The organism is Methylobacterium sp. C25 (assembly GCF_021352225.1).
Lineage (GTDB): Bacteria > Pseudomonadota > Alphaproteobacteria > Rhizobiales > Beijerinckiaceae > Methylobacterium.
On record NZ_JAAUVI010000002.1, the window covers coordinates 609,273 to 664,463 of the forward strand.

Sequence of the window (55,191 nt, forward strand, 5' to 3'; positions counted from 1 at the left end):
ACCCGAGGCTCGACGCCGTGTCCTCACCGAGGGACAGCGCATCGAGCGCCCGGCCGGTGGAGAACATCATCAGCCAGCCGACGAGCATGAGCGGCAAGCAAAGCCAGACGTGGTCCATGCTGCGGTCGATGAGCGAACCCATCAGCCAGAAAACGATCTCCAGGGCTGCATAGGGGTTCGGTGCGAAGTTGAGGGCGAGCGCCGTCAGCGCACCGGCAAGGCTCGAAAGGCCGACGCCGGCAAGGATCAATCCAAGGGTGCCGGTACCGCGCATCGCGAGCAGGTTGATGGCGAGCGCCGCGCCCGCGGCTCCGGCGATACCGCCGAGCGGCAGGGCGAGGCTCAGTGCTCCGGCGAGCCCGCTATAGAACACGATGACCGCGCCCAACGCTGCGGCAGACGAGATGCCCAGAATGCCCGGATCGGCGAGCGGGTTGCGCAGATAACCCTGCATCACCGCACCGGTCAGTCCGAGACTGAAGCCGACGAGCGCCCCGAGTAGCGCGCGCGGAATGCGCAACTCCCACAGCACCAGGGCCGGGAGGGTGGTGCGCCCAGCGAGCCAGTCTGCGAAGGCTGCCGGCACGTCCAAGGCGGCATAGCCGCTAGCGACGGAGGCAACCAGGAGAGTGGCGACGAGGACGGCCAGGGCTGGCACGAGCCAGCGCCCGGGGCGGTATTGCCGAACGACGATGGGCGGCGAGGGTGCGTTCATTGGACGGAGCCGTCGCGCGAAAAACCCTCTCCCGTTTGCTTGGCCTGCGCTCTCTCCCACACAGGAGGGAGGACCTGGACGGCCGTACGCGCCCTGGCAGCCTCCGTCAGCCGTTTCACGACTTCCACCACCTGAGGTCCAGGGCAGTTCCAGAGCCGGTTCGGAATCGAGACGGTGCGCCCCTCACGGCGAAGCCGCTCCAGCACCGGATGATGGAGCAGCGCATCGGCGACCGAGGGCGTGCCGGGGTTGGAATCGTCGAGAACGATGAGGTCGGCATCGGCGAATGCAGCGGCCTCAAGCGGCACTTGGCCCGAGCGATCACGGCCGATCTCCGCGGCGACGTTGACGAGCCCAGCCGCACGGATCACCGCATCTCCGAGCGAGCCGGGCGCGACGGTGAAGCCGTTCGGACGCATGACGAGTGCACGCAGCGGCCGGGGGGCTGGCGAGGCCTCTCCGAGCCCCCTGTCGAGATCGGCGACGAGGGCCTCGCCACGATCGGGATGGCCCAACGCCTTGGCGACGGTACGAATCTGGGCACGGACGCCGTCGAAACCACCTGGGAGGCCGAGTTCGAGCACCGGCATCCCGATCCGCTTCAGCATCCCGACGGCGCTGCGCGTGGTGAAGGCCCCGGCGATCACGAGGTCGGGATGGAGAGCGATCACCTCCTCGGACAGACCGCGCGTCAGCGGCACGTCGGCGGCCTCGGCGAAGACCGAAGAGCCGCGCGGATCGCGCGCGAGCCAGGTCACGGCGGCGATCTGATCGTGGTCGGCGAGGCGCAGGACGAGTTCGTCCGCGCAGAGGTTCACGGAGACGACGCGTGCCGGGCGCGCCGCCCCTTCCGCCGCAACGCTGCTGGCGGCTAGGCACACCGCCAGGAGAGTCGCGGGAAGGAGGGACAGGTTTCGCATCGTTCTCAGAACGTGCTCACACGGACACCGCCATATACGGCAAGGCCGGGTCCGAGGAACCCGGTTGGGTTCTCGTAGCGACGGTCGAACAGGTTATCGATACGGCCGAAGAGGCTCACGGTGTCGCTGATGTCGTAGTTGACCGCGAGATTGACGGTGGTGAAGCCAGGGTTCTTCAGGCGCGGCACAGAGAAGTCGCGGTTGCCGTCGACGAATGGGCCGATCACGACGAGAGTCCCACTGAGCGTTAGGCCTGGCATGGGCGTCCAAAGTGCCGTCGCGCTGCCCTTGTGGCGAGGCCGGCGCAGCAATTCGAGGTTGCTGACCTCGTCCTTCGTCACGGTGTTCGTGTAGTCGATCCGGCCAGACAGGGTCTCCGTGAACTTGACCGAGGCGAAGGCCTCCGCGCCGTAGGACTCGGCTTTGCCGATGTTGACCCAACGGTATTGGAAACCCGGCAGGAACTCGGTCTGGATCAGGTTCTTGTAGTCGTTGTGGAAGTAGGTCGCGCCGACCAGCACACGCTCGCCGATCGGCTGTTCGAAGCCGGCATCGTAGCCGAGGCTCTCTTCCGGCTTGAGGTTCGGATTGGCGATCTGCCCGAAGGACGGGATGTTCACGTAGAGCTGATACAGCGTCGGCGTCTTGAAGCCGGAGCCGACGCTGCCCTTGAGGCGCGTCTCCGAGAAGGGCAGCACGTAGCTCGGTGCGACACGGAAGGTCGTGGCCGGGCCGAACGCATCGTTCTCGTCATGGCGCAGGTTCGCGACGATGGCGGCGCGCTCGAACGGCGTGAGCTGCGCCTCGACATAGCCGGCAGTGTTGCCGTTGCGCGCCTTCAGATCGCCGGTTCCGAAGGGATTCGGATCGGAATTCGAGAGACGCTCCTCGTCCCGCTGAGCGCCGAACAGAATCAGATTCCCTGGCGAAAGCAGGTAGTCGCCACGATACTCGTAGCGCAGCCGTTCTCCGATGTTGGTGTTCGGAATCAGGGCGAGCGGGTTGTAGATGTCGCTCTGATTGCGATTGAACAGGTTCGAGTAATTGATCGCGAACACGTTGTGGAAGCCTGCGATCGGCGTCCATTCAGCCTCGTTGCGTGAGTAGATCTGCTGGTTGCCCTGCTCGCTGCGGATCGTGCCGAATTGAACCGGCGCCGGGAACAGGCTGTAATCGTCGGTATTGAAACGCAGCGTCGCGTTCGTGAAGCGCGTGATCGAGTTGATGCGGAACTCGTCGGTAACCTGATAACCGAGCTTCGCCGAGATGGTGTCGTTGTCGTAGTAGTTCGGCCGTCGCAGCCCGGACGCGGGCACGAGGTCGAGTGGCGTGACAGGCGTCGCCGCCGCCCGGAAATGCGCGATCGAGACCGAGTAGTCGAAGCCGTCCTGCGAGCCGCTGATACGGCCGCTCTGGTTGAAGGTGCCGTAGGAGCCGCCTTCGATCCGCGTGCTGATCTTCGTCGGCCCCTCGCCGCGCTTGGTCGTCAAGGAGACCACGCCGCCGATGGCGTCGGCTCCATAAAGTCCACTCTGCGGACCGCGCAAAACCTCGATCCGGGACAGATCGTCGGTGAGCATGTGGGCGAAGTCGAACGAGCCGTTCGCGTTCGAAGGGTCGCTGGCGTCGATGCCGTCGATCAGCACCTTGGTGTGATTGGAATTCGCGCCGCGAATGAAGACCGAGGCCTGGCCTCCGGGGCCACCGGTCTGGACGACGTTGAGGCCGGGCACCTGCTGGAGTGCGTCCGGTACAGTGCGACGCTGCTGTGCCTCAAGCGTCTCGGCCGTGAGCACTGTGACGCTGGATCCAGTCTGCGAGACAGGGGTCGGCACACCGGTGGCGCTGACGGAGATCTCTTCGAGCGACTCGGCCATTCCCGGCCGTGTGTTCGCGAGAGGAGCCCCCGTCTGCTGTGCGAGCGCAGGAAGTACGCCGAGCAGCGTAAACGCCACGCACGACGAAAGCGCGCGCCGGAGCGCGGGTGAGATGGAATAGGACACGGAAGAGGACCTCGGGCAACGGCAGTGGCACGTCACCGCGAACGAGGTCTTACCAAGCGGACACAGCCGCTTGCTTCGACACCCGCCGGAGCACCCCGCCCGACGCGTTTCGCGTGTGACCACGACTGACGGCAGGTCTCCTGGCTCGCGGGTCGCTGCCTTCCATCCGTCTTCCCGGGTCGAGGAACCCAGTGACTTCGGTGGCGGAAGGCTCGCCGCTTACAGTTGCGGGGGCAGCCGCGGCATCAGGGTCAAAGCCCCTCACCACGTTCCCTTTTGATCCCCGAGGGGAACCGTCACGCTTCAGCTAGGCTGCAAGTCATCGGATCGTCAATGCAGTGGAACGGTTGGGGCCCTTGGACGATGGTGAGTGTCGCCGTGCAGTGACAGCGCGGTAGACGGATTGCACGCAATCCATGCTAGATGGTGGGAGCAGGCGTTGACGATCCGGCAGCCGCCGCATCGTCCGCTCGGAACCGGTGCGATACGCCCTCCAGGGCGCTTCGCGCCTCAATCTCGACACGCTGGGCCTCGACACGATGGGAGACGCCCTTCGCCCGATCCGAGAGCCGATCCGGCCGGCACGCCCGTGCCGGCGCCGTGACCGCCTCCCCGCATCGTGCAGCTCGCCGTCCCGGAGCCCGAGACCCTTGACCATGGTACGCCGTTGACCCGCGAGCGGCTCAAGATCGGCGAGGCGCGCGATCCGTCCGCGGTCCGTCCCTCGCGTCTCTTCGAGCGCGGCATCGAGCCACCGCTCGACATGGCCGGCGGCGAGGCGACGCAGGTCGACCGCCGCGAGGTCAACCTTCGCTGGCTCTGCGCCAGCGCGCTCACTGGAATCACCGGCGCGGCCCTGCTCGGCGCAGCGATCCAGGTCTCCCTGACGGGCGGCGCCTCCTTCGCCGCAATCCCGGAGAAGGTGACATTGTCTTCGCGACGCGAGGTCGGCGACGACGGAGCCAGCGTGGCGCGCAAGGGCGACCGCCTCGTGCGCAATCTGATGATCGCCTCCGCCAAGCAGACGTTCCGCACGCCGGTCACGGTGCGGCTTGGCGACCGCGAGATCATCAAGGTCAAGCCATTCGTGCGCGTCTCGACCGCCCTGTCGATGCAGACCGGCGTCTTCGCCACCGATATCCCGAAATTCGATCCGATGAAGATCACGTCGGAGGAGCCGCAGGACCGCGCCTCGGATCCGAACGCGTCGGCAGCCGAGGGGCCTGGCGCCGAGGTCAGCGTGATCAAGCGCGACCTCACGGACCTGCCGATGGATGCGAGCGCCCCGGCGCTCACCGACGACGACGTCACCGCTCAAGTGGAAGAGGAGCGTCGGGTCACCGCCGAGATCGGTCGGCGCACTGCGTTGCCGATCGCACCGCAGATCATGCTGTCCCGCACGCTGCAGCCCGGCTCTGCCTCACCCAATTTCGACACCACCATTGGCGGTGGCAAGGAGGGAAGTCCGTTCAAGTCGATCGACGTGCTGGTGGTGCCCGAGAACGTCACCAGTCTTGGCAAGGTCGATCTCAAGACCGGCGAGGCCGCCCTGGTCGAGGAGCGCGACATGGCGCTCAAGCGTGGCGACACGATCGAGGCAGTGCTGAAAGCGACTGGCTTGGCAAGCGACGAGGCCATCCGCGGCATCGTCACGGCGCTCGGGGGCAAGACCAAGACGAACACGCTCACCGAGGGCCAGCAGTTTCGCGTGCAGATCGCGCCTGGGCCGAAGCCAGGTGACGGGCGACGCGTCACCCGCGTGGTGCTCTATGGCGAAAAGGGCGTCGAGGCGATCGCCGCGATGAACGACCGCGGCAGCTACGTTTCGGTGGCGCCTCCGAACGAAGACGTCCAGGCCGGCAAGCCGCAGCCCCAGGCCAACTCAGCCGACGACGAAGAGGAAGAGGAGAGCGGATCCGGCCCGCGCCTCTACCAAAGCCTCTACGAGACGGCCGCGCGGCACGAGATCCCGAAATCGGCGCTCGAGGACATCGTGCGCGTGTTCAGCTACGACATCGATTTCCAGCGCCGGATCTCGACCGGCGACAGCCTCGACGTGTTCTACAGCTACGACGAGGATGCGGGCGCGGGCGCCAACGAGCGGCCCGAGCTGCTCTACGCGTCGCTTAATCTCAGTGGCGACGTCCGCAAGATCTACCGGTTCCAGTCTCCCGACGATGGCTCGGTCGACTACCTCGACGAGCAGGGCCGCTCGCTGAAGAAATTCCTGATGCGCAAGCCGATCGCCGACGGCACGCTGCGCTCCGGCTTCGGTTATCGCCGCCACCCGGTGCTCGGCTACGCCAAGCTTCACACCGGCGTCGACTGGGCGAACCCGATCGGAACGCCCATCGTCGCTGCCGGCAACGGGACGGTGATCAAGGCGGAGTGGTCTTCCGGGTACGGCCAGCGCGTCGAAATCCAGCACATCAACGGATACATCACCACCTACAACCACATGTCGCGCTTCGCTCGCGGCGTGCGGGAAGGTGTCCGCGTAACGCAGGGCCAAGTCATCGGATACGTTGGCACCACCGGCCTCTCGACCGGCCCGCACCTGCACTACGAAGTGATCATCAACGGCCATTTCGTCGACCCGTTGAAGATCCGCGTGCCGCGCGGGCGCGAACTCGACGGCCGACTGCTCGCCGAGTTCAAGCGCCAGCGCGACCAGATCGAAGCGACGATGCAGAAGTCGAAGAACGCAACGACGATGGCCCAGCGCGACGCGATGAGATGAGGCGTGCCGGGCCAGCGCAAGGAAGGCTCAGAAGCCCAGCTTGCGGCGCACCTCCTCGGCCGTGACGCCTCGCGCACGAAGGTCGCCCAGCGTTTCCGATCCACGTGACTTGGCGAGCTTTTCGCCGTCTTCGGCCATGATCAGCCGGTGGTGGTGATAGGCCGGCGAGCGTAGGCCGAGCAGCCGCTGCAGCAGCGCGTGCAGGTCGGTTGCCGCAAGAAGATCGGAGCCGCGCACGACGTGACTGATGCCCTGGATGTCATCGTCCAGCACGACGGAGAGATGATAACTCGTGGGCACGTCGCGTCGTGCGATGACGGCATCGCCCCAGCGCGACGGATCGGCGGACACGACGGCCTCTGAGCCGTCCGGTTCGAAGCACCGGACACGATGTCGTCCCGGTGCCACTTCGAGCGCACGGGCCATGTCGAGCCGCCAAGTATGCGGCGCGCCTTGGGAGCGCAGCGCGGCAGACTCCTCGGCGGGCAGGGCGCGACAAGTACCCGGATAGAGCGGCGTGCCGTCGGGATCGCGATCGATTTCCGTCCCTTCCGCCTGCATCTGCGCAACGCGCGCCTGAATCACCCCCCGGGAGCAGAAGCAAGGATAGGCGAGATCACGCGCGATCAGTCCGTCGAGCGCCGCGCGATAGAGGTTCAGATGCTCCGATTGCCGCCGCACGGGCCGCTCGTAGGAGAGTCCAAGCCAGGCGAGATCGTCCTCGATCGCGGAGATCAGCTCGGGCCGTGAGCGCCCGGGATCGATGTCCTCGATCCGCAGCAGGCAACGGCCGCCTAGCCGCTTCGCGATCTGGTCGTTGAGCAGGGCGGAGTATGCGTGGCCGAGATGGAGGCGGCCGTTGGGGCTCGGAGCGAAGCGGAGGTGCGGCGGGCTCACGGCGTCGTGCGGCGCAGGCATTCCTGTTGGCCGGCGGTGCAGGCGATGCCGGGCGTCGAGCAGACGGGTCCGTCCGGCGTGCGGGCACAGGCGCGGCAGCCATCGCTCCACTCGGCGCAGGTCGGGTCGCTGTCGGGAAAGACGTCTCGCGAAGCCGTCGGCTTGTGAGGCGCCCCTGGCGCCATCGCGCCGATCGCAACGGTCGCTGCCACGATGGCAGCGATAGCGAGGGCGATCGGGCCGTCTCGGCGCGATGAGCTTCTTTCGGGCGAAGAGTCGGTGACCATCGCCCTCACCTCTGCTGGCGGCGGCCCGCCTGTCAACGGGCCGCCGGCCTGACTCAACCAGCCGTCTTTTCGGCGCTCGCGAGCGCCGCCGCCACGGCGCGGGCGAAGCTCACCGGATCGCGCGGCGTGTCACCGTCCTGGATGCGGGCAAGGTCGAGCAACGTGCCGGCCGGCTCGGTGATGTCCTCGCCGGCCTCGACCTTGGCGCTGAGCGCCTGGATCAGCGGGTGACGCGGGTTGATCTCCAGAACCGGATTACCGCCGCCGAAGCTGCGGCCAGCGCGGCGCATCAGCCGCTGCATCTGGAGATCGGGACCCATGCCGGATGAGGCCAGAACCACGGCGCTGTCGACGAGGCGATCCGTGGTGCGGACCTCGGAGACGTCCTTTTCGAGCGCAAGCTTGAGAGCTGCAACGAGCTTGTCCGCCTGCGGGGTCTCGGCGGTCTCGTCTTCGGATTTCAGCTTGGCGAGATCGGCCGAAGCCTGCGTGACCGAGCGAAGGTTCTTTTCCTCGAACTTGCCAAGCTGCTCCGGCCAGAAGGCGTCGACATGGTCGGCCAGCAGCAGCACCTCGACACCGCGCGCGGCGAAGCCTTCGAGCTGCGGCGACTTCTTCGCAGCCTCGGCATCGTCGGCGACGAGATAGTAGATCGCCTCCTGCTCCGGCTTCATCCGGGAGACGTACTCGCCGAGCGTGGTCCAGCCGTCCTGCGTGGTCGAGCGGAAACGGAGCAGCGGGGCAATCTCGGCGCGACGCTCGAAATCCTCGTAGATGCCTTCCTTCAGGACCGGGCCGAAATTCTCGAAGAACTTCAGGTACTCGTCCTGCTTCTCGGCGTTCTTCGAACGACTGGTCAGCTCATTGATCACGCGCGTGGTGACGGCGCGGCGGATCTTCTGGAGCGCCGGGGTCGATTGCAACATCTCGCGTGAGACGTTGAGCGGCAGGTCGTCGGTATCGACGACGCCCGCCACGAAACGCAGCCAGTTCGGCAGCAGCTCGGCCTCGTCGGTGATGAACATGCGGCGCACGTGCAGCCGCACCTTCGAACGGCGATCGTCCTCGACAGGCATGAACGGCTTCATGCCCGGCACGAAGAGCAGGCCGGAGAATTCCAGCGCGCCTTCCGCGCGCCAGTGCAGCGTCGCCCAGGGCTCGTCAAAGTTGTGGCTGACCGTGCGGTAGAACTCCTTGTACTGCTCTTCCGTGATCTCGGACTTGGACTTGCGCCACAGAGCCGTGCCCTTGTTCGCAGCCTCTTCCTTGCCTTCCTCGCCGACGATGGCGATCGGCACGGCGATGTTGTCCGCCCACTTCTTCACGACGTGGTCGAGACGGTAGCTCTCCAGGTACTCGCCGGCATCATCCTTGAGATGCAACACGATGTCGGTGCCGGCTTGGTCGCGCTCGGCCTTCTCGATCGTGTAGCTGCCCTGGCCATCGGAGGCCCAGCGCCATGCCTCGTCAGTGCCGGCCTGACGCGAGGTGACGGTGACGCGGTCGGCCACCATGAAGGCCGAGTAGAAGCCGACGCCGAACTGACCGATCAGGCTCGGACGGCTGTCCTCGGTGCCTTCGGCAGGCTTGGCCTCTCCGAGCGCCTGAGAGAAGGCGCGGGTGCCCGAGCGCGCGATGGTGCCGAGGTTCTTGGCCAGGTCGTCCTTGCCCATGCCGACCCCGGAATCCGAGATCGTCAGCGTCTTGGCTTCCTTGTCCGGGGCGATGCGGATCTTGGCATCCGCAGGAAGCGCCAGGGCCTCGTTGGTCAGGGCCTCGAAGCGGCGCCGGTCGGTGGCGTCGGCGGCATTGGCGACGAGCTCGCGTAAGAAAATCTCGCGATCCGAGTAGAGGGCGTGAACGACGAGATCGAGCAGCCGCCCGACCTCCGCACCGAACTCGTGCCGCTCTACGTTCGCGTTGACGGTATCCGTCTCGCTCAAAGGTCTGTCTCCCACGTGGAATTCCGCGCGGGATATGCCGTCTGAGCCGGCGTATTTCAATCGGCCCAAAGGAAAGGGCGGCCCCGTTGGAGGCCGCCCTGTCGCCGTCGTCAGTGCAGCAGGATCGCTGCCTTGGTGAGCGTCTTGTATATGCCCCAGGCGATCGGGATACCGACCACGGCCCAGGCTGCGATCGCGGTGACCGAGAGGCCACCGCCACCGATGCCGGCCGAACCGCCCGACTGCACGACCGTGCCCTTGTCCAGCGCCTTCACCTCGGCGTCGCTCATGAACCAGCTCTGCGCCAGCGGGCGGACGAGCAGGTTGCAGATGAAGCCGACGGCGAGGAAGCCGGCGAGCACGTACATGGTGCGGCTGTAGAGCTCGAGGCCCTGGAGGCCGGCATCGACCTGATGCTGGCGGATGGCGGTGACGACCACCGGGCCGACCACGCCGGCCGTCGACCATGCGGTCAGCAGGCGGCCATGGATGGCGCCGACGAACTGCGTGCCGAAGACGTCCGCGAGATAGGCCGGGATGGTGGCGAAGCCGCCGCCATACATCGACAGGATCACGCAGAAGAACACGACGAACAGGACCGTCGAGCCGAGACCCGCCGCCCACGGTGCGCCCGCATAGAGGGCGATGCCGAGGCCGAAGAAGATCGCGTAGGTGAGCTTACGACCGAGCTTGTCCGACATCGAAGCCCAGAAGAACCGGCCCAGGATGTTGGCGAGCGAGAGCAGGCCGACAAAGCCGGCTGCGATGGCCGCGACTTGCGTCTTGCCGGCCGCGTCGAGCGCCGAGAAGCCGACGCCCGGCTGATTGATCAGCTGGCCGCCGAAAATCTCCTGCAGCATCGGCGAGGCGAGCGCGAGCACGCCGATACCGGCCGAGACGTTGAGGCAGAGCACCAGCCACAGCAGCCAGAATTGCGGGGTCTTGTGCGCGTTGTTGAGGTGCACGTGACCCGTCGCGATGCCGCTCTTGGCGGCAGGAGCGGTCCAGCCCTCGGGATACCATCCAGCCGGAGGAACCCGGTAGCCGAAGGCGCCGCCGAGCATGAAGACGAGATAGCCGACGCCCATGACGGCGAGCGTCTCCCAGACGCCGACACTGCTGGACGACTTGAAATTGTTGATGAGCAGATCCGCCAGGGGCGAGCCGATCATAGCGCCGCCGCCGAAGCCCATGATCGCCATGCCGGTGGCCATGCCGCGCCGGTCGGGGAACCATTTGATCAGCGTCGAGACCGGCGAGATGTAGCCGAGGCCGAGGCCGATGCCGCCGATGAGACCCATGCCGAGCCAGATCAGCCAGAGCTGGTGGATGTAGACGCCGACGGAGCCGATCAGGAAGCCGCCGCCCCAGCAGAGCGCCGCCGCGATGCCGGCCTTGCGCGGGCCCGCCCGCTCCAGCCAGCCGCCGAAGATCGCGGCCGAAATGCCGAGGACGACGATGCCGATCGAGAAGACGATGACGAGATCGCTGACGCGCCAGTCACAGGTGGTGGTGAAGAGCGCCGTGAAGACGCTCATGTCCGGGCAGGACTTCGCGGCGGGCTGGCCAACGCTCAGTGCGCGAGACAGGGGCAGCCAGAACACCGACAGGCCGTAGGCCATGCCGATACAGAGATGGATAGCGAGGGCGGCCGGGGGGACCATCCATCGATTGAAGCCGGGCTTGGCAACAGTGTATTCGCGGGAAAGCCAGCTCGGGGCAGCGGCTGAAACGCCGCTCACCTCCGCAGTGCGGGTGGTCATTGGTCAGTCTCTCCAAGGCGCTGGCCACTCACGGGCCATTTGCGTCGTCAGCCGCTCGCGCGAGGATCGTCGCACGCATATTGGGCCGAGACCACAGGACAGACACAAACCGATTTTGGCAACCGGCAAAGAAAACCTTTGTACAAAATACCCCGACCGAGGCGGTATGCCCGCTCTGTATGCAGGTCATGCCACCTCGATGTGCAAAATACTCAGGCCGCGATCGAGGCGATCGGTGCGGCGGCTTCCAGTCGGTCGTGCGCGCGGTCGAAGGCACCGCGGATCGTCGTGATCGCGTCTTCGACTGCAACCATCGTACTCAGCGCCATCTCGCCGGGCATCGTGCCGAGGGTCCGGCCCGCCGCGGCGATGTGGTGCTCAAGACGAGTCAGCTCTTCCTCCGCACCTGAACCGCTCATAGCCGAAAGACGACTGAGCGTTGCTTCCAGGGCATGCGTCAAGACAAGTGTTCTCACGCGCTCCTGAAGAAGCGCCCGCTCGCTGTGCTTCATTTTGGAAGGTCTCGCCGATTCGCAAATACATCATCTCACCGACGCGGAATCAGCGCAGTTTCCTTTTCGCCACACGCCCAAGCTACCGCGAGAAAACAGAACGAATTCTCGGAACGCAGCCGAAGATGACCCAGCTAGCCGCCGGCGAGCCCGTCGATCACGTCGTCCGGCACGTCACCGAAGGCGCCGAGGATGGTGCGGGCCGGGCTTCCATCCTCGCGAGGGCTCAGGGCAAAGGCGGCGGCACCGGGCAGACGTCGGGCAAGCGCCTCGGCATGAAGCAGCGCCTCTGTTTGGCTTCTCGCCGGATTGCGCATCGTGGCCTCGAGCCGGCCGCCGACATACTCGAACCCCTGGACCGAGAAGCTCGTCTCATCGGCCATACGGCCACTCCCGCATCGACGACCCCGTCCGTGGAGATCTAGGCACGCCACGGCCCGGCGTCATCGCCTCGCTTGCTCCGGCCCTGCGAGCGTGGTCCTGATCCTGCCTCTCGACGTTCGACCCCGCCCTACTTGCCCGAGCCGCCAAAGACCATGCCCGAGACGCCCGTGTTCTCCTCTGCCGCCGTCGCGGCACCCCATCGCCTCGCGGCCGAGGCCGGCCAGATCGTGTTGGCCCAAGGCGGCAACGCCATCGAGGCGATGGTGGCCATGGCCGCCACCATCGCCGTGGTCTACCCACACATGAATGGCATCGGCGGTGATGGCTTCTGGCTGGTGTGCGAGCCGGGTGGCCGGGTCCGCGGCATCGAGGCCTGCGGTCCCGCCGGCAGCCTCGCCACCATCAAGCGCTACCGCGACAAGGAGTACGACGTTCTGCCGTCGCGCGGACCCGACGCCGCGATCACGGTCGCCGGCACCATCGGCGGCTGGCGTCTCGCCCTCGACCTTTCTCGTGCGCTTGGCGGGAAGCTGCCCCTGGAGACGCTTCTCGCCGATGCCGTACGGCACGCGAAAGAGGGCTGCCAGGTGTCGCCCTCGGAAGAGCGCTACGTACCGAAGGAACTCGATACGCTTCACGACGCCCCGAATTTCGCGGCGACCTATCTCGACGGCGGCAAGCCGTTCAAGGCCGGCAGCATCCGCCGGCAGCCCAAGCTCGCGGCGACGCTGGAGCAACTCGCCCATGCCGGCCTGGACGACTTCTATCGCGGCGATGTCGGCCGCGAGATCGCCGCGGATCTGGAACGGCTCGGAGCGCCTGTCACCCGCGCCGACCTGAAGGGCTATGCGGCCAAGGAGCGGGCGCCACTTTCGCTGAAACGGCGCGCGGCCACGCTGTACAATTTCCCACCGCCGACCCAAGGCATGTCGGCTCTGATGATCCTCGGCATCCTCGATCGGCTCAACGTGAGGGCCCCCGAGAGCACGGCCTGGTATCACGCGTTGATCGAGGCCACGAAGCGCGCCTTCACGGTCCGCGACCGTGTCGTCACCGATTTCGACCGGCTGAAGGCCGATCCGGCGAGCTTCCTGACGCCCGAGCGCCTCGCCCGCGAGGCAGCCGCGATCGCTATGGACCGCGCCGGTCCCTTCCCCTCCAAGAAGGCGGGGGATGGCGACACCGTCTGGATGGGCGCAATCGATAGCAACGGACTCGCCGTGTCGTTTATTCAGTCGGTCTATTGGGAATACGGCTCGGGCACCGTGCTGCCGGCGACCGGCATTTGCTGGCAGAACCGCGGCATGTCCTTCTCGCTCGATCCGAGTGCGGCGAACCCGCTGGAACCGGGCCGTCGCCCGTTCCACACGCTCATCCCCGCCATCGCTGCCTTCGACGATGGCCGCGTCATGCCCTACGGCAGCATGGGCGGCGACGGTCAGCCGCAATTCCAGGCGCAGATCTTTTCGCGATACGCCGATTACGGCATGGCGCCGGCCGACGCCGTCGACGCTCCTCGCCTCCTTTTTGGACGGACCTGGGGTGCCGAATCCCTCAGCGTGAAGGTCGAGGATCGCTTCGATCCCGGCTGCATCGCGGCCCTGCGCAACATGGGCCACGACATCGAGGAGGTTGGCGGCTCCTACATGGATTCGCTCGGTCATGCCGGCATGCTGATCCGCCATCCCCGCGATGGCCGGATCGAGGCGGTGCACGACCCGCGCTCGGATGGCGGCGCAGCCGGTCTCTGATCGATTCGCCATCCGCCAGTTCGCCACGCCGTTGAAGCCCAAGGCAGGCCGACCGAGATAAGTCGGCACCATTGGGCGGAACCGACGGGAGTCCCTGCCGTGGCGCATTTCATCAACGAGCGCTCCGGCCTCGTCACCGACGCGATCGACGGGCTGCTGGCGGCGAATGGTGGCCGGCTCGCGCGTCTCGACGGCTACCCGGAGATCCGCGTCGTGCTGCGCGCCGAGCTCGATCCGAGCAAGGTCGCCGTGATCTCGGGTGGCGGCTCGGGCCACGAGCCGGCTCATGCAGGGTTCGTGGGATCGGGAATGCTGAGCGCCGCGATCTGCGGCGACGTGTTCGCCTCACCCTCGGTCGATGCCGTGCTCGCGGGCATCCTCGCGGTGGCAAGCCCTGCAGGCTGTCTGCTCGTGGTGAAGAACTATGCGGGCGACCGGCTGAACTTCGGCCTCGCCGCCGAGCGCGCCCGCGCTGCGGGTATCAAGGTCGAGACCGTTCTCGTCGCCGACGACATCGCGCTACCGGACGCGGCCCAGCCGCGCGGCATCGCCGGCACCCTTTTCGTCCATAAGATCGCGGGCCATGCGGCTGCCTCGGGCGCATCGCTCGACGCGGTTGCCGCCATCGCGCGCCGCGCGGCCGGCGCCGTCCAATCCCTCGGGATCGCGGTCTCGACCGCGACGATCCCCGGCTCCCGTCCCGAGCAACGCCTCGCGGAGGGCGAGGCCGAGCTCGGCCTAGGCATCCATGGCGAACCGGGCATCGAACGGATTACGCTCCCCAAGGCAGCGGACCTGGCCCAGCAGATGACGGCGCGCTTCTCCGGAGCCGTCGCTGGCTCGAAAAGGCTCGCGCTCCTCGTCAACAATCTAGGCTCGGCGACGGCGCTCGAGATGCAGATCCTGACGAAGGCCGTGCTCGACACCCCGCTCGGCGCGCGGGTGGTGCTCGTGCTCGGCCCGTCGCCCGCGATGACGGCGCTCGACATGCACGGCGCTTCGGTTTCGTTTCTCGCCCTCGACGACGCGTTCGAAGCGGCGTTGCTCTCGGACACAGATGTCCAGGCATGGCCTCGCGCGCGTCGGGTCGCCGCGCCGCAAGTGCGGGCGCTTCCCGATGGTCTGCGTGGAGGCCTCGAGCCGACACCCTCGCGCGACGACGCCGCGGCCGGTGCCATCACCGCGGTCTGTGAAGCCCTGATCGGAGCCGAGGCGAGCCTGAACTCCCTCGATGCCAAGGTCGGAGACGGTGATACGGGCTCGACCTTTGCCGCAGGGGCTCGTGCCGTCGTCGCCGATCTCGACCGGCTGCCCCAAGCAGATCCCGTCGCCCTGTGCCGGGCACTCGGCGAGCGCCTCGGCCGCGCGGCCGGCGGGTCGAGTGGCGTTCTGATGTCGATCTTCTTCGCCGCAACCGGCTCTGCCCTGTCGGACGGTTCATCATGGCCGGCGGCCCTCGGACGGGGCATTCAGCGCGTCCGCGACTATGGTGGTGCCAATCCCGGAGACCGCACGCTCCTCGATGCAATGATCCCCGCCGTCACCGCACTCGAAACCGGCGGCATCGGCGCTGCGGCGCATGCCGCTCGCGCCGGCGCCGCCGCAACGGCAGAGATGCGACGGGCCGGAACCGGCCGCTCCAGTTACCTTGCCGCCTCGGACCTCGCTGGCCACGAGGATCCGGGCGCTGTCGCGGTGGCGATCGCCTTCGAGGCGCTGGCGGCCCAGGCGGAGGGAGCAACCAAGTGACCCAGCAGAATCGCGATCAGATCGATTACTGGAACGGCGACGTCGGCCAACGCTGGGCCGCCCGACACGCTGCCCTCGACGCGGTCTTCAAGCCGTTGACCGATGCGCTGTTCAAACGAGCCGCTCTGAATGCCGGAGGGCGCGTGCTCGATATCGGCTGCGGCGCAGGGAAGACGGCTCTCCGGGCAGCACGAGCCGTGGCCGAGAGTGGCCGCGTCGTCGCCGCCGATCTCTCGGCGCCGCTGCTGGCAGCCGCCCGCCAACGCAGCGCCCGCGAACCGGCGAGCACGGCGCCCATCGAATGGATCGAAGCCGATGCGCAGAGCCATGATTTTGGGCAGGGCACATTCGATCATGCGCTCTCACGCTTCGGCGTGATGTTCTTCGACGATACCGAAGCGGCCTTCGACAATATCGGTCGCGCGCTCGCTCCCGGAGGCCGACTGACTTTGCTGTGCTGGAGGGCTCTCGAGGAGAATGCCTGGGTGCGGGTGCCCCGCGAGGTCGTGCTCCCGCTCATACCGGGTTGCGAACCGATGCCGGCCGATGCACCCGGCCCGTTCCGCTTCGCCGATCCTCGCGCCGTGCTGCCGCTTCTCGACGCCGCCGGCTATCACGACATCGCTTGCGAGCCCGTCGATCGCAACCTGACGATCGGCCACTCCGCCGATGGATCAGCGAAAGGGGCCGTCGAAGCCGCTGCTGACATCGTGCTCGATCTCGGCCCGGTCTCCCGTTTGCTGCGCGACCGCGATGCGGCCCTGCGCGAAAGCGCACGATCCATCGTCACCGAAACGCTCAAACACCACGTTCAGGACGGCGCCGTGCGGCTCGGAGCTGCTTGCTGGCTGGTCTCGGCAAGCCGCCGATAGGCATTATTGCGCATAAACCGCGTCTGCCGACTTGCATGCAAGACGCATCGGCTGCTTAATCTTTCATCATCGGCGGGCCACCGGATCGGGCAGCCGAGCTGGCATATCCCTTGCTGATCATTCCTCGCCAGGAGTGAATGATGAATACAAGTAGCAACACACGGTGGATCCAGCTCGCACTCGGGCTCCTCGTCATGATGACGATCTCGAGTCCGCAATACGTCTGGACGCTCTTCGTCAAACCATTCCAGGCGACGACCGGCGCCGGTCTTCCGGCGGTCCAAGTGACCTTCACGCTGCTGATCGTCCTGCAGACCTTCTTCTCGCCTGCCCAGGGCTGGCTGATCGACCGGTTCAGCGCCAAGGGCATGATCGCCTTCGGTGCGGCGCTCAGTGGCGCCGGCTGGGCCGCCGCTTCGCAGATCGACTCGCTCTACGGCCTCTATGCCACCTACGGCGTGCTCTGCGGCCTCGGCACCGGCATCGTCTATGTTGGCATCATCGGCCTGATGGTTCGCTGGTTCCCCGACCGCCGCGGCTTCGCCGCCGGCATCGTCGCGGCTGGCTACGGCATGGGTGCGATCGCCACCACCTTCCCGATCACCGACATGATCGCCGCCTCGGGCTACCGGCACACGCTGCTCGTGTTCGGCGCCATCCTCGGCGTGATCGGCTTCGTCGCGGCCCTCGGCCTGCGTCAGCCGAAGCCCGGTGAGACGCCGGAGATCCCGGCCGAGAAGGTCGCCAGCGCCGCCAAGGACGTCGCCCCGGCCGTCATGCTCAAGACGCCGCTGTTCTGGCTGATGTTCGCGATGATGGCGATGATGTCGACCGGCGGCCTCATGGTGGTCGCGCAGTTCGCCGCCTTCGCCAAGGAGTTCGGCGTCGCCGACGCCCTGGTCTTCGGCTTCGCGGCCCTGCCCTTCGCGCTGACCTTCGACCGCATCACCAACGGCCTGACGCGTCCGTTCTTCGGCTGGGTCTCCGACAATATCGGCCGCGAGAACACCATGGCGATCGCCTTCGCCCTGGAAGCCTGCGCCATCGCCCTGCTGCTGGTCTGGCGCGAGAACGCCTATGCCTTCGCGCTGCTCTCGGGCGTCGTGTTCTTCGCCTGGGGAGAGATCTTCTCGCTGTTCCCCTCGACCCTCACCGATACGTTCGGCACCAAGCACGCCACGACGAATTACGGCTTCCTCTACATGGCGCAGGGCGTCGGCTCGCTGCTCGGCGGCCCGTTCGCGGCGATGATCCACGACTCGGCGGGGAGCTGGGTGCCGGTGTTCTGCATCGCCATCGGCCTCGACCTGGCGACTGCGACCCTCGCCTGGTTCGTGCTGAAGCCGGCGCGACGAGCTTATCTCGGCAGGCCTGGCCCGGCGGTCTCTGAAGTGGCGGCGCCGCTCGCGGCGAAGCCGGCCGGAGCCTGAGATCGGTTGGTCCCGACTCGCCAATCCTGAATGGCACGCGTAACCGGGGTCGGTCATCGACCCCGGTTTTTTCATGCACGCCATTCAGGTTCCAATTCTCCGATGAGCGAGCCGCTCTCTCCACCGGTGGCGCGGCCGTGGCTGACCATCGTCGGTATCGGCGAGGATGGCCGCGCCGGACTCTCCCCTGCGGCTTCGGCCGCGCTCGCGGCCGCGGAGGTCGTCTGGGGCGGGAAGCGGCACCTCGCGCTGGCCGCTCCGTTGAACGCCGAGACCCATGTCTGGCCGAGCCCGATCGGCGACGCCTATCCCGCCATCCTCGCGCGGCGCGGACAGCCGACCTGCCTCCTCGCCACCGGCGACCCCTTCCACTACGGCATCGGCGCCGAGATCGCCCGGCTGGTGCCGCCGTCCGAGATCCGTGCCTATCCGCAGCCTTCCGCCTTCAGCCTCGCCGCCGCCCGTCTTGGCTGGCCGCTCGCCGAGGCGGCCTGCCTGACTCTGCACGGGCGCGCCCTTGCCCGCATTCTTCCCGCCCTTCAGCCGGGCGCGCGACTGCTCGTGCTCTCCTGGGACGGCACGACGCCGGCCGCGGTGGCCTCACTTCTGATGGAGCGCGGCTTTTCACAGTCCCGCATCACGGTGCTGGAAGCGATGGGAGGTCCGCGCGAGCGGATCGTCTCCGGTGAGGCCGCAGGCTTCGTGGATCAGGTGTTCGATCCGCTCAATACCCTCGCCGTCGACGTGGTGGCCGAGCCCGGCGCACGGGTGTTGCCGCTCGCCACGGGACTCGACGACGCCTGGTTCGAGAATGACGGCCAGCTCACCAAGGCCGAGATCAGGGCCGTGACGCTCTCGGCCTTGAGGCCATTCGCCGGAGCCCTCCTCTGGGACGTCGGGGCCGGTGCCGGTTCGATCTCCATCGAGTGGTGCCTGCGCCATCCCGCCAACCGGGCGCTCGCCGTCGAAGCGCGGCCCGAGCGGGCCGAGCGCGTCCTGCGCAACGCCGCCGGCCTCGGCGTGCCGGAGCGTGTGAGCCTCGTCGAAGGCGAGGCGCCAACTGCCCTCGCCGGTCTTCAGACACCCGACGCGATCTTTATTGGCGGCGGCGTCTCGCATCCCGGCCTCCTCGCCACCTGCCGCGACGCCCTGCATATCGGCGGTCGTCTCGTCGCCAACGCAGTGACGCTCGAAGGCGAGGCCACGTTGCTGGCGGCCTTCGCCGCATGCGGTGGCGACCTGCGCCGGCTGTCCGTTGCCAAGGCCTCGCCCGTCGGCAGCCTCACCGGATGGCGGCAGGCGATGCCGGTGACGCAGTGGATCTGGACCAAGCCGTGAGCGGGCCTCCGCGCGACATCGTCGCCGGGATTGGATTTCGCCACGCCACGCAAGCGGGGGAGATCGTAGCCCTCGTGCAGCAGGGGCTTGAGGCCTCTGGTCGTCCGCCGAGCCGGCTGCGCGCGCTCGCCACGGCTGAGGACCGCGCCGGCGAAGCCGCGTTTTGCGAAGCGGCCGAGAGGCTCGGCTGTTCGGCGATCGGCGTGGCGTCGGAGGCTCTACGTGCGGTGGACGCCCGCGTCCCGACCCGCTCGGCACGGATGGAGGCCGAGCGCGGCATCGGCTCTCTTGCCGAAGCGGCGGCCCTTGCTGGCGCCGGCGCAGGAGCCGTCCTGATCCTGCCCCGCATCGCCAGCGCCGGCGCGACCCTCGCGCTCGCCAACGTTTCCGCCTAGAGCCAGATCAAACCGCTCCAATCGGTGTGGCGCGGCCCCGCTCACTGCCATCCAGGCCCTATGATCGTCTCTCCATGACAGTCCATTTCGTTGGAGCCGGACCCGGTGCGGCCGATCTCGTCACGGTGCGGGGCCGCGATCTGATCGCCTCCTGCCCCGTCTGCCTGCATGCCGGCTCGCTGGTCGCCCCCGAGATCCTGTCCTGGTGCCCGGCGGGCGCTCGCATCGTTGACACCGCACCGCTCGATCTCGACGCAATCGTCGCGGAGATCGTCGCGGCTCATGCGGCCGGGCTCGACGTGGTGCGGCTGCATTCTGGCGACCTCTCGGTCTGGAGCGCGCTGGCCGAACAGACACGCCGGCTCGATGCTCTCGACATCCCTTATACGGTGACGCCGGGCGTCCCCTCGTTCTCAGCAGCGGCGGCGCTGCTACGCCGCGAGCTGACGGTGCCGGGCCTGACCCAGTCCGTGGTGCTCACCCGGACCTCGGGCCGCGCCAGCGCCATGCCCGAGCGAGAAACGCTGGCCGCCTTCGCCGCCACAGGAGCGACCCTGGCCCTGCACCTCTCGATCCACGTCATCGACAGGCTCGTACCCGAGTTGATCCCGTTCTATGGCGCCGACTGCCCTGCAGCGGTGGTGTTTCGCGGGACCTGGCCCGACGAGCAGGTGCTGACGGGCACCCTCGCGACGATCGCCGAGGCAGTGGCCGAAGCCCGGCTGGAACGGACGGCGCTGATCCTCGTCGGCCCCGCCCTCGATCCCGAGAACTTTCGGGAATCGGCGCTCTACTCCACCGGCTACGACCGCCGCTTCCGTCCCGGCTTCGGCGCCGGCGCACGGGGAGACAGCGCGTGAGCGCGCGCGGCCTCGTCGTCGCCGCGCCGCGCTCAAGCTCCGGCAAGACCACGGTGACGCTGGCGCTGCTGACGGCCTTGCGCAGGCGCGGCGTCGCGGTGCGCGGCGCGAAATGCGGGCCGGATTACATTGATCCGGCTTTCCACCAGGCTGCTACCGGGCATCCCAGCATCAACCTCGACAGCTTCGCGATGCCGGACGCGCTGCTCGATACCGCCGCAGCCCTGGCCGGCCGCGATGCCGATCTCGTCGTCGCCGAAGGCTCGATGGGTCTGCATGACGGGATCGTCGCTGGCGAGGGCCGCACGGGCGCCAATGCCGACATCGCCGCGCGATACGGCTGGCCGGTGCTTCTGGTGCTCGACGTGTCCGGTGCTGCGCAATCAGCGGCGGCGGTGGCGCTCGGCTGCGCACGGTACGATCCGCGCATCCGCGTGGCGGGGGTCGTGCTCAACAAGGTAGCGAGCCCGCGCCACCGTCGACTGGTCGAAGCAGGGCTCGCCCGTATCGGCATCCCCGTGCTCGGCGTGATGATGCGCGATGCCGGTCTGATCCTGCCGGAGCGCCATCTCGGCCTCGTCCAGGCCGGCGAGACCGCCGACCTCCTGGAACGTCTCGAGAAACTCGCGGATCTCGGCGAGTCCTCTCTCGACCTGGACGCCATCGTTGCCTTGGCGGGCGGCGGCGTGCCGACGGGAACCGGCGCCCTACCCTCGCCGCCCGGGCAGCGGATCGCCGTTGCGCAGGACGCCGCCTTCTCGTTCCTCTATCCGCATCTCATCGCCGGCTGGCGCGCGGCCGGCGCCGAGCTCGTGCCGTTCTCTCCTCTCGCCGACGAAGCACCGCCAGCCGATTGCGATACCTGCTGGTTGCCCGGAGGTTATCCGGAGTTGCATGCGGGCCGCATCGCCGCGGCGAGACAATACCTCGACGGCCTGCGCGCCTTCGCCGAGACGAGGCCGGTCCACGGCGAGTGCGGCGGCTACATGGTCCTCGGGCAAAGCCTCGAAGATGCCGACGGCACGGCGCACGCGATGGCCGGGCTGCTGCCCGTCGCGACCTCCTACAAGGCGCGCAAGCTCCATCTCGGCTATCGCGTCGCGACGCTCCTCGGTGACGGGATGCTCGGACGCGCGGGCGACCGGCTCGTCGGCCACGAATTCCACTACGCCGCCGAACTGACACAGGCTCCCGGCTCGGACGAGGCGCTGGCGCGCGTCACCGATGCGGAGGGCGTGGCACTCGGATATGCCGGCCACCGACGCGGCAAGGTCAGCGGCAGCTTCTTCCACCTGATCGCGGGGCAGACGCGCTGAGCCTCCGCCCCGGGGGGACGTCTCAGGCGTCCGTCGTCGCCACGGAAGGGGCCGCCTTCTTGTCCATGCGCGCGGCGGTGCGCACGATGGCGAGGAGGTCGCGGCGCAGGTCGTCATCCTCGATCGACGCATAGGCGCGCAGCACCTCGATCGCGCCTTGGGCGGACAGGAAGCCGAACACGTCGGGAGAGCGTCCGACGAGCTCGCCCGGCGAATCCTCATCCTCGAAGAAGGCGGAGACCGGCACTTCGAGAAGACGGGCGATCTCGCGCAGGCGCCCGGCGCCGACTCGGTTCTGGCCCTTTTCGTATTTCTGCACCTGCTGGAAGGTCACCCCGACGGCTGTGCCGAGCGCCGTCTGGCTCAAGCCTCGTGCCTTCCGCAACGCCGTGATCCGCAAGCCGACGAGGCGGTCGACGTCCGTGGTCTGTTTGGGCATATTTTTCGTTCAAACCGGTCCAGCTGAAAGGGTGGTGCGCATCTCGAGGACCTTCGAGGGCAACACATGAACGCGCGGGCTGGAATTGCCCAATGACCGGTCATTGCCGGCCGTTCTCCCTCTTTGCTTTCAACCGGAATCGGCGCTGCCAGCTCTTGCCGATCCCTGCGGGACCGGGCGCGGAACATCCGCTCTTGGCAATGAAAACCCTGGTTGGTCGCGGCGACAGCTTCACCACAAATTGCATGGGAAGCGCAACCCTTGAATAATGTACACAAACCGCTGAATTGCCGTACTGGCCGCTCGGACGGCCCCGGGACGGCCGTCCAAGGCGAGACTTTCTAGAATGACTCTGAAGTTGAGAGTGGGACTACTCAGCATCGCGGCTGTTCGTATAGGAAGAGCCGTCTAAAGGAGATTGCATGTTCATCGCCATGAACCGGTTCAAGGTCGTGAAGGACGCGACCCAGGACTTCGAGCAAGTCTGGCTCGGCCGCGACAGCCACCTCAAGGAGATGGATGGCTTCGTCGAGTTCCACCTATTGCGTGGGCCTGAGGCGGAGGACCACGTGCTCTACGCGTCACATACGATCTGGCGCTCGAAATCGGACTTCGAGGCCTGGACGCGTTCGGAGCAGTTCCGCAAGGCGCATGGCCGCGTGCCGGGAAGCAAGCCGCTCTATCTCGGCCACCCGCAATTCGAGGGTTTCGAAGCCGTCGAAGGGTCGGCGACGCGCAACGTCGCCTGAGCGCGACTCATGCGGCATGCCGGGGAGGATGCGGCCCGGCCGCGCCTCTGGCCCTGGCCGCATTACGGCTCTTTTCTGCCGGGCCTGAGGGCTTCGTAAGAGGCGAGCGACGTCCGCAGCCTCAATACCCTGTGTCTAAGTATTCTTCACGCAAGCTCGGCCACACACTTCCCGTGTTCGCGGCGAGCGGACTTGACGTATTTTTAATATAGACATCTCTCGAGACTGATCCGAGTCCCGACAACGCCGATCGATGCCCGAAGCCTGCAGTATGCGCTGCCAGGCGGCGGGTCATACGCGCGCCTGCACGGCGCGTCGGTTTTCGTTCAGGAGGCGCGGATAGAGAAAGCAGCGGCCGGGTTGGGCGGACCCGGCCGCTGTGATGCGTGCAGGACGGTCCGTGTCTCGCGGGTCGTCGTTCGGCAACGACGAGTCTCTTCGCGGGGGCTCGGAGATTGCTCTGAGCGAGGCAAATCCGGAATCCGAGGCGGCAACGTCTCGTTTCAGGACACTTGCCCGGTTCACCGCGAAACAACGCGAGCACCATGTACCAGGACCGCCTCACCGGACCGTTCCGCAGTCTCCCGAAAGGGGGCGAGAGCAGCCGCGCCGTCTGGACGGCAATCATGCCGCGCCGCGGGCGCGCCGCCTTCCGCCTCTCGATCTCTGCTGCGCTGGCCCTCGCCGACCTGCTGGCGATCATTGCTCTCGGGCTCGCGATCGAGGTCGCCTATTACTATGCCTACACGAGCGAATTGCTGCCGCTGAAACAGAGCCTGAGCCTGCAGCTCGGCGCGTTGGTCAGCACCATCGTGCTCGTCACGAACCTCGTGCGCGAGGAATACAGCATCGAGAACTACCTCTCGCGATCGGCCCATCTGCGGCGGACGGCGACGCTGTGGTTGATGGCCTGGGCGACCGCCCTGGTGATCGGGTTCGCAACCAAGACCACGAACGACTTCTCCCGCATCGTCTCGGTCGTGTTCTTCGTTGCCGGCCTGCCAGCGGTGCTGATCGTGCGCGCCACGATGGTGGGCGTGGTGCGCCGTGCCGTGACGCCGGCCTCGGCCTCGGTCAGCCGGATCCACCTCGTCGGTTACGAGGAGGACATCGCGCGGTTCTACGAGAACAACAGCGCCGAGGAGCTCGGCCTCCGGGTGATCGGGACGAGCTACCTGCGCCGGCCCGAGCCGCAGGCCGAAGCCGAGAGCCGCAAGGCTCTGCTGTCGGAAGATCTCGAGCTCGCCGTCTCGGTGGTGCGCTTCCTGAGACCAGACGACGTCTTCGTGCTGGTGCCATGGGCCGACACCGCTGATGTCGAGCGCTGCATCGATGCCTTCCTGCGCGTGCCCGCTGCCCTGCACCTGCGGCCCGGCGCCATGCTCGACCGCTTCCCCGATCTGCAGGTCGCCCGCGTCGGGCGGCTCAACGGCCTCAACATCGGCCGCCGGCCGCTGTCGCTCGGTGAGGTACTGCTGAAGCGCTGCCTCGACCTCACCCTCGCAGTGATCGCGCTGATCATGATCGCCCCGCTGCTCGTCGCGGTGGCCCTGCTCATCAAGCTCGACAGCCCCGGGCCGGTCTTCTTCCGGCAGCGCCGCTACGGCTTCAACCAGCAGGCTTTCGGTGTCTTCAAGTTCCGCAGCATGAAGGTGGAGAAGAACGCCGTCTTCAAGCAGGCGAGCCGTGTCGACAGCCGGATCACCCGTGTCGGCGCCATGCTGCGCAAGACCAACATCGACGAGTTGCCGCAGCTCTTCAACGTGATCCTCGGCGAGATGTCGCTCGTCGGCCCGCGCCCGCACGCGCTCGCCCACGATCGCAGCTTCGAGCGCCGCATCGCCCTCTACGCCCGCCGCCACAACGTGAAGCCCGGCATCACCGGCTGGGCCCAGGTCAATGGCTTTCGCGGAGAGACCCTGACCGACGCGGACATGGAGAAGCGTGTCCAGGCCGACCTTCATTACATCGACAACTGGTCGATCTGGCTCGACATCAAGATCATGGTCCAGACCGTGATCTCGCCCCGGGCCTACCGGAACGCCTTCTGAGGGCGCTTTCGATCTAAGAGACCTTTTCCCGGACACCGGCCGCCAAGCGGACGGTGATCCGGGATATGGCCGAGCATGACCGTCCGCGTCGAAGCTTCGATCGGCGCGACGACGATCAAGCAGCTGCAGCCAAGCGTTGCCGCTGCAGCCACGCCTCGATCCGGGTGAGATCGGCCTGCCCGAGTCCATGCCCCGCCGGCAGAACCGCGTGCTCGACGTCGGCCCCCGCCTCGCGCAACTGGCCGGCGAGCCGACGGGCATTCGCCTCGGGCACGATCGGATCGGCCATGCCGGAGAGCAGCAGCACCGGCTTCCCAGCGAGATCGACAGCGGGCGGCGTGGCGAGCGGCACCATCGCACGCAGCAGCACCGCTCCCGCCAGCACCTTCGGCCGCAGCATCAGCATGGCGGCGGCGATGTTCGCGCCATTCGAGAAGCCGAGGGCGATGGGCGCGGGGAGGCCGTAGGCGTCCCGTGCTTCCTCCACGAAATCGGCCAATTCGCCGGCTCGGAACCGGAGATCGGCCTCGTCGAACACGCCTTCCGCCAGACGCCGGAAGAAGCGCGGCATGCCGTTCTCCGACACCTTGCCCCTAGGTGACAGCAAGGCGGCCCGCGGTGCCAGCGATCGGCCGAGCGACAGGAGATCGGTCTCGTCGCCTCCGGTGCCGTGCAGCAGCAGCAGAGGCGGCTGCCCGGCATCCGTGCCCGGCTCGAAACGGTGGATGAATGACAGGGATTTCGCGTTCGACATGGCAGTCTTCCGAGAGAAGAAGGGAGACCCCGTCTCGTCGCGGACGGGGTCTCGGATCAGGCGACTTTCGGCAGCACGTCCTCGATCTGCGCGCGATGCGCTTCGAGGAAGGGCGGCAGCTTGAGGGCACGGCCCAGTGTCTCCACCGGCTCGTCGATGGTGAAGCCGGGCTCGTCGGTGGCGATCTCGAACAGCACGCCGCCCGGCTCGCGGAAGTAGATCGAGCGGAAATACTGGCGGTCGCGCTGCTCGGTGACCGCGAGCCCGTGCGTCTCGACAAGAGCCTTCGCCATCGCCTCCTGCGCCGCGTCGTCCGCGGCCCGGAAGGCGACGTGGTGGACGGAGCCGGCCCCGGGTCGGCCGCTCAGGAAGCCGCCGACCGCTTTGAGCGTGACGAACCCGCCTTGCGCAGCGCCGCTCGCGAAGCGGATGCTCGACCCGTCCCGCGCGGCCTCGTGGAAACCGAGAACGCCGGTGAGGATCGCCGCCGTCTTCTCGGACGCGCCGAGCAACAGCGTCACGCCGTGGAAGCCGCGGATGGCATGTTCGGGCGGGACCTCGCCGCCAGCATGGGTGCTCTCCTCCGCATCCTCGACGCCGACCAACGCCAGCATCGTCCCGTCGGGATCGCGCAGACGCAGAACCGGGTCGCCGAAGGCATGCGCGACGGCCTCGTGAGGGACACCCTTGGCGACGAGGCGATGCGTCCACCAACCGATCGAGGCGCGTGGCACCCGGAAGGCCGTCTCCTGCGTCTCCCCGACCCCGACACGGCCCGGGGCCGCGTGATCGAAGGGGAAGAAAGTCAGGATCGTGCCGGGGCGCCCGGACTCGTCGCCGTAATACAGGTGATAGGTGCCCGGATCGTCGAAATTGACCGTCTTCTTCACGAGCCTCAGGCCGAGAACCTGCGTGTAGAAATCGATGTTGCGCTGGGCCGGGCCAGCATAGGCCGTGACGTGGTGAATGCCGTGCTCTGACATGGCCGGATCTCCTGTCGATGGTGCCGGAGGGCGCCGTTCGTCGATGGAGGCAATCTGGGCCTTGCGAGCTGGCTTGAAAACGGAAACAATGGAAATTCATCGTTTCCGATTTTGAGTCATGCCGCTTCCTGATTTCGAGGCCTGGGCAATCTTCGCGCGGGTCGCAGAGACAGGCTCGATCAGTCGAGCCGCAACCGAGCTGGGGCTCGCGAAGGGCACCGTTTCGAAGGCCTTGGCTCGGTTGGAGGCGCGGATCGGGGCACGCCTCTTCCACCGGACTTCACGCCGGCTCGCCCTGACGGAGGCCGGGCATACGGCCCAACAGGGTGCGGCGCGCATTCTGGCGGAAGGCGAGACCCTCGAAGCCGAGGCCAGCGCCGCCGCGAGTACGCCACGCGGGTTAGTGCGGCTTGCTGCGCCGATGTCGTTCGGGTTGCTCCACGTCGCGCCGATGCTCCCGGACATGCTCGCGTGCCTGCCCGACGTCTCGGTCGACCTGCATCTCAGCGACGCGCAGGTCGATCTCGTCGGCGGCGGCTTCGACATCGGCCTGCGGATCGCGGCGCTCGCCGATTCCTCACTGCGCGCACGGCGCCTCTGCACGGTCGGCCGCTCCCTGGTGGCAAGCCCCGCCTATCTCGAGCGGCATGGGCGTCCGGCGCATCCGCGCGACCTCGCCGGCCATGCCTGCCTCGGATACGCCTACCTGCCGACGCCCGACCGCTGGCACTTCACCGGGCCGAACGGAGCCGAGACCGTCGTCGTGCCGGAAGGACGGTTGCGAGCCAACAATGCGGACGCCCTCGCCCCGGCACTGCTGGCGGGGCTCGGCGTGGCGGTGCAGCCCGATTTCATGATCTGGGGCGACCTCGAGGCCGGACGGCTGGAGCGCGTGCTGCCGGAGTGGTCGCTGCCGCCCATCGCCCTCCACCTCGTCACGCCGCCCGGCGAGCCCCGTCCGGCCCGCGTCACCGCCGTCATCGATGCACTGGCGCGGGCGTTTTCCGAGGCGGCATGGTCACGCAAGCCGCGCGCTTAGGCCAGCCCGTGAAGCGGCGAGGATGGTCACGCTTTCGGTCGATCCCGTGGGCCAAGCCGATAACCCTGTCACCGGCCCCTCGATCCGGCATTCGAATGCCGACGGCGCGCAAACTTGGCCATCCGGCAGCAACCGTACGCTTTCTCACGCAAACCTGAGCGATATGCGCCGGAAAGATCGTTCGATTTCAGACCCTTCCTTCCGCCGGCTCACAAACCAGTCGCCTTCGGCAGCCATTTCGGTATGCGGCACAGGTATCGGTGCGGCCGCGACCCTCGACACTTGAGGAACTTCGCGCGCTGCAGGCGTTCAATGCTCGTCGGTGTCCGCGGCCAACGTGACTTACAAGAACAATCTGCTCTCAACCCTCGCTCAAGCAGATGCCGCCTGGCTCCGCGAGCACCTGGAACCCGTGGAGCTGCCCCTCGGTACCGTCATCGTCGAGCCGGATCAGCCGATCACCCACGCCTACTTCATCGAGGAAGGCTTGTGTTCGGTGGTGTCGCGCCAAGTCGGCGGAGGTCGCGTCGAGATCGGCCTGTTCGGGCGTGACGGCGTCTCCGGCACGGCCCTGCTGCTCGGCACCGATCGGATTCCGCACGAGATCTTTTTGCAGGTCGCCGGGCGCGGGCACCGCATCTCCGCGGATGTCCTCAAGCGCGCCGCGGAACGCAGCACGGACTTCCGAGACCTTCTACTGCGCTACACTCAGACCTTCCTGATCCAGACTGCGCAGACCGCGCTCGCCAATGCGGCTGCGCCGGCCGAAGAGCGTCTGGCCCGATGGCTGCTCATGTATCACGACCGGCAGGATGGCGACGACCTCTCGGTGACGCACGACTTCCTCTCGATGATGCTTGGGGTGCGCCGGCCGACCGTGACGGTGGCGATCCATGTTCTGGAGGGCGCGGGCCTGATCCGGGCACGGCGCGGGCGCATCACGGTGCTCGAACGGCAAGGCCTCGAAGAGGCGGCTGGCGAGAGCTACGGTACGGCCGAGGCCGAGTATGAACGGCTGATCGGGCCGTTGCGGCGGCACGCGCCGGCCTCCTACGACAGAACCTTCGCATAGGGGATCTCGGTAAGGACCGCGCCGGCCTCGTCCGTCACCACGAAGACGTTGCGCCGCCATCTGCGCGGCGGCCCGTAAACATGCGGCAGGCGCAGCATGTCGCGCAGGATGTCCGCAACGAGCGCCTCGGCCGCGGCCATGTCGGGCAACTCGTCTCCCTCCTCGTCGCGGATGAGCACATGCCCCCGCCTCGTATTGAGGAAGTATCGCGGCAGCTCACCCCTCCTCCAGTAGCCTTTCGTATTCGGCCTCGGCGATGCCGTAGGACCCCTCGGCAAGTTCGAGGAGCTTGCCCCGGTCCAGCACCGTGATCCGACCCCGCTGGGCACGGATCATGCCGGCGCCCTCGAGCATGTGGGTCGCCGTCGTCACACCGGGCCGCCGCACGCCGAGCATCAAGGAAAGGAACTCGTGAGTCAGCGGCAGCTCGTCCCGGCCGAGACGGTCCTGCGTCATCACGATCCAGCGCGCGAGGCGCGCCTCGATGTTGAAATCCGCATTGGCGCAAACCGTCTGGCCGACCTGGACGATCAAGCTCTGGACGTAGCGGCCGAGCACACCGCGAAGCGTCCGGCTGAGGCCCAGAGCCTCGTCCAGCACCGGAGCCGGAACGGCGAGCGCCCGGCCCTCGGCCTGGACGAGGGCGATATGGGGAGAGCGATCCGTCCCGAGCACGAGGGGCAGGCCGACCATACCCTCGAACCCGACGATGCCGATCTCCACGCGGCTGGCGCCCGGGCGCACCGTATCCGCGAGCATCGAGATCAGCCCCTCCTCGATGAAATAAGCGTGGCTCATCGGTTGGTTCGCTTCGGTGAGGCGATGGCCCAGCGCCAGCGAAACCGGCTCGAACGCCGGCGCGAGAAGCCCGAAGTCATCCGGTTCGAGTGCGCGCAGGAGCTTGTTACGAAAGCTGGTTTGGTTCTGCTGAGGAAAGTAATTCATCGCGGTTTGCACCGTAAATCAGCACCTCACATAGTGTGCGCTTTCGTACAATATCACGGATCGGCTGCTCGCCACAAAAACGGGACGAACTTGGACCGGGCATCGACTGTACGCTTTAAGACGTAAGATCGCCGGAGCCTTCCCGTTCAGCTTTCAAGCGCTACGATTCAACGAAGAACCGACACGTCACATCATCGGAGGTTGGCCGGCTGAACGAGGACATGAGACTGCGGATGACGGCTTCCCCGCCGTCGTTCTGCAACTCGCAGCCGATGCCAGCCCTTCCGTTGCACGCCGTCGACCGTGGTTCCCCTCTCATCGCGCTTCTGGGATCCCGCCATGACCCTCACGCTCGAAGCACCTCCCGCCGACGACAGGTCGGCTACTCCGGAGGAACCGGGCGACTCGCCGGGTGTTCCGGAGCTCATTCGGCGCCATCTCGAATCCGTCCTCGACCAGAGCTTCTGGCCGCTCGACGCCTCGGCAACCGATGAGGGCGAGCGGCGGTTCACCGATCTGCTGGCGCGGCTCGGGCGTGCCCTGACCGCGCAGGAAGCGCGTGACGCGCGTGCCTTCCATGACGAATTCCTGGCCTTCATGCCGAACATGCGACGGTTTGCACTCTCGCTGACCAAGGACAGGGTGCGCGCCGACGACCTCGTGCAGGACACGCTGCTGAAGGCGTGGCGCGCCCGGGCGCGCTACACCGCCGGCACCAATCTCGGCGCGTGGCTGTTCACCATCATGCGCAACGTCTTCTACTCGACATACCGGAAGACCAGCCGCGAGGTGACCATGAGCCCGGGTGACGAGGCCGGACGTCTGGTCTCGATCCCCGAGCAGCCCGGCCGGCTCGATCTGCAGGACATGGCCATCGCGCTAACCAAGCTTCCCGATACGATGCGCCAGGCCCTGGTGCTCGTGGCGATCGAGAACCTCTCCTATGAGGAGGCGGCTGCGGTGATGAACTGCAAGATCGGCACGGTGAAGAGCCGGGTCTGGCGGGCGCGCGAGCAGATTGCGGGCCTGCTCGGCCTCGACATCGACGAGATCGGCGCCGACCGGGTCACCATGTCGGTGGTGAATGGCTCGGGGCTCGCTGCAGCCTCCTGACCGGCCGATACCGTCTGGAGCGTTCCTCGAAAACATGGCAACGGTCTGCCGCGCCAGGGTCGCCTACCCGTGAACCGCTCACCGCTCACCGTGATCCAGCGAGTCGTCGATGCCCTCGCAGCTGCCTATTCCCTTCGCCGAGATCCGGGCGCGCGCCTATGAGCTATGGGACCGGAACCATCGGCCGGAGGGCAGCGAGATCACCTTCTGGCTGCTGGCCGAGCGCGAGCTTCGCGCCGAACGCGCGGCGCAGGAGCCGATTGATCCCGATCCCATGATCTCGGATCGGGACAGTGCTGCGGAAGGTCCCTCCCGCAAGTAGTCGCGAGCCATCGGTCCGTCCGGAAGCGGAATCCCGGATCAACGGGCTCGGCATCGAACTATTGGTTCGATCGCGAACCGCCGCCTTTGCGCGATGGCCTCAAATGCGACAGGAGACTGTCCACCGCAACCCGACGCGTGCCGAGGCGGCCGCCATCGGCGATGCGACCAGCATGGGTCTCCATCGCATCAACGAGACGTCGGCGATCGAGGGTGCCCTCGTCTATCAGTTCTTCGAGCACTACGGCGATGACGGCGGAAGTCTGTTCGGCCGTCTCGACGGCCCGAACGTGCAGTTCAGTAAATGTCTCGGCAGTATTGGTCAGAAAGTGTCCAAAACGTAGTTCGAGATCCAGCAGACGCGACTCGACGTCGTTACTCATTCAACACATTCCCACGAGGTCTCCAGCAGCCGCCTCACCATTGGGCAGCATTCGCAAATGTCAGCCGACCTCTCGCGATTCATAGCTGATCCGATCGTTTTTGATCTAGCGGCGAATACAATTGTTAAGCCAAATTTCTACGCAGACCCGCGAATGTTGAAAAATGCCGCAGGCGTGGGTCGAACGGAAGACAATCATGCTGCGATCGGCTCTCGTGGTCTCGAACGCCGACGTTTACAGAATAATATTGCTTCAAGTCATTGACGCAGTGAGGAGGGGGCGGTTCGAGACACCGCCGCCAGCCGGTCATTTCTCGACCGTTCTGACTGCTTCGGATTGTCCGATGGTCGCATCCAACACCGCGAAGCAGAGGTCGGAACTCGCCAAGCGGCTGAGCCTCGGCCGCGGCAAGCCATCCGAGCCTGTGGCAGTCCCCACCCGCGCGGCCCCCCTCGCGAAGCGTCGATGTCAGCGCGACAGCGAGACGGACGCTTACTGCCCCGCCAACCCTTCCCGCTCCCGGCAGGCACCACATTCTCCCTCGACCTCGATGATCCGGCTCGTCGGCGTGAAGCCGGCCTCCGTGACGGCCTGGTCGAGCTGAGATTCGATGGCCGGAGAGGTCAGTTCGTCGATGCCACCGCAACTGCGGCAGATCAGGAAGAGCAGGCCATCGCGCTCGCCATGGCTGTGGCCGCAGGAGACGAAGGCGTTGCGGCTGGCGATGCGGTGGACCAGGCCGTGTTCCGTGAGGAAATCGAGCGCCCGGTAGACCGAGACCGCCGCCACGCGCTTACCCCCGCCGCTCAAGCGCTCGGCGATGTCATAGGCGCCCATCGGCCGGGCCTCGCCTGCAACCGTCTCCAGCACGTCGCGGCGCAGGCGGGTGAACTGGAGGTCGCGCTCGCGACAGAGCCGCTCAGCGCGATCCAGCACGTTCTCATGATCCGCATGATCATGAGCATGATCGGCGGCGTGATTGTGCATCCTCAGCGATCCTTCGCCGTCGTGAAACGCGGGAGTTCCGCCCGGCGGCCGATTGAAACCCGGCCCTGTTATATCGTATCAGCCGCGTGAGAGAGTAGGTGCTCGGCCCCGTTCCGGCAACGATGAGCCGGGCCGCCGCGCCAACCGTCCCATCCATCCGCTCGGACGGCCCCTGACCGGGATGCCCATGACCCGTCGTCCCGACACTACCCTCGTCGCCGGCTCGCTGTTCCGGGCAGGGATCGGCCTGCGGCTCGCCGGAGCACTCGGGCTCTGTGCCGTGCTCTGGGCGGCCATCCTGTGGGCCAGCGCGTGAGCGAGGCCATCCACATCCACTGCCTGACGCTCGGTTACGACCGGCACCCGGCGGTCCACCACCTCGACGGCAGCATCGCGCCAGGCGACCTGCTGGCGCTGGTCGGACCGAACGGAGCCGGCAAGTCGACCCTGCTGAAGGGGCTCGTCGGCGAGATCCCGGTGCTCGACGGGCGGATCGAGCGCGGCACGTCTCCGGGCGCCGTGGCCTATCTCCCGCAGGCAGCCGAGATCGACCGAAGCTTCCCGCTCTCGGTGCTCGATCTCGTCGCCATGGGCCTTTGGCGGCGGCTGGGCGCCTGGCGCAGCCTCGGACGCGGACGCGCCGCCTGCGAAGCGGCCATCGCCGCCGTCGGGCTCTCGGGCTTCGAGGCGAGGCCGATCGGAACCCTCTCGGGTGGGCAGTTCCAGCGCGCGCTCTTCGCCCGCCTGATCGTCCAGGATGCGCGGGTGATCCTGCTCGACGAGCCGTTTACGGGCATCGACGCCCGGACCGTCGGCGACCTCATCGCTCTGATCCGCGGCTGGCACGAACAGGGCCGCACGGTCGTCGCCGCCCTCCACGACTTCGCGCAGGTCCGCGCGCATTTCCCGACGACCCTGCTGCTCGCCCGCGAGCCGATCGCCTGGGGGCCGACCGCAACCGTTCTGACGCCGGACAATCTCGAGCGCGCCCGCCACCTGTCGGAAGCCTGGGACGAGACCGCCGCGATCTGTCGGCACGACCATGATGCGCATGATCATGATCAGCAACATGATCACCATCATCATGGCCAACATGACGGGCACGATCACCATCACGATCACGGGCACGGATCGCCCCGCGAGGCCGCCGAGTGATCGACGCCCTGCTGGCCGGTATCGTCGGCCCCTACGAATTCGGCTTCATGCGCCGCGCCCTTGTGGGCTGCCTTGCCCTCTCGCTCTCGGCGCCGCCGCTCGGCGTTTTCCTGATGCTGCGCCGGATGAGCCTGATGAGCGAGGCCATGAGCCACGCCATCCTGCCGGGCGCCGCCGCCGGGTTCCTCGTCGCCGGATTATCGTTGCCGGCTATGACCTTAGGCGGCCTGGTCGCCGGTCTCGCGGTGGCGTTGATGGCCGGTTTCGTGACCCGCTCGACCGCACTGAAGGAGGATGCGAGCCTCGCCGCCTTCTACCTGATCGCACTGGCCGGTGGTGTCTTCCTGGTCTCGCTCAGGGGCTCGCAGGTCGACCTCCTGCACATCCTGTTCGGCAGCGTGCTCGCCCTCGACGACCCGGCGCTCTGGCTGATCGGCGGCGTCTCTACGGTGACGCTTGTCGCCCTCGCGCTGCTCTACCGGCCCCTGGTGATGGAGTGCGTCGACCCGCTCTATCTGCGCACCGTCAGCCGCTCGGGCGGCCCCGTGCACTACGCCTTTCTTGCGCTCGTGGTGATGAACCTCGTCGGTGGATTCCAGGCGCTCGGGACACTTCTCGCCGTTGGCCTGATGCTGCTGCCGGCGATCACGGCGCGCTTTTGGGCGAGCGACCTGTCGGGACTGATCCCGGTCTCGATGCTCGTCTCCGTGCTGGCGAGCGCGATTGGGCTAACCGTCTCCTACAACGCCGAAATCCGGCTCCCGACCGGCCCTGCCATCGTGCTCGCGGCGGGCGCCCTCTACATCGCTTCGATGCTGATCGGTCCGCGTGGCGGCCTCCTGCAGCGACTGATCCGCAGGCGCCACCTGGAGGCCTGATCTCAGAACAAGCGGCTGCCGTCCGGCACCGGTCGGTCGGGCTTGAACAAGACCACCGCACCGGCCTCGTCGGCGAACCCCACCGTCAGGACCTCGGACATGAATTTCCCGATCTGGCGAGGCGGGAAATTGACGACCGCCGCCACCTGCCGTCCGAGGAGAGTTTCGGGCGTATAATGCTCGGTGATCTGCGCGCTCGATCGCTTTCGGCCAATCGTCGGCCCAAAATCGATGGTGAGCTTCAGCGCGGGCTTGCGGGCCTCGGGAAAGGGCACGGCCTCAACCACCGTGCCGATCCGGATGTCGACAGAGAGAAACGTATCGAATTCGATCGACGACGCAGCCGGAGCGCCCGGTAAATGATTGACGTGCATCGCAAAACCTGTCGATCAACTCATGAGATTGGCGAGACCCGGAATGTATCCGGACGCCCAGGCCAATGCGCTCATGATGCTCGCGAACAAGGTGTAGACGAAACCGATCGAGATCCCGACCCCAAGTCCTCCGAAGACCAGGCCGGCCAGCACGACAATCCCGTCGCGCTCGACGAGGCCCAATCCAACCAATGAGATCGCGAGACCGAGGGGGATCTGACCGAAGAACGGCGGCGCCACGATCAGCGCCAGCGAGAGGGCGAGCAGCAGCACGCCCATGCCTCGCATGCCGAGCGCAGTCTCGAACAAGCTCATCCGCGGCTTCGACCAGCGTTCAAGCCGCTGAAGCAGTGGCACGGCCCGAGTTACGGCCTTCTCGACCGAGTCCTTCGCGATGGAGGCCTGCAGGATCCTTCGAGGCAGCCAGGGCGATGCCATGCCGGCCGTGATCTGAACGGCGACGAGCAGCAGCAGAAGGCCGCAGACCAGCGGGATCGGCGGCGGCATCGGCAGGCAGTTCGGCAGGCCGAGCAGCACCACCAGCAGCGCGAAGGCACGGTCCTTCAGAACGGCGACGATGTCACCGACGGAAAGCCGCTCTCCCTCCTGGCGCGCGAGCACGGTGAGGACGTCGGAAGTTCGTGCACCGGAGGACAAGAGGGCTCGGCCCTGAGCTTTGCGTTTCCGCGCGGCTCTAGCCTACCGGGTCGATTCAGCCAAGCGATGCGTTGCCCCGAGCCTCGGCCGCTTCCCGAGAGCCACGTAGCACTGAGGTTGCGAGATTTCGCTCACGCGCATCGTCAGGTCGACCGCCCAGCACCCGTGCTATTTTTGCCGCACAGGTTGAGTGCCCCGCGATATGCACAAGCAGCCCTTGATCGTCATCTGTTTTCAATCACGTGTTTGCTTATCGTTCTAGCGGGAACGATCCGACCATGCGCGACGAAAGCCATAAAGAAGCAACAAACCGACGTAACGCCCGCCTCGTTTTGCTGGCAATCGTGCTGTGCATTTTCTCATTCAAGGTCAAAGCTGAGAACTCAGATATCGATATCGTGCTGTTTGGCAGCTTGGATACCGGATCATCCGCTTTTGCCAACGCTGGTTTCAAATGGGCTCCAGAACGTATTGATCGCGAAGGCTTTGCGATGCTTGCGACTGTTGGCGGCGGAGCTCGACTAGAGCATGGCCCGGCAATGCAAACGGGTTTCGTGCCGACCTTCGTGCGCGCGACGAGCCTAGCTTCATTGCTTGGCGGTTATCAGTTCTTCTTCGATTGGGGAGTGGTCGGAATTTTCGCGGGACCAGAGGCATCGTTCGAGAGCGTGATGGGCCTAGCTGGGTTCGGCCCGGTCGAGACCCGCATCGGAGCGCGGTTGCAAGGTGAAGTTTGGGCTCGATTAAGCGAGAACACGCTCGCTACCGTCACCGTCATTCTCGGCTCGGCAAGGTGGGACACCTTTGCCAGGGTCTCGGCCGGATACAGGGTATTCGGAGCCTATTTCGGTCCGGAAGCGGCCGCCTATGCCGATCGTACCGGCTACAGCAAATGGAGCCTCGGCATGCACGCGACCGACTTCAGTTTCGGCGATTTCAGCTTCCGTGTATCCGGTGGATGTTCTTACGAGAGTGAGACGCGCCGGGTCGGACCTTACGTATCTGTCGCGACCTGGGTTTCACTCTGACCAGTATTGAGGCTTGGGACCCCACTCTGCCGAATTTGGGGCTAGCGAACCGAGAAAGCGCTCTGCATCGGCGTGGATCTCTGCCCGGCGCTCATCATTCATGCGGTCAAGCGTGCGGTAAGGCATTGTCAAGCGCGGATTGCCCTTCAGCCGCCGCTCGTTACGGATCAAGAAATCCCAATACAGGTAGTTAAACGGGCAGGCTCCTTCGCCGACCTTGCGCTTCACGTCGAAAACGCAGTTCGCGCAGTAGTCCGACATCCGGTTGATATAGGCGCCGGAGGCCGCATAGGGCTTCGAGCCGATCACGCCGCCATCGGCCCAGAGGACCATGCCGTGAACATTGGGCAGTTCCACCCACTCGTAGGCATCGGCGTAGACGATCAAGTACCACTCCTCGACCTGCCGCGGCTCAATCCCGGCAAGCAGCGCGAAATTCCCGAGCACCATCAGGCGCTGGATATGGTGGGCATAGGCGTGGTCGCGCGTCTCCGAAATGCACTGGTGCAGGCAGTTCATTTCCGTTTCGGCCGACCAGTAGAACCAGGGCAGGTCGCGGCGCGCATCGAGCGCATTAGTCTCGGCGTATCCCGGCATCCGTGCCCAATAGAGACCGCGGACATATTCGCGCCAGCCTAGGATCTGGCGGATGAACCCCTCGACGCCATTCAGGGGCGCATCGCCATTGCGATAAGCCCGCTCAGCCGCCACGCAGACTTCTTCCGGCGTCAGCAATCCGGCATTGAGCATGGGCGAGAGCAGAGAGTGGTAAAGGAAGGGCGCGCCCTGCCGCATGGCGTCCTGATAGTCGCCAAAGGTCGGAAGACCATCCGCTAGAAAGCTGCGCAGCGCCCTCAGCGCGTCTTTCCGTGTCACCGGCCACGCGAAGCCGTCGAGCGATCCGAAATGATCGCCAAATTCTCTATCGACCAGCGCGATGCACGCGCGCGTGGTGGAATCCGGAGGAAAGGCCTCACGGTCGGGCGCCGTCAGGGTCTTGGGCAGGCGCTTGCGGTTCTGGGGATCATAGTTCCACTGGCCGTCGGTCGGCTCATCGCCATCCATGAGCCACCCTGTGCGGCGGCGCATTTGACGGTAGAAAGCCTCCATCAACAGTGAGCTGCGGTCGCCCGCCCAAGCCTCAAACTCGGCGCGCGAGCATAGAAAGCGATTGTCTTCGCGGATTTCGAGGGACGGCGAAATGACTTCGCGCCAGTCCTGCATCATCTGCCAGACGCGCCACTCGCCAGGCTCGGTGACGACGACCCGGTCTGGCCCGTGCCGCGCAATGGCCCGCTGCAACTCGCCCGTCAAAGATCCGGAATTGCCGCGATCATCGAGGCGCACGTAATCGACCGCGATGCCCTTCTCGGTCAGCTCGGCCGCGAAGTGGCGCATCGCCGAAAACAGAAAGACGATTTTCTGTTTGTGATGGCGGACATAGGTCGCCTCGTCGCGGACCTCGACCATCAGGACGGCGTCGTGCTCAGGGTCGATATCGATGAGTGAAGCGATACGGCGGTGAAGCTGGTCGCCAAGTACGAAGCGAAGCGTCTTCATGGCACTTCGTTACGCAGATCTGAGAACAGTTGTTCCATCGCAGATGCTCAGAGGCATATTCCAAGACGGCCCCGCTCCCACTAGCTAAAGCGACGCCATGGGAGCCGGAGCCGGCCTGCGCGCACGATCAAGGCGCTCAAGGTCTCAGCCAAAACGACAGGAACGAGGATGAAGTTCGCCTTCGCCGGTATCGACTTCCTCGGCAGCGTTTTCGACGGGCTGGTCGAGGCGGGGTGGCAGCCTATCAAGCTGTTCACGCGGCCCTGCGACGGCGTCTACGACTTCAACGACGTCGTGGTGGCCCGAGCGCGCCAGCTGCGTCTCCCGATCCAGCTGTCGCGTATCCGGCCCGACGACATCCTGGCCCTGCATCAGGCCCACGGCCGCGACTGGACACTCGTCGTGGCGGGCTATCCATGGCGGGTGACAGGCTGGCAAGGCCGGGTTCGGCACGCCATCAACTTCCACCCATCGCCGCTGCCGACCGGGCGCGGACCCTATCCGCTGTTCAAGGCAATCCTCGATTCCTACGAAACCTGGGGCGTCACGGCGCACGTGCTCGCCGAGGACGGCTTCGACACCGGAGACATCCTCGCTCAGGACATTTTTGCGGTCGATCCGCCGGAGACCCACGAGACCCTGCTCAGCAAGTGCCGGATGGCCTCCCAGCGGCTTGCAAGCGGGCCGATCGGCAAGGAGATCGCCAATCGCTGGCGGAGCGCCGAACCCCAGGGCGACGGCTCGTATTGGCCACGCGTGACCGACGCGGACCGCACCCTTGATTTCCGGCAGGACATCGATGCGGTTCTGCGCCAGGTGCGCGCCTTCGGCGCCGTCGAGACGATTGCCCGGCTCGGAGATGGCCGCGTATTCGTCGCGGGGGCGGAAGGGTGGCACGAGGCGCATCGCCACGTGCCAGGCACCGTCGTGCATCGCTACAGGCGCCAAGTGATCATTGCCGCACGCGGTGGCTATGTGCAGCTCACGCGATGGAGTCCAGTTCCGCTGGCCGAGGCAACACAGATCGGGCGCTGAGAAATGCCGCGGATGCGCCGGAAGGCGGACCTACCGCAGAAGATCTGCGCTCAATGCGGCCGACCATTCGCCTGGCGCAAGAAGTGGGAGCGGGTCTGGGAGGAGGTCCGCTACTGCTCGGACCAGTGCCGCGAAGAGGCACGGCGAAGGAAGACAGGGAGCTGACGAGGGTCGCAGCCGCACCAACCAACCCGCCACTCGACAAGCAAAGCAGAGGCTCCGGAGAACGAGGGTCGGGACGGAATTGCGGTTCAACCGGCCCGGCTTGCGCTGAGCACGATCCGGGCGGCGGCTTGGCTCGGCTCGTCGCCGTCGGGTAGCCTCATGCGCTGGTCGATCCGGGCTAGCGCATCGAGTTGCTTCGCGCGCTCCGGCCCTCCCGCGACGAGCGGCGCCAGCGTGTCCACGAGCCGCTGCGGCGTGCAATCGGCCTGGACGAATTCCGGCATGGCATTTTCCGCCAGGATCAGGTTCGGCAGCACGATGGTCGGCACCTGGATCAGCCGCCGGGCGATCACCTCCTCGATCCGCGAGACCTTGTACGCCACGACCATCGGCACGCCGGCCAGAGCCAGTTCGAGAGTCACCGTGCCCGAAGCAGCCAGTGCCGCGCGGGCCCGGCGAAACGCGCCGTGCTTGGCGGCCTCGCCGTGGACGAGTCTCACCGGCACGTCCCAGGCAAGAGCAAGTCGCTCGATCAGCGCACGATGCCGACTGACCGCCGGCAGTTCGACCTCGATGGCGCCGATACGAGCCGCGAGCAGAGACAGGGTCTGTCCGAAGACTGACATCAGCCTCTCGATCTCGGAACGTCGCGAGCCCGGAAGTACAACGATCAGCGGCGGATCCGCCTCACGCGCGTCGCGCTCAGCGGCATCGGGGCGGAGAGCATCGAGCCGTTCGATCAGAGGATGACCGACATAGGTGCATGCTGGCCCGCCGAGACGGCGATGCGCGTCGGGCTCAAACGGCAGCAGCGCCAGGACGTGATCGATGTAAGGGCGCATTCCCTTGGCTCGCCACGGCCGCCAGGCCCAAACGCTCGGCGAGACGTAGTTGACGATCGGCAGGTCTGGCAGGCGCTTCCTAACGCGGGATGCGACAGCGTGGGTGAAACCTGGGCTGTCGATGATGCAGAGCACGTCGGGCCGGCTCTCCATGATCGCGTCGACTGTCTGATGGATGCGCCGGATCAGCGTGCGAAGCCGAAAGAGCACTGGCAGGTACCCCATCACCGCCACGTCATCGATTGGGAAGAGCGGCGTCAGCCCTTCCGCGATCATCGCCTCGCCGCCGATGCCGTGCAGATCGAGGGGGCCGGTCGAAAGCTCGCGCAGCGCACGCATCAGTTTGGCCCCCAGCTGATCGCCGGAATCCTCGCCCGCCACGAGCCAGATCGTCCGATGCATCAGGGCGCCACGTCCAAACCGATGAGAAACAAGCCGAGCCGGTCGGCCTCGGCGACGGTCTCGGCCTCATCGATGATCAGGGTATGGCCTGCGCCGAGCGCGATGCCGACGCACCCGGCCGCGGCCGCATTGCGCATGGTTCGCGGGCCGATCGCCGGCAGGTCGATCCGAAGGTCCTGGCCTTGCTTCGGCAGCTTGACGAGAACGGTTCCTTCCGGTGCCGAGCCGTAACCGAACGGCTTGCGGCTGATCGCCCGGGCGCGAGCAAGCATGCGATCCGTGCCCTCCGGCCCCTCCACGGCCAGCACGCGCTGGGCCGCGACGACGGCCGCTTGGCCGACATCGTAGGGCGCAAGCGCGGTCAGCATCCGCTGGCCGGTGCCGATGGAGACCTGCGCCGCCTCACTCGGTGAGTGACGGCCGATCTGCCCGGATCGCCCAAGCAGATCGGGCGCGACCTCATGAACGCCGACGACGCGATGGCCCTCCTCCTCCAACAAGCCGATCACCGCCCGCAGCAGCCGGTCGTCGCCACCGGCCATGTGCCGGAGGATGTCGCGATTGCGCAGCGCGTGCGAGGCGTTGAGCAGAGCGGCCGGGCTCGGACGCGCAACGCCTCCGGCCGGCACGACGCCGCTCGGTCCCCAGTTCTTCAGGATGCTGAGCGTCCCGGGGATGTCGAGGAGATCGACGGTGGCGGAGGCCCGCGCGCGCATCGCGCGCTCGGTGAAACCACGCACGGCGAGCACGCGGAACGGGCGCCCTGCGCGTTCCAGCGACTGCGCGACGAGTTCCGGGAGGCGGCCTGCGCCGGCCACCAACACGAGCGTCCCCGCTTCGACGCTCGCACTCATCGGCGACGCCTCAGCCTGCAGCCGGAGTGCCACGCGGCGTGCAGATCGACCGCTTGCCGCCCTCGCGGATGAAGTCGAGAATCTCCTGAACGCCTTTATGCGCGTCGAATTCCGCCGCCACGTCCTCGACCCGCTCCATCAGCGTGCCCTCGGGCGCGAAAAGCAGCCGATAGGCGCGCCGCAAAGCGTGAATGTCTTCGCGCGAGAATCCGCGTCGCTGCAGGCCGATGATATTTAGACCCGACAGATAGGCGCGGTTACCGAGCACCATACCGTAAGGGATGCAATCGTTCTCGAGGCCCGACAGGCCTCCGACGAAGGCATGGGCACCGACGCGGGCGAACTGGATCACTGCCGCCCCGCCGCCGATGATCGCGTAGTTCCCCACCGTGCAGTGGCCAGCCAGCATGACGTTGTTCGAAAACACGACGCTGTCGCCGACATGGCAATCGTGGCCGACATGGCTGTTGGCGAGGAAAGCGCAGGAATTGCCGACGGTCGTCGTCAACCCGCCGCCGGCCGTGCCGGGGTTCATGGTGACGCCCTCGCGGATCATGCAGTCCGAGCCGATCGAGAGGGTCGAGGCCTCGCCCCGGTACTTCAGGTCCTGCGGCGGGTGGCCAAGCGAGGCGAAGGGATAGATCCGGGTGCGCGGACCGATTGTGGTCATGCCAGCGACCACGACGTGGCTGATCAGCTCGCAGCCCTCGCCCAGCACGACCTGCGGTCCGACATGGCAGAACGGGCCGATCTTGGCCCCCTCACCGATCTGCGCACCGTCCTCGATGACGGCGCTCGGGTGGATGAGCGCGCTCATTCCGCCACCAGCATGGCGCCGATTTCGGCCTCGGCCACCAAGACACCGTCGACGCGGGCCTCGCCTCGGAACCACCACATCGTCCGCTTGCGGTTGGTTTTCTTCATATGGAAGCGGACCTGGTCGCCGGGCACGACGGGCTTGCGGAACTTGCACTTGTCGATGGTCATGAAGAAGACCTGCTTCGACGAGGCATCGGGCGTCGCGATGTGGCGGCAGCAGATGGCACCGGCAGTCTGGGCCATCGCCTCGATGAGAAGCACCCCTGGAAAGATCGGCTGCTTGGGGAAGTGGCCGGTAAATTGCGGCTCGTTGGCGGTGACGTTCTTGATGCCGATACAGCTATTGTCCTCGTCGATCTCGATGATCCGGTCGATCATCAGGAACGGGTAGCGGTGCGGCAGGTACTCCATCACCTTCTGGATGTCGGCTGAGCCGAGTTCCTTTGGCGTCCCCTCGGTCATCGACACTCCACCCTACCTCACGCGCCCGCGGGCGGCCTCGCGTCGCCCATCTTGCCCTGTCGTCTCAGGAGAGCGTCCTCTTCGGAAGAAAATCGGGAAGATGCAAGACCTTCGGGCTCGTCGTGCAGCGCGGGGCGGCACCACGTGCATCCTCAGAGGATCCTGCAATCGAGCCGGATGATTCGGCACGGCTCGCCAGCGCGCGCCGCCGGCGCGTGGGGTTCGCGGATCAGCAGTGCCTCCGAGCGGCCGAGGACGGCGAGCATCGAGGAATCCTGGCGTGTCTCGGCCGTCGCGATGGGAAGGCGATCGGGGGCGGTGTCGAGCCGCGCGCGCATGTAGTCCTGGCGCTTGTCGTTTTCCGGCATATCGCGGCCGAGGGTGGCCGGCTCGCTCCGGTCGGCTCCGGCTTGGGGATCGCCGAGGAGGGCGCGGATCGCCGGCACGACGAAAAGCTGGCCGCAAACGATCGACGAGACCGGATTGCCCGGCAGGCCGATCGCCAGCATTGAGCCGAGCCGGCCATGCATCAGCGGCTTGCCGGGGCGAAGGGCGACCCGCCAGAAACCGAGATCCATACCCTCCTCCGCGAGCGCCTGCTGGACGAGGTCGTGATCGCCGACCGAGGCCCCCCCGAGCGTGATGAGGAGATCTGCACCCAATTGGCGAGCGCGGCCGATCGCGTGCTTCAGCGCAGCAAGATTATCCGGCGCAATGCCGAGATCGATGGGCTCGGCGCCGGCCTCTCGGGCGATGGCCGCGACGGCGAGACCGTTCGAGGCGACGATCTGATCCCAGGCGGCAGCCTCGCCAGGCTGCACCAATTCGTCACCCGTCGCGAGGATCGCGACGCGGGGTCGGCGGCGGACGCTCAGCGTAGCGTGACCAGCGGAGGCCGCGAGCGCGAGGCGGCGTGCATCGAGCGTTTCGCCCGGCTGCATCAGCACGTCGCCCTCGCGGAAGTCGAGTCCGGCAGCGCGGATAAACTTTTGGGGCGAGACGGCCTCGCGCGCCGTGACACTCTCGCCGTCCGCGTCGGCGTCCTCCTGGATCAGGATCGCGTCCGCGCCCTGCGGGACGGGGGCGCCAGTGAAAATTCGGACTGTCTCGCCAGCCCCGATGGAACCGGAAAATCCGTGCCCGGCAGCACTGGTGCCGATGAGGCGGAGCCGCGCGGGAATGGTGGCGAGGTCCGACGCGCGCACGGCGTAGCCATCCATGGCAGAAGCCGGAAATGGCGGCTGGGTGCGGCGGGCAACGACGGGCTCGGCAAGTGTTCGGCCATGTGCCTCGGTGAGGGCCACGGTCTCCGCCTCGACCAGCCTAGGCACGCTCGCCAGGATGCGCGTCAATGCCTCGGCGACGGGGATCATGCCGCTCATCGGGGCTCACTCCGCCAGGAGCCGGATTTGCCGCCGTCCTTTTCCAGCAACCTTATTCCCTCGATGCGCATGCCGCGATCGGCAGCCTTCACCATGTCGTAGATCGTCAGGCAGGCGAGCGAGACGGCTGTGAGCGCTTCCATCTCGACGCCGGTCTGACCGGTAACGCGCACCTCAGCCGTGACGCGGAGACCCGGCAAGGCGTCGTCGGGCTCGCAATCGACCCTCACTTTGGTGAGGAGCAGCGGGTGACAAAGCGGGATCAACTCGTGCGTGCGCTTGGCAGCCATAATCCCGGCGAGGCGCGCGGTGCCGATGACGTCGCCCTTTTTGGCGTCGCCCTCACGGATCAGCCGCAAAGTCTCCGGCATCATCACGACGACACCTTCAGCGCGCGCAGTCCGCGAGGTCACGGCTTTGTCCGAGACGTCGACCATGTTGGCCGCGCCGGCCGCATCGAGATGGGTCAGCGCGCTCATGCGTTCTGGCCGAAGAGCAGCGCCCGGGTCGCAGCGGTAACGTCGGCCTGCCGCATCAGGCTCTCGCCGACGAGGATCGTGTTGAGGCCGACATTCCCCAGGCGCTCAACTTCGGCATGGCTGCCGATCCCGCTCTCGGCAACCGCGATGCGATCGTCGGGGATCCCGGGCTTCAGCCTGATCGCCGTCTCGAACGAAACCTCGAAGGTCTTGAGGTTGCGGTTATTGACGCCGACCAAGCGGCTGCCAAGTGGCAGTGCTCGTTCCAACTCCTCGGCGTCGTGGACCTCGACGAGCACGTCCATGCCGAGATCATGCGCAGTCTCGGTAAGCGCCCGTGCGTCGTCATCGTCGAGCGATGCCATGATGACGAGGATGCAATCGGCGCCCCAGGCACGGGCCTCGAAGACCTGGTAAGGCTCGAACAGGAAATCCTTGCGGATGACCGGAAGCCGGCAGGCCGCGCGCGCTTGCACAAGGTATTCCGGTGCACCCTGGAAGGACGGCGTGTCGGTAAGAACAGAAAGGCAGGTCGCTCCGCCCTTCTCGTAGGCCTTCGCCAACGTCGCGGGATCGAAATCCGCACGGATCAACCCCTTGGATGGAGAGGCCTTCTTGATCTCTGCGATCAGGGCCGGGCGGCCTTCCGAGATATGAACCGCAATGGCATCTGCGAAGCCGCGCGGTGGATCGGCCTTGGCGACCTGCTTCTCGAGCTTGGCCAGCGGCACCCGCAGCTTCGCTTCGGCGATCTCGCGACGCTTGTAGGCCTCGATCCGGGCCAGCACGGAGGCTCGCGGAGCAGACGCCCCAGTCGTCACCTCGGCCAAGATGTCGTCCATCGGCTCGTCCTCAACATCGGCCGCCACTGTGCGGGCCGCCCTCTATCACGCGTTCGACACCGCGACGAGGCGCTGCAGGGTCGCGAGGGCCGCACCCGTATCGATGGCGTTCTGCGCTCGCGCGACACCGTCGGCCAGGGTGTCGGCGCGGTCGGCCATGAGCAGGCCTGCGGCCGCGTTGATGACCGCGATGTCGCGATAGGCGTTGCGCGCCCCCTCCAGCACCTGGACCAGCGCCCTAGCGTTGTGGTCGGGGTCGCCGCCGCGCAAGTCTTCGAGGGTCGAGAGAACCAGACCGCATTCGCGCGGATCGATGCTGAAGGACGAGATCCGGCCGTTCTCCAGCGAGACCACGTGGGTCGGGCCAGTGACGGTGATTTCGTCGAGGCCATCCGAGCCGTGTACGGTCCAAACACGCCGCGAGCCGAGCTCAGCCAGTACCTGCGTCAGTGGCTCGGCCCAGGAGGGCATCGAGACGCCGAAAACCTGGGCCTTGACGCCCGCCGGGTTGGAAAGCGGGCCGAGCATGTTGAAGATCGTGCGGAACGGCAGTTCCTTCCGCACCGAGGCGACGTGGCGCATGGCGGCGTGATGCGTCTGCGCGAAGAGAAAGCACAGGCCCGCCTCTTCAAGGCAACGTGAGAGCCCTTCGGGCGCCATTTCCAGCTTTACACCGAGGGCCGCGAGCACGTCGGCGGCGCCGGAGCGGGAGGTAGCCGCACGATTGCCGTGCTTCGCCACCGGCACGCCGCACGCGGCGGTGATGATCGCAGCGAGCGTCGAGACATTGTAGCTGCCCGAATGGTCCCCGCCGGTGCCGACGATGTCGATGGCATCGGCCGGCGCAGCGACTGGAATCATGCGCGCACGCATCGCCTGCACGGCACCCACGATCTCTTCCGTGGTCTCACCCCTGACCCGCAGAGCCGCAAGAAAAGCCCCGGCCTGAACGGGCGTCACCTCACCCGAGAGCAGATCGTCGAAGGCTGCACGGGCTTCATCCCGGCTCAACGAGCCGCTGGCACCGATGGTCGCGAGATAGGGCTTGAAGGAGTCCATGGCCATGGAGCCGTTCGCTGGAGAACCCTCTCCCCTCCGCAGGAGAGGGTAGCCTTCGCGTCAACGAAGGCAGGGAGAGACGGCGCTGTTTCGGGAGACATAGCCCCGGCCCCTCCCCGCCTGCACGGCAGGCACCCTCCCCCCACAGAAGGGGAAGAGAAAAGGTTGAGCTTCAATGCACGCCGGCACGGCCGGAGTCACGCTCGGCTCGCCACGCTGCGGCGATGTCGAGGAAATTGCTCACGATTTGCGCGCCGTGATGCGAGAGGATGCTCTCGGGATGGAACTGAACGCCATGCACCGGAAGGGTTGCGTGCTGCATGCCCATGACGAGGCCGTTCGCTTCAGCGGTGATCTTCAGGGTCTCGGGAAAGGTTGCGCGATCGACGACGAGAGAGTGGTAGCGCGTCGCCTGGAAGGCGTCGTTCAGGCCGCGGAAGATGCCTTCGGCGCGATGCGAGATCGTCGAGACCTTGCCATGCATCGGCGCGGGCGCCCGCACGACGTCGCCACCATAGGCCTGGCCGATCGACTGCAGCCCCAGGCAAACTCCGAAGATCGGGATCTCTCCGCCGAGTTCGCGCACCACGTCGAGACAGATCCCGGCTTCGTTCGGCGTGCAGGGGCCGGGCGAAAGCACGATCGCATCCGGCGCCCGCTCGCGGACCCCGTCGATGCCGATCTCGTCGTTGCGCACGACGTCGATGCCGCCGCAGAGCGGGCCGATGAGGTGCACGAGATTCCAAGTGAAGGAATCATAGTTGTCGATGACGAGGACGTTGGACATCGCGGGCGATCGGACGGAACTCACGGCATCAGGCTTTCGCCGCTCAGCCGGGCAACGTCAATCGCCCCGTTGGTTCGGTCTTCGTGGCTCAGGTCCCGTCGCGACGGCCAACGATCGCGAATTGCGCGCCTTGCGGGTCCGACGCCTGGACGACCCACATCCCGCCGGGAACCTCCATCGGCCCATTCATGATGGCTCCGCCCGCCTGCCGCAGGCGCTCGGTGGCCGCATCGATCTCTTCGACATTGACGTAATAGAGCCAGCTGGGGGCCGGCGGCCCGGGCAGGTTCATCATGCCACCGGTTGCCATGCCGTCGAGGGGCGCGTTCCTGGCGTGGAAGAGTTGGTAGACGCCCATCGGGCCGATATCGATGCTCTCGCCCTTCCGCCAACCGAACAGGGTCTCGTAGAAGCTGAAGGACGATGGCCAGTCGTGCGCGTAGAGTTCGTGCCAGCCGAAATGGCCGGCCGTGCCTGGCGCTGGTGCAGGCGGTGGCGTGCCGTCCCCGCGGAATAGAACGAACTTGGCCCCTTGTGGATCGGCCACCACCGCGAAGCGACCGATGGAGGGGATGTCCGCCGGCGGCCTGTGGATCGTCCCACCGGCCCGCATCACGGCCTCGGCCTTCGCATCCACATCGGCGACCGCGACATAGCCGATCCAACCCGGCTTGCCGCCATGTTGTCGCACCTCGGCCGGGATCTCCATGATACCGGCGACCCGGTGCTCACCGACGCGGGCCAGGGTATAGCGCATGTCTGGATGGCCGGAATCGACGAGGCTCCAGCCGACGACCTTCGCATAAAAGGCTTCCGCGGCTTTCGGATCGTCCGTCATCAGTTCGTACCAGACGAAGCTGCCTTCGGTGGTTATCATCGACGCCTCCGATACGGTCGTTGCGCGACTCAGCGCAGTCTACACCCGATCAGGCGCTAGCCGCGTGGGCACTTTGCAGGCTTCGCGAAGGCCAAACGGGGAGCCTACTGCCCCCGTCGCGCCCGGCTTGCGAACTGGACCGCATCCTCGGCCGCGCGAAACAGCGCCTTGGCCTTGTTCACGCATTCCTGCTGTTCGGATTGCGGATCGGAATCGTAGACGATGCCAGCGCCAGCCTGCACATGCATTCGGCCGTCCTTCACGATTGCCGTGCGCAGAACGATGCAGGTGTCCATCTCACCGCGCGCGCCAAAATAGCCAATGCAGCCGCCATAAGGGCCGCGCTTCTCGCGCTCCAGCTCGTCGATGATTTCCATCGCCCGAACCTTCGGCGCGCCTGAGACCGTGCCGGCGGGGAAGCCCGCAGCCAACGCCGAGAGCGTGTCGTGCCTCGGGTCGAGGTCGCCCTCGACGTTCGAGACGATGTGCATGACCTGGCTGTAGAATTCGAGAAAGAACGAACCCGTCACCGTCACCGTGCCGAGCTTCGAGACGCGGCCGACATCGTTACGGCCGAGGTCGAGCAGCATCAGGTGCTCGGAGCGCTCTTTCGGATCGGCCAAGAGTTCATCTGCAAGCGCTTTGTCTTCGGCAGGAGTCGCGCCGCGGCGGCGCGTGCCGGCAATTGGACGGATCGTGACCTTGTCGTCGCGCACCCGCACCAGAATCTCCGGGGACGAACAGACCACCTGGAATTCCGAAAAGTCGAGGTAGCAGAGGAACGGCGCAGGGTTGGTGCGGCGCAGGCTCCGGTAGAGCGCGAAGGCCGGCAGCGTGAACGGCGCCTCGAAGCGCTGCGACAGCACCACCTGGAAGATGTCGCCGGCGACGATGTACTCCTTCGCCTTCGCCACCATCCTCAGATACTCGTCCGGCGGCGTGTTCGAGACGGGCGTCGGCTGCGAGAGGCCGGCGGCGTCGATCCGCGCCTCGATCGGCAGAGGTGCCTCGAGCGCCGACGTGGCACGGTCGATGCGGTCGAGAGCGGCCTCGTAGGCCGCCCTGGCTGAGATGCCCTCGGCCGGGCGCACGGGCGTCACCACGGTAAGCTGGTCGGCCACCGCGTCGAAGATCACCATCACGCGGGGGCGGATCAACATCGCGTCTGGCACGCCGAGCGGATCCGGGTTCGGCTCGGGCAGCCGCTCCATGCGGCGGACCATGTCGTATCCGAGATAGCCGAACAGACCAGCCGCCATCGGTGGCAGCGTCTCGCTGGCATCCTCGCCGATGGCGCTCTCGGCGATCAGCGCGCGCAGGGAGTCGAGCGGGTGCCGGTCATCCGGCACGAAATCGACGAGTGCCGCGTCGCGGGCGACAGCGGCCCCCTCGGTGCAGCGCCAGATCAGGTCGGGGTCGAGCCCGATCATCGAGTAGCGTCCGCGCACGGCACCGCCTTCGACGGATTCGAGCAGGAAGCCGGGCCCCGGATACTGCCCTTTCAGCTTGAGGAAGGCTGCAACCGGCGTCTCCAGGTCTGCCACCAGCGTCAAGCTGACGAGGCTGCCGCGGCCCGCTTCGTACGAACGAGCAAATCCCTCGAAGCGGTCCGTCTCGGCGTGCATCAATACTCGCCGCCCAAGGCGCGCTTGAACGCGGTCTGGTTGACAGTGACGCCGGCGTTCTTCTGGACGTCGGCGATGTATTCGCCGAGCACGTCGTCGGAGAGGGCCGTGCGAAAGCTCTTCTCAGCGTTCTTGTCGGTCGGCATGCCCGCCACGAAGGCAGGCATCTCGGCGCGCGTGATCTTGTAGACCGCGCGGTTCTCGCCCGAGGGCGCCGAGCCGGCCTTGTCGACGGCGGTGGCGAAGATGCGATCGATCACCTCGGTGCTGAGATCATCCTTGGCTTGGTTTCGCGCGAGATTGTCGACTGTTTTCGTCTTGACGCCGGCAGATTCGGCGACCGCCTCCGGGGCTTCGCCCTTGTCGAGCCTCTCCACCAGTTCCTTGGCCTTCGCTGTGAGACGCTTCGAGGTCTCGGATTCCTTCCAGCCTTTGGTCGCCTCGTCGCGGACCTCGTCGAGGGGCTTGTCATGCGCCGCGTCGATCTTGGTCACGTCGTACCAGATATAGCCGCCGGACTTGGTGCGCAGGGCTTCGCTATCGCCCCCCATCTCCGAGCGGAAAGCGGCGGCAAGCGTCGTGTCGGCATCCGGGATGCCATCCACCTTCTTCCCGGCGGCATCCTTGCCCTGGGCATCGACGGCCGGAACCGTCACGAGTGAGAGCTCGCGCTCCTTGGCGATGTCGGCAAGCGACTTGCCGCTGGCGCGGGCATCCTCGATCGCGTCGTGCGTAGTCTCCAGGCCATCGCGGGCGCGCTGCAGCGCCATGGTCTTGCGGATCTCGTCCTTGACCTCGTCGAACGGCTTCTGCGTCGCAGGTTCGATGGCCGTGACGCGCAGCAGCACGGTGCCGAAGCGACCCTTCACTGGTGCGCTGACCTTGTCCTTCTCCAGTGCGAAGGCCGCGTCGCCCACGGCCGGATCGAACAGCTCGGCTTTGGTCAGGTTGCCGAGCGACAGGTTCTTGGCATCGACACCGCGAGCGGTCGCCGTCACCTCGAAGGGTACCTCGCCGCTCTCGATCTGCTTGCGGGCCGTCTCGGCGGTCGCCTCGTCAGGGAACGTGATCTGCTCGATGGTACGACGCTCCGGGCTGCCGTATTTGGCGGCGTTGGCATCATAGATCTTTCGAGCGTCCTCGTCGGTGATGGCGTCGGGCTTGGCCAGCGCCTCAGGATCGAGGACGAGCAAGTTCAGGGACCTGGTCTCTGCTGCGCGGAAGGTGCCCTTGTTGTTGTCGTAGTAAGTCTTCAGTTCCTCGTCCGTCGGGGCCGGGATGTCGCCTGCAGCGGCCGGTGTCAGCATCAGCACGGCAGCGGTTCGGCGCTCGGTCGAATAGCGGTGCACCGCTTCCCGCAGAGCCTGTGGGACGGGTAGTTCGGCCGTCACAGCGTCGGCGAGTTGGAGACGGGCGGCAACCGAGCGCTGCTCGCGCACGAACATGGCCTCGTTGATGCCGGCGCGGCTTAAGGTATGGTAGAAGAGGGTACGGTCGAACTTTCCGTCGGTGCCCTTGAAGGCCTGCTCCTCACGGATCGCGCGCAGCACCGCCTCGTCCGAGATGGCGAGACCGAGATCGGATGTCTTCTGGTCGAGCGCCGCCTCCGTGATCAGCTGGCTCAGCACCTGCCGCTCCAGGCCAAGTGCTCGGGCCTGTTCCGGCGTCAGCACGCGCTTGAGCTGCTGCTGGTAGCGGTTGAGCTGGTTCTGGTAGGCGGTGCGCACCGATTCCGCGGAGATCTGCGTCTTGCCGACAGTCGCAACGGCCGTGCTCGAGCCTCCGCGAAAAAACTCTTCGACGCCGAAGATCGCGACGCCCGCGATCAGGAAAAAGAAGATCACCGACATCACGATCTTGCCGAGCCAATGCTGGCTCGCGTTGCGGATGTTCTGGAGCATGATGTCGCCCGGATGACGCCTATGCGCCCCTTTCCGCCAAGGAAAAGGGGTTTGGAATGAGGGGCTCGCGATAGACCATCCGCGGCGCGGCGCAAAGGGTGGAGACGGCCGCCGGCTGTGATGGGGAAACGGGATTTCGTCCGTTTGCGCGCCCAAGCTTGCTCTGATAGGCCGCCAGGATCACAGAATAACAATCGAGGAGACGGGACCACGATGGCGAGCGAAGCACGGCGTCCGCTGGTTGCAGGCAACTGGAAGATGAACGGGCTGCGCTCCTCGATCAAAACCGTCGAGGCCGTCCGAGACGGTCTCTCCCCTGCCCTCACCGACAAGATTGACGTCCTGATCTGTCCGCCCGCGACGCTGATCGCGTCCTGCGTCGCCGCGGTGGCCGGCTCGCCCATCGCCATCGGCGGCCAGAATCTGCATGCGCGTGAGAGCGGGGCATTCACAGGCTCGATCTCGGCCGAGATGCTCGCCGATCTCGGCGCCCGCTACGTGATCCTCGGTCACTCCGAGCGGCGCGCCTACCACCACGAGACCGACAACGGCGTCCACGCCAAGGCACTTGGTGCTCGCCGCGCGGGCCTGTGCGGCATCATCTGCGTCGGTGAGACCGAGGACGAGCGCGAGGAAGGCCGCACCCTCGACATCGTGCGCGCACAGCTTGGTCTCGGCGTCCCCAAAGGCGCCACCGCCGCAGATACCGTAATCGCCTATGAACCGGTCTGGGCAATCGGTACGGGCAAGACGCCGTCGACCGCCGACATCGCCGAGGTGCACGCTTCGCTGCGCGACATGCTCGGCACAATGGTCGGCCCAGACGAAGCGGAGAAGGTGCGGATCCTGTACGGCGGCTCGGTGAAAGCGAAGAACGCCCGCGAGTTGATGGCTGTCGAGGACGTCGACGGCGCTCTCGTCGGCGGTGCCAGCCTCGTCGCCGAGGACTTTTTGGGTATCTGCGCGGCTTACTCGTAAGAGCCACAGACGGCACGGCGCGGTACGAGATCAGTATCGAATACCGGGCACGTGGCCCCACACATGCTTTCGCACAGGCTCAAGCGGAACCATGAGCTTGACCGTAAGTTTTCCGGTCATGATCCATTTGAAGTCAACGCTCGCGATTTCCGCGATCATGCTTGCCGGATTGGTGGCGGCTTCGCCGTTTCCGTATTCGAGCGCTCGTGAAACGGTTAAGCCGCGCTACACGGCTTCGGTGAAGCCGGTCTCCGTGGCCGAGGTGGCGACCGTTCCGACAGCCGCCGTCACATGGACCGATCCGCCGGTGAAAGCTCCGCCGCCGGCCGACCAGCCGCTCGTGGCGGCGAGCGCCCCTGCAATTCCGGAGCCCGAGACCGTCGCCCCGTCGCCGGTACGCCAAGTCTCGGCGCAGGCCAAACCCGAGCAGACACGTCGTCGCAAGATCGCCCGTGCTGCGATGCGTCAGCGCCAAGCCGCAATGCGCCAGGCAGGCCAACGGAACTCGCGGCAACCAGAGACGCACGTCGCGGCCGGAGCCGCCCCGGCTAGTGCATCGCGGATCGATCCGATCGGCGACATTCTCCGCGGCCTCGGCCTCGGCAAGCAGGGCTGATCCCCGGCCCTCCGGTCCTCGTCATAAGCCGCCGAAAGCCGAGCGGAGCAAGCCCTGCTGAGCCGCTACTGGGCTCTCGACAGGACGGGGCGTCGGCCGATCTTCTGCGATGAGCCCGTCGAGGTGGAGAATGCGGGCGTGCAGCCGACGAGAGCGCCCGACGAGGTCCTGAAGCTGCTCTGGCAGCAGACCAAAGCCGTTGCCCTCGTCCACCATTCGGGTTTCGGCTGCGGTTAGTTTTACGCGGCGCTTTTCTTCCTGCGCCTGGCCGTGCGTGATCTCGCCCTCGGCCACCGCCCTTTGCACTAAGAGCCACGAGGCGATCTGCATCAGCCGCGTCGTGAGGCGCATGCTCTCGCCAGCATAGGCCAGCGTCGCTTCTCGCGAGGCACCGCGCGATTCGTCGCGTCCGTTCCCGTCGAGATACGCGGCGGTCTCCTCGACCAGGGCCATGCCGTCGCGAAACAGCGACTTAAAGCTCTCGGAGGCGACATAGGTCTCCCCGAAGCTTACCCAGTCGTTCTCGTCACGGAACATGACATCCAAGCCGGTCATCGTGCCTCCTGCGGCTCACCCACGCGGCGCTCGCTCGAACAAGCGAATCCGCGGGCTGACGACACGAACCTAGCGCATTGCGCGGCGGCCGCACCGTTTACCGAGGCTTAACGTTAATCCGGCGCCCTTGTGCCACGGCTCCCGGTCGCAAGCACGTGATCGTGCGGCTTGGCATCGTGCGGCTTGACCAGCGCAAGAAAAAAGCCGCCCCGCAGGACGGCTGTGATGAAGTCGAACAGGGAGGCATCAAACAAAGTGGACAGAACCCACTCGACGTCCAGCAGGCTGGACATGGGCCGGTCATAGACCGGAAAGGTTAACGGACCGTTGCGGCCTCGGGGCCGCGCCCCTCTTGTCTTCGTGCTGCGTGTCCGCACTTTGAGGCGCGGGGCCGCTCCGGTCCGAGGCAATGGCACGGGAGACAGCGTGGACAAGAGCGAAAAGCAGAAGATGCTGGCCGGCGAACTCTACCTGCCGGGTGATCCCGAGATCCAAGCGGACATCGCTGCGAACAAGGAGTGGATGGCGCGCTACAATGCGGCCTTGGCCGCCCCGCCGTCCGAGCGGCGCGCGCTGCTGGTCGAGCGCTTCGCCCATGTCGGCGCCGAGGCGGTGATCAGGCCGCCATTTTTCTGCGATTACGGCTTCAATATCAGCATCGGCGCCGGTGCCTTCATGAACTTCAACTGCGTGATTCTCGATGTCTGCTCCGTCAGCATCGGCGACGGCACGCAGATCGGCCCAGCCGTGCAGATCTACGCGGCCGACCATCCGCGTGAGGCGGAGCCGCGCCGGCAAGGCCTCGAATTCGGGCGACCTGTCGTGATCGGGCGTAACGTCTGGATCGGCGGGGGCGCCATCATCGTTCCTGGTGTCACCGTGGGTGACGACGCGGTGATCGGTGCGGGTTCGGTGGTGACGCGGGACGTGCCCCCCGGCACGATCGTCGCCGGCAATCCAGCAAGGCCGATCCGGAAGCGGAGCGAGGGCTAGAAATCGCTCCGTAGAATTGACTTGGTCAGGACCATCCGCCATAAGCCCGCGCCAAGTGATGCGGCGCCCTCGTGGGCGCTCTTTGCGCTTGCCGACACATCTTTAAACGGACGGACCTGTCCTCAGCGCGCTCAGGCGCCGCTTGGACCGTCATC

The 55,191-nt window shown here is 66.5% G+C and carries 58 protein-coding genes and 1 riboswitch (1 of these 59 cut by a window edge); of the genes, 26 read left to right on the forward strand and 32 right to left on the reverse strand.

Going from position 1 to position 55,191, the window contains the following annotated elements; all coding sequences use genetic code 11:
• The 3 genes in view from HCU64_RS09230 to HCU64_RS09240 are tightly spaced (at most 5 nt apart) and all read right to left on the reverse strand, a layout consistent with a single transcriptional unit that may run on beyond the window.
• A protein-coding gene (locus HCU64_RS09230; RefSeq protein ID WP_233383530.1) for a FecCD family ABC transporter permease crosses the window boundary here: on the reverse strand, positions 1-715 show its 5' portion. Its footprint begins 311 nt before the window's first position; the window shows 715 of its 1,026 coding nt (coding positions 1-715); it begins with the start codon at positions 713-715; its stop codon lies off the left edge, out of view.
• Positions 712-1,635, reverse strand: coding sequence for an ABC transporter substrate-binding protein (locus tag HCU64_RS09235; RefSeq protein WP_233383531.1), 924 nt, complete (start codon positions 1,633-1,635; stop codon positions 712-714). Before HCU64_RS09235 ends, HCU64_RS09230 begins: the two co-directional genes overlap by 4 nt.
• A 5-nt stretch (positions 1,636-1,640) precedes the next feature.
• Positions 1,641-3,512 (reverse strand): TonB-dependent receptor plug domain-containing protein, encoded by a 1,872-nt coding sequence (locus tag HCU64_RS09240; protein ID WP_233383532.1) that lies wholly within the window; start codon positions 3,510-3,512, stop codon positions 1,641-1,643.
• A 239-nt stretch (positions 3,513-3,751) separates the two neighbouring features.
• Positions 3,752-3,951: riboswitch (cobalamin riboswitch) on the reverse strand.
• Between the two features lie 354 nt (positions 3,952-4,305).
• Between HCU64_RS09240 and HCU64_RS09245 the strand changes: the two genes are divergently transcribed.
• Positions 4,306-6,378 carry a M23 family metallopeptidase gene (locus HCU64_RS09245; protein WP_233383675.1) on the forward strand — a complete coding sequence of 691 codons (2,073 nt, stop codon included), beginning with the start codon at positions 4,306-4,308 and terminating at the stop codon, positions 6,376-6,378.
• Between the two features lie 27 nt (positions 6,379-6,405).
• Here the strand turns inward: HCU64_RS09245 and gluQRS are convergent, their stop codons facing one another.
• The 6 genes from gluQRS to HCU64_RS09275 all read right to left on the reverse strand — a co-directional run bounded on the left by gluQRS (position 6,406) and on the right by HCU64_RS09275 (position 12,163).
• Positions 6,406-7,296 carry a tRNA glutamyl-Q(34) synthetase GluQRS gene (gene gluQRS, locus HCU64_RS09250; RefSeq protein ID WP_233383533.1) on the reverse strand — a complete coding sequence of 297 codons (891 nt, stop codon included), beginning with the start codon at positions 7,294-7,296 and terminating at the stop codon, positions 6,406-6,408.
• The gene (locus tag HCU64_RS09255; RefSeq protein WP_233383534.1) at positions 7,272-7,562 is read right to left on the reverse strand and encodes a hypothetical protein; all 291 of its coding nucleotides are present in this window, start codon (positions 7,560-7,562) and stop codon (positions 7,272-7,274) included. Before HCU64_RS09255 ends, gluQRS begins: the two co-directional genes overlap by 25 nt.
• Before the next feature lie 53 nt (positions 7,563-7,615).
• Complete coding sequence (gene htpG / locus HCU64_RS09260) at positions 7,616-9,505, reverse strand: molecular chaperone HtpG (RefSeq protein WP_233383535.1); 1,890 nt, start codon at positions 9,503-9,505, stop codon at positions 7,616-7,618.
• A 110-nt stretch (positions 9,506-9,615) separates the two neighbouring features.
• Positions 9,616-11,268, reverse strand: coding sequence for an OFA family MFS transporter (locus HCU64_RS09265; protein ID WP_233383536.1), 1,653 nt, complete (start codon positions 11,266-11,268; stop codon positions 9,616-9,618).
• A gap of 212 nt (positions 11,269-11,480) precedes the next feature.
• Positions 11,481-11,780: a hypothetical protein gene (locus tag HCU64_RS09270; protein ID WP_233383537.1), complete on the reverse strand. Its 300-nt coding sequence runs from the start codon at positions 11,778-11,780 to the stop codon at positions 11,481-11,483.
• A gap of 134 nt (positions 11,781-11,914) precedes the next feature.
• The gene (locus HCU64_RS09275; RefSeq protein WP_233383538.1) at positions 11,915-12,163 is read right to left on the reverse strand and encodes a hypothetical protein; all 249 of its coding nucleotides are present in this window, start codon (positions 12,161-12,163) and stop codon (positions 11,915-11,917) included.
• Between the two features lie 153 nt (positions 12,164-12,316).
• On the opposite strand from HCU64_RS09275, the gene HCU64_RS09280 reads away from it, so the two are divergent.
• The 8 genes from HCU64_RS09280 (at position 12,317) to HCU64_RS09315 (ending at position 21,875) form a co-directional block, all read left to right on the forward strand.
• The gene (locus tag HCU64_RS09280) at positions 12,317-13,915 is read left to right on the forward strand and encodes a gamma-glutamyltransferase family protein (RefSeq protein ID WP_233383539.1); all 1,599 of its coding nucleotides are present in this window, start codon (positions 12,317-12,319) and stop codon (positions 13,913-13,915) included.
• A 99-nt stretch (positions 13,916-14,014) separates the two neighbouring features.
• Complete coding sequence (locus tag HCU64_RS09285; RefSeq protein ID WP_233383540.1) at positions 14,015-15,664, forward strand: dihydroxyacetone kinase subunit DhaK; 1,650 nt, start codon at positions 14,015-14,017, stop codon at positions 15,662-15,664.
• A complete protein-coding gene (locus HCU64_RS09290) occupies positions 15,661-16,536 on the forward strand; it encodes a class I SAM-dependent methyltransferase (protein WP_233383541.1) in 876 nt (291 codons plus the stop codon). Before HCU64_RS09285 ends, HCU64_RS09290 begins: the two co-directional genes overlap by 4 nt.
• Before the next feature lie 137 nt (positions 16,537-16,673).
• The gene (gene oxlT / locus HCU64_RS09295; protein ID WP_442785932.1) at positions 16,674-17,966 is read left to right on the forward strand and encodes an oxalate/formate MFS antiporter; all 1,293 of its coding nucleotides are present in this window, start codon (positions 16,674-16,676) and stop codon (positions 17,964-17,966) included.
• A gap of 102 nt (positions 17,967-18,068) precedes the next feature.
• Positions 18,069-19,304, forward strand: coding sequence for a precorrin-6y C5,15-methyltransferase (decarboxylating) subunit CbiE (cbiE, locus tag HCU64_RS09300; protein WP_233383542.1), 1,236 nt, complete (start codon positions 18,069-18,071; stop codon positions 19,302-19,304).
• Positions 19,301-19,699, forward strand: a complete 399-nt coding sequence (locus HCU64_RS09305) for a cobalamin biosynthesis protein (protein ID WP_442785933.1) — start codon at positions 19,301-19,303, stop codon at positions 19,697-19,699. Before cbiE ends, HCU64_RS09305 begins: the two co-directional genes overlap by 4 nt.
• A 74-nt stretch (positions 19,700-19,773) precedes the next feature.
• Positions 19,774-20,559 carry a precorrin-4 C(11)-methyltransferase gene (cobM, locus tag HCU64_RS09310; RefSeq protein ID WP_233383544.1) on the forward strand — a complete coding sequence of 262 codons (786 nt, stop codon included), beginning with the start codon at positions 19,774-19,776 and terminating at the stop codon, positions 20,557-20,559.
• Positions 20,556-21,875, forward strand: a complete 1,320-nt coding sequence (locus HCU64_RS09315) for a cobyrinate a,c-diamide synthase (RefSeq protein ID WP_233383545.1) — start codon at positions 20,556-20,558, stop codon at positions 21,873-21,875. The genes cobM and HCU64_RS09315 overlap by 4 nt, the downstream gene beginning before the upstream one ends.
• 22 nt (positions 21,876-21,897) lie before the next feature.
• Here HCU64_RS09315 and HCU64_RS09320 read toward each other — a convergent pair whose 3' ends face one another.
• On the reverse strand, positions 21,898-22,314 hold the full coding sequence (locus HCU64_RS09320; protein ID WP_233383546.1) for a helix-turn-helix domain-containing protein: 417 nt from the start codon (positions 22,312-22,314) through the stop codon (positions 21,898-21,900).
• Positions 22,315-22,736: 422 nt separating this feature from the next.
• Between HCU64_RS09320 and HCU64_RS09325 the strand changes: the two genes are divergently transcribed.
• Positions 22,737-23,063 (forward strand): antibiotic biosynthesis monooxygenase family protein, encoded by a 327-nt coding sequence (locus HCU64_RS09325; RefSeq protein WP_233383547.1) that lies wholly within the window; start codon positions 22,737-22,739, stop codon positions 23,061-23,063.
• Between the two features lie 545 nt (positions 23,064-23,608).
• Entirely contained in the window at positions 23,609-25,114 is a 1,506-nt protein-coding gene (locus HCU64_RS09330) for an undecaprenyl-phosphate glucose phosphotransferase (RefSeq protein WP_233383548.1), read from the forward strand.
• A gap of 115 nt (positions 25,115-25,229) precedes the next feature.
• On the opposite strand, the gene HCU64_RS09335 is transcribed toward HCU64_RS09330, so the two are convergent.
• Both HCU64_RS09335 and HCU64_RS09340 read right to left on the reverse strand, forming a co-directional pair.
• Positions 25,230-25,868, reverse strand: coding sequence for an alpha/beta hydrolase (locus HCU64_RS09335; protein ID WP_233383549.1), 639 nt, complete (start codon positions 25,866-25,868; stop codon positions 25,230-25,232).
• A gap of 56 nt (positions 25,869-25,924) precedes the next feature.
• Positions 25,925-26,851 (reverse strand): ring-cleaving dioxygenase, encoded by a 927-nt coding sequence (locus tag HCU64_RS09340; RefSeq protein WP_233383550.1) that lies wholly within the window; start codon positions 26,849-26,851, stop codon positions 25,925-25,927.
• Between the two features lie 118 nt (positions 26,852-26,969).
• Here HCU64_RS09340 and HCU64_RS09345 point away from each other — a divergent pair, with 118 nt between their 5' ends.
• From HCU64_RS09345 to HCU64_RS09355, 3 genes are read left to right on the forward strand one after another with little or no spacing between them, the layout of a single operon-like run.
• Positions 26,970-27,890: a LysR family transcriptional regulator gene (locus HCU64_RS09345; protein WP_233383551.1), complete on the forward strand. Its 921-nt coding sequence runs from the start codon at positions 26,970-26,972 to the stop codon at positions 27,888-27,890.
• A gap of 22 nt (positions 27,891-27,912) precedes the next feature.
• Entirely contained in the window at positions 27,913-28,176 is a 264-nt protein-coding gene (locus HCU64_RS09350) for a hypothetical protein (RefSeq protein ID WP_233383552.1), read from the forward strand.
• Positions 28,177-28,212: 36 nt separating this feature from the next.
• Positions 28,213-28,962, forward strand: a complete 750-nt coding sequence (locus HCU64_RS09355) for a Crp/Fnr family transcriptional regulator (protein WP_233383553.1) — start codon at positions 28,213-28,215, stop codon at positions 28,960-28,962.
• Here HCU64_RS09355 and HCU64_RS09360 read toward each other — a convergent pair.
• Positions 28,941-29,141, reverse strand: coding sequence for a DUF6894 family protein (locus tag HCU64_RS09360; protein ID WP_233383554.1), 201 nt, complete (start codon positions 29,139-29,141; stop codon positions 28,941-28,943). The two genes, HCU64_RS09355 and HCU64_RS09360, sit on opposite strands and share 22 nt — an antisense overlap.
• Before the next feature lie 37 nt (positions 29,142-29,178).
• A complete protein-coding gene (locus tag HCU64_RS09365; RefSeq protein ID WP_233383555.1) occupies positions 29,179-29,907 on the reverse strand; it encodes a Crp/Fnr family transcriptional regulator in 729 nt (242 codons plus the stop codon).
• Positions 29,908-30,246: 339 nt separating this feature from the next.
• Between HCU64_RS09365 and HCU64_RS09370 the strand changes: the two genes are divergently transcribed.
• The 3 genes from HCU64_RS09370 to HCU64_RS09380 all read left to right on the forward strand — a co-directional run bounded on the left by HCU64_RS09370 (position 30,247) and on the right by HCU64_RS09380 (position 31,685).
• On the forward strand, positions 30,247-31,020 hold the full coding sequence (locus tag HCU64_RS09370) for a sigma-70 family RNA polymerase sigma factor (protein WP_233383556.1): 774 nt from the start codon (positions 30,247-30,249) through the stop codon (positions 31,018-31,020).
• 109 nt (positions 31,021-31,129) lie between these two features.
• Complete coding sequence (locus HCU64_RS09375) at positions 31,130-31,342, forward strand: DUF2934 domain-containing protein (protein ID WP_233383557.1); 213 nt, start codon at positions 31,130-31,132, stop codon at positions 31,340-31,342.
• Between the two features lie 103 nt (positions 31,343-31,445).
• Positions 31,446-31,685, forward strand: a complete 240-nt coding sequence (locus tag HCU64_RS09380) for a hypothetical protein (RefSeq protein WP_233383558.1) — start codon at positions 31,446-31,448, stop codon at positions 31,683-31,685.
• Positions 31,686-32,216: 531 nt separating this feature from the next.
• Here the strand turns inward: HCU64_RS09380 and HCU64_RS09385 are convergent.
• Entirely contained in the window at positions 32,217-32,711 is a 495-nt protein-coding gene (locus tag HCU64_RS09385; protein WP_233383559.1) for a Fur family transcriptional regulator, read from the reverse strand.
• Positions 32,712-32,898: 187 nt separating this feature from the next.
• On the opposite strand from HCU64_RS09385, the gene HCU64_RS25240 reads away from it, so the two are divergent.
• From HCU64_RS25240 to HCU64_RS09395, 3 genes are read left to right on the forward strand one after another with little or no spacing between them, the layout of a single operon-like run.
• Entirely contained in the window at positions 32,899-33,027 is a 129-nt protein-coding gene (locus HCU64_RS25240) for a hypothetical protein (RefSeq protein ID WP_267922232.1), read from the forward strand.
• Positions 33,024-33,866, forward strand: coding sequence for a metal ABC transporter ATP-binding protein (locus HCU64_RS09390; RefSeq protein ID WP_233383560.1), 843 nt, complete (start codon positions 33,024-33,026; stop codon positions 33,864-33,866). Before HCU64_RS25240 ends, HCU64_RS09390 begins: the two co-directional genes overlap by 4 nt.
• Before the next feature lie 47 nt (positions 33,867-33,913).
• Positions 33,914-34,744 carry a metal ABC transporter permease gene (locus HCU64_RS09395; RefSeq protein WP_233383677.1) on the forward strand — a complete coding sequence of 277 codons (831 nt, stop codon included), beginning with the start codon at positions 33,914-33,916 and terminating at the stop codon, positions 34,742-34,744.
• Positions 34,745-34,746: 2 nt separating this feature from the next.
• On the opposite strand, the gene HCU64_RS09400 is transcribed toward HCU64_RS09395, so the two are convergent.
• Together HCU64_RS09400 and HCU64_RS09405 are read right to left on the reverse strand one after the other, a co-directional pair.
• The gene (locus HCU64_RS09400; protein WP_233383561.1) at positions 34,747-35,118 is read right to left on the reverse strand and encodes a tRNA-binding protein; all 372 of its coding nucleotides are present in this window, start codon (positions 35,116-35,118) and stop codon (positions 34,747-34,749) included.
• Positions 35,119-35,133: 15 nt separating this feature from the next.
• Positions 35,134-35,775 (reverse strand): exopolysaccharide biosynthesis protein, encoded by a 642-nt coding sequence (locus HCU64_RS09405; protein ID WP_267922233.1) that lies wholly within the window; start codon positions 35,773-35,775, stop codon positions 35,134-35,136.
• Between the two features lie 278 nt (positions 35,776-36,053).
• Between HCU64_RS09405 and bcsS the strand changes: the two genes are divergently transcribed.
• Positions 36,054-36,803 carry a cellulose biosynthesis protein BcsS gene (gene bcsS, locus HCU64_RS09410; RefSeq protein WP_233383562.1) on the forward strand — a complete coding sequence of 250 codons (750 nt, stop codon included), beginning with the start codon at positions 36,054-36,056 and terminating at the stop codon, positions 36,801-36,803.
• Here bcsS and HCU64_RS09415 read toward each other — a convergent pair.
• A complete protein-coding gene (locus HCU64_RS09415) occupies positions 36,795-38,363 on the reverse strand; it encodes a cryptochrome/photolyase family protein (protein ID WP_233383563.1) in 1,569 nt (522 codons plus the stop codon). The genes bcsS and HCU64_RS09415 overlap by 9 nt on opposite strands.
• Before the next feature lie 168 nt (positions 38,364-38,531).
• Here HCU64_RS09415 and HCU64_RS09420 point away from each other — a divergent pair, with 168 nt between their 5' ends.
• Entirely contained in the window at positions 38,532-39,398 is an 867-nt protein-coding gene (locus HCU64_RS09420) for a formyltransferase family protein (protein WP_233383564.1), read from the forward strand.
• Between the two features lie 3 nt (positions 39,399-39,401).
• On the forward strand, positions 39,402-39,563 hold the full coding sequence (locus tag HCU64_RS09425) for a DUF2256 domain-containing protein (RefSeq protein ID WP_233383565.1): 162 nt from the start codon (positions 39,402-39,404) through the stop codon (positions 39,561-39,563).
• A gap of 86 nt (positions 39,564-39,649) precedes the next feature.
• Here the strand turns inward: HCU64_RS09425 and lpxB are convergent, their stop codons facing one another.
• From lpxB to HCU64_RS09485, 12 genes are all read right to left on the reverse strand, one after another.
• Positions 39,650-40,810, reverse strand: coding sequence for a lipid-A-disaccharide synthase (gene lpxB / locus HCU64_RS09430; protein WP_233383679.1), 1,161 nt, complete (start codon positions 40,808-40,810; stop codon positions 39,650-39,652).
• Positions 40,807-41,661: an LpxI family protein gene (locus HCU64_RS09435; protein WP_233383566.1), complete on the reverse strand. Its 855-nt coding sequence runs from the start codon at positions 41,659-41,661 to the stop codon at positions 40,807-40,809. Before HCU64_RS09435 ends, lpxB begins: the two co-directional genes overlap by 4 nt.
• Positions 41,662-41,671: 10 nt before the next feature.
• Positions 41,672-42,478, reverse strand: a complete 807-nt coding sequence (gene lpxA / locus HCU64_RS09440; RefSeq protein ID WP_233383567.1) for an acyl-ACP--UDP-N-acetylglucosamine O-acyltransferase — start codon at positions 42,476-42,478, stop codon at positions 41,672-41,674.
• Positions 42,475-42,942, reverse strand: a complete 468-nt coding sequence (gene fabZ / locus HCU64_RS09445) for a 3-hydroxyacyl-ACP dehydratase FabZ (protein ID WP_233383568.1) — start codon at positions 42,940-42,942, stop codon at positions 42,475-42,477. The genes lpxA and fabZ overlap by 4 nt, the downstream gene beginning before the upstream one ends.
• Positions 42,943-43,094: 152 nt before the next feature.
• Positions 43,095-44,324: a molybdopterin molybdotransferase MoeA gene (locus HCU64_RS09450; RefSeq protein ID WP_233383569.1), complete on the reverse strand. Its 1,230-nt coding sequence runs from the start codon at positions 44,322-44,324 to the stop codon at positions 43,095-43,097.
• On the reverse strand, positions 44,321-44,803 hold the full coding sequence (gene moaC / locus HCU64_RS09455; protein ID WP_233383570.1) for a cyclic pyranopterin monophosphate synthase MoaC: 483 nt from the start codon (positions 44,801-44,803) through the stop codon (positions 44,321-44,323). Before moaC ends, HCU64_RS09450 begins: the two co-directional genes overlap by 4 nt.
• The gene (trpC, locus tag HCU64_RS09460) at positions 44,800-45,645 is read right to left on the reverse strand and encodes an indole-3-glycerol phosphate synthase TrpC (RefSeq protein WP_233383571.1); all 846 of its coding nucleotides are present in this window, start codon (positions 45,643-45,645) and stop codon (positions 44,800-44,802) included. The genes moaC and trpC overlap by 4 nt, the downstream gene beginning before the upstream one ends.
• Positions 45,646-45,690: 45 nt before the next feature.
• Positions 45,691-46,704, reverse strand: a complete 1,014-nt coding sequence (trpD, locus tag HCU64_RS09465) for an anthranilate phosphoribosyltransferase (RefSeq protein WP_233383680.1) — start codon at positions 46,702-46,704, stop codon at positions 45,691-45,693.
• 172 nt (positions 46,705-46,876) lie between these two features.
• Complete coding sequence (locus HCU64_RS09470; protein WP_233383572.1) at positions 46,877-47,491, reverse strand: anthranilate synthase component II; 615 nt, start codon at positions 47,489-47,491, stop codon at positions 46,877-46,879.
• Between the two features lie 88 nt (positions 47,492-47,579).
• A complete protein-coding gene (locus HCU64_RS09475; RefSeq protein ID WP_233383573.1) occupies positions 47,580-48,368 on the reverse strand; it encodes a VOC family protein in 789 nt (262 codons plus the stop codon).
• A gap of 104 nt (positions 48,369-48,472) precedes the next feature.
• Positions 48,473-49,993 (reverse strand): anthranilate synthase component I, encoded by a 1,521-nt coding sequence (trpE, locus tag HCU64_RS09480; RefSeq protein WP_233383574.1) that lies wholly within the window; start codon positions 49,991-49,993, stop codon positions 48,473-48,475.
• Complete coding sequence (locus HCU64_RS09485; protein WP_233383575.1) at positions 49,993-51,894, reverse strand: SurA N-terminal domain-containing protein; 1,902 nt, start codon at positions 51,892-51,894, stop codon at positions 49,993-49,995. The genes trpE and HCU64_RS09485 overlap by 1 nt, the downstream gene beginning before the upstream one ends.
• Before the next feature lie 213 nt (positions 51,895-52,107).
• Here HCU64_RS09485 and tpiA point away from each other — a divergent pair, with 213 nt between their 5' ends.
• Together tpiA and HCU64_RS09495 are read left to right on the forward strand one after the other, a co-directional pair.
• Positions 52,108-52,872: a triose-phosphate isomerase gene (tpiA, locus tag HCU64_RS09490; RefSeq protein ID WP_233383576.1), complete on the forward strand. Its 765-nt coding sequence runs from the start codon at positions 52,108-52,110 to the stop codon at positions 52,870-52,872.
• Positions 52,873-52,999: 127 nt separating this feature from the next.
• Entirely contained in the window at positions 53,000-53,488 is a 489-nt protein-coding gene (locus tag HCU64_RS09495; protein WP_233383577.1) for a hypothetical protein, read from the forward strand.
• A 21-nt stretch (positions 53,489-53,509) separates the two neighbouring features.
• Here the strand turns inward: HCU64_RS09495 and rcdA are convergent, their stop codons facing one another.
• Together rcdA and HCU64_RS09505 are read right to left on the reverse strand one after the other, a co-directional pair.
• Positions 53,510-54,043: a protease adaptor protein RcdA gene (gene rcdA, locus HCU64_RS09500; RefSeq protein WP_233383578.1), complete on the reverse strand. Its 534-nt coding sequence runs from the start codon at positions 54,041-54,043 to the stop codon at positions 53,510-53,512.
• 113 nt (positions 54,044-54,156) lie between these two features.
• The gene (locus HCU64_RS09505; protein ID WP_233383579.1) at positions 54,157-54,336 is read right to left on the reverse strand and encodes a hypothetical protein; all 180 of its coding nucleotides are present in this window, start codon (positions 54,334-54,336) and stop codon (positions 54,157-54,159) included.
• Between the two features lie 157 nt (positions 54,337-54,493).
• On the opposite strand from HCU64_RS09505, the gene HCU64_RS09510 reads away from it, so the two are divergent.
• Positions 54,494-55,036 (forward strand): sugar O-acetyltransferase, encoded by a 543-nt coding sequence (locus HCU64_RS09510; protein ID WP_267922278.1) that lies wholly within the window; start codon positions 54,494-54,496, stop codon positions 55,034-55,036.
• Positions 55,037-55,191 lie beyond the last annotated feature (155 nt).

Excerpts from the sequence above, each read along its gene's own strand:
- rcdA (WP_233383578.1), bottom strand. The coding sequence starts at position 54,043 with ATGACCGGCTTGGATGTCATGTTCCGTGACGAGAACGACTGGGTAAGC.
- HCU64_RS09435 (WP_233383566.1), bottom strand. The coding sequence starts at position 41,661 with ATGAGTGCGAGCGTCGAAGCGGGGACGCTCGTGTTGGTGGCCGGCGCA.
- HCU64_RS25240 (WP_267922232.1), top strand. The coding sequence starts at position 32,899 with ATGACCCGTCGTCCCGACACTACCCTCGTCGCCGGCTCGCTGTTCCGG.
- HCU64_RS09365 (WP_233383555.1), bottom strand. The coding sequence starts at position 29,907 with ATGAATTACTTTCCTCAGCAGAACCAAACCAGCTTTCGTAACAAGCTC.
- HCU64_RS09345 (WP_233383551.1), top strand. The coding sequence starts at position 26,970 with ATGCCGCTTCCTGATTTCGAGGCCTGGGCAATCTTCGCGCGGGTCGCA.
- HCU64_RS09505 (WP_233383579.1), bottom strand. The coding sequence starts at position 54,336 with ATGTCCAGCCTGCTGGACGTCGAGTGGGTTCTGTCCACTTTGTTTGAT.
- trpE (WP_233383574.1), bottom strand. The coding sequence starts at position 49,993 with ATGCACGCCGAGACGGACCGCTTCGAGGGATTTGCTCGTTCGTACGAA.
- HCU64_RS09255 (WP_233383534.1), bottom strand. The coding sequence starts at position 7,562 with ATGGTCACCGACTCTTCGCCCGAAAGAAGCTCATCGCGCCGAGACGGC.
- HCU64_RS09450 (WP_233383569.1), bottom strand. The coding sequence starts at position 44,324 with ATGAGCGGCATGATCCCCGTCGCCGAGGCATTGACGCGCATCCTGGCG.
- lpxA (WP_233383567.1), bottom strand. The coding sequence starts at position 42,478 with ATGAGCGCGCTCATCCACCCGAGCGCCGTCATCGAGGACGGTGCGCAG.
- HCU64_RS09425 (WP_233383565.1), top strand. The coding sequence starts at position 39,402 with ATGCCGCGGATGCGCCGGAAGGCGGACCTACCGCAGAAGATCTGCGCT.
- HCU64_RS09340 (WP_233383550.1), bottom strand. The coding sequence starts at position 26,851 with ATGTCAGAGCACGGCATTCACCACGTCACGGCCTATGCTGGCCCGGCC.
- HCU64_RS09420 (WP_233383564.1), top strand. The coding sequence starts at position 38,532 with ATGAAGTTCGCCTTCGCCGGTATCGACTTCCTCGGCAGCGTTTTCGAC.
- HCU64_RS09325 (WP_233383547.1), top strand. The coding sequence starts at position 22,737 with ATGTTCATCGCCATGAACCGGTTCAAGGTCGTGAAGGACGCGACCCAG.
- HCU64_RS09475 (WP_233383573.1), bottom strand. The coding sequence starts at position 48,368 with ATGATAACCACCGAAGGCAGCTTCGTCTGGTACGAACTGATGACGGAC.
- HCU64_RS09510 (WP_267922278.1), top strand. The coding sequence starts at position 54,494 with ATGCTGGCCGGCGAACTCTACCTGCCGGGTGATCCCGAGATCCAAGCG.
- HCU64_RS09470 (WP_233383572.1), bottom strand. The coding sequence starts at position 47,491 with ATGTCCAACGTCCTCGTCATCGACAACTATGATTCCTTCACTTGGAAT.
- HCU64_RS09320 (WP_233383546.1), bottom strand. The coding sequence starts at position 22,314 with ATGCCCAAACAGACCACGGACGTCGACCGCCTCGTCGGCTTGCGGATC.
- HCU64_RS09415 (WP_233383563.1), bottom strand. The coding sequence starts at position 38,363 with ATGAAGACGCTTCGCTTCGTACTTGGCGACCAGCTTCACCGCCGTATC.
- HCU64_RS09330 (WP_233383548.1), top strand. The coding sequence starts at position 23,609 with ATGTACCAGGACCGCCTCACCGGACCGTTCCGCAGTCTCCCGAAAGGG.
- HCU64_RS09235 (WP_233383531.1), bottom strand. The coding sequence starts at position 1,635 with ATGCGAAACCTGTCCCTCCTTCCCGCGACTCTCCTGGCGGTGTGCCTA.
- HCU64_RS09380 (WP_233383558.1), top strand. The coding sequence starts at position 31,446 with ATGCGACAGGAGACTGTCCACCGCAACCCGACGCGTGCCGAGGCGGCC.
- cobM (WP_233383544.1), top strand. The coding sequence starts at position 19,774 with ATGACAGTCCATTTCGTTGGAGCCGGACCCGGTGCGGCCGATCTCGTC.
- HCU64_RS09350 (WP_233383552.1), top strand. The coding sequence starts at position 27,913 with ATGGTCACGCTTTCGGTCGATCCCGTGGGCCAAGCCGATAACCCTGTC.
- oxlT (WP_442785932.1), top strand. The coding sequence starts at position 16,674 with ATGATGAATACAAGTAGCAACACACGGTGGATCCAGCTCGCACTCGGG.
- HCU64_RS09240 (WP_233383532.1), bottom strand. The coding sequence starts at position 3,512 with ATGGCCGAGTCGCTCGAAGAGATCTCCGTCAGCGCCACCGGTGTGCCG.
- HCU64_RS09265 (WP_233383536.1), bottom strand. The coding sequence starts at position 11,268 with ATGACCACCCGCACTGCGGAGGTGAGCGGCGTTTCAGCCGCTGCCCCG.
- HCU64_RS09485 (WP_233383575.1), bottom strand. The coding sequence starts at position 51,894 with ATGCTCCAGAACATCCGCAACGCGAGCCAGCATTGGCTCGGCAAGATC.
- HCU64_RS09275 (WP_233383538.1), bottom strand. The coding sequence starts at position 12,163 with ATGGCCGATGAGACGAGCTTCTCGGTCCAGGGGTTCGAGTATGTCGGC.
- bcsS (WP_233383562.1), top strand. The coding sequence starts at position 36,054 with ATGCGCGACGAAAGCCATAAAGAAGCAACAAACCGACGTAACGCCCGC.
- HCU64_RS09385 (WP_233383559.1), bottom strand. The coding sequence starts at position 32,711 with ATGCACAATCACGCCGCCGATCATGCTCATGATCATGCGGATCATGAG.
- HCU64_RS09400 (WP_233383561.1), bottom strand. The coding sequence starts at position 35,118 with ATGCACGTCAATCATTTACCGGGCGCTCCGGCTGCGTCGTCGATCGAA.
- tpiA (WP_233383576.1), top strand. The coding sequence starts at position 52,108 with ATGGCGAGCGAAGCACGGCGTCCGCTGGTTGCAGGCAACTGGAAGATG.
- trpD (WP_233383680.1), bottom strand. The coding sequence starts at position 46,704 with ATGGACTCCTTCAAGCCCTATCTCGCGACCATCGGTGCCAGCGGCTCG.
- fabZ (WP_233383568.1), bottom strand. The coding sequence starts at position 42,942 with ATGACCGAGGGGACGCCAAAGGAACTCGGCTCAGCCGACATCCAGAAG.
- HCU64_RS09370 (WP_233383556.1), top strand. The coding sequence starts at position 30,247 with ATGACCCTCACGCTCGAAGCACCTCCCGCCGACGACAGGTCGGCTACT.
- HCU64_RS09335 (WP_233383549.1), bottom strand. The coding sequence starts at position 25,868 with ATGTCGAACGCGAAATCCCTGTCATTCATCCACCGTTTCGAGCCGGGC.
- gluQRS (WP_233383533.1), bottom strand. The coding sequence starts at position 7,296 with ATGCCTGCGCCGCACGACGCCGTGAGCCCGCCGCACCTCCGCTTCGCT.
- trpC (WP_233383571.1), bottom strand. The coding sequence starts at position 45,645 with ATGGACGACATCTTGGCCGAGGTGACGACTGGGGCGTCTGCTCCGCGA.
- HCU64_RS09375 (WP_233383557.1), top strand. The coding sequence starts at position 31,130 with ATGCCCTCGCAGCTGCCTATTCCCTTCGCCGAGATCCGGGCGCGCGCC.
- cbiE (WP_233383542.1), top strand. The coding sequence starts at position 18,069 with ATGAGCGAGCCGCTCTCTCCACCGGTGGCGCGGCCGTGGCTGACCATC.
- HCU64_RS09395 (WP_233383677.1), top strand. The coding sequence starts at position 33,914 with ATGCGCCGCGCCCTTGTGGGCTGCCTTGCCCTCTCGCTCTCGGCGCCG.
- HCU64_RS09270 (WP_233383537.1), bottom strand. The coding sequence starts at position 11,780 with ATGAAGCACAGCGAGCGGGCGCTTCTTCAGGAGCGCGTGAGAACACTT.
- moaC (WP_233383570.1), bottom strand. The coding sequence starts at position 44,803 with ATGAGCGCGCTGACCCATCTCGATGCGGCCGGCGCGGCCAACATGGTC.
- HCU64_RS09280 (WP_233383539.1), top strand. The coding sequence starts at position 12,317 with ATGCCCGAGACGCCCGTGTTCTCCTCTGCCGCCGTCGCGGCACCCCAT.